This is a genomic window from Pseudomonas syringae group sp. J254-4 (assembly GCF_032586855.1).
GTDB lineage: Bacteria > Pseudomonadota > Gammaproteobacteria > Pseudomonadales > Pseudomonadaceae > Aquipseudomonas > Aquipseudomonas amygdali.
Genome location: NZ_JAWHOO010000017.1, coordinates 57,672 through 115,342, shown reverse-complemented (window position 1 = coordinate 115,342; position 57,671 = coordinate 57,672). Strand labels below are relative to the sequence as shown.

General features: G+C 59.7%; 42 protein-coding genes and 1 pseudogene (2 of these 43 cut by a window edge). 14 read left to right on the top strand and 29 right to left on the bottom strand.

The window, feature by feature from the left end; all coding sequences use genetic code 11:
• Positions 1-6,640: the start of a non-ribosomal peptide synthetase gene (locus RYB09_RS19510; RefSeq protein WP_316889837.1), read on the bottom strand. The gene continues 11,147 nt to the left of window position 1, outside the view; 6,640 of the gene's 17,787 nt are visible here — the first part of the coding sequence; the start codon lies at positions 6,638-6,640; its stop codon lies beyond the left edge, outside the window.
• Positions 6,637-16,134 carry a non-ribosomal peptide synthetase gene (locus RYB09_RS19505; protein WP_316889835.1) on the bottom strand — a complete coding sequence of 3,166 codons (9,498 nt, stop codon included), beginning with the start codon at positions 16,132-16,134 and terminating at the stop codon, positions 6,637-6,639. Before RYB09_RS19505 ends, RYB09_RS19510 begins: the two co-directional genes overlap by 4 nt.
• Positions 16,135-16,433: 299 nt before the next feature.
• Between RYB09_RS19505 and RYB09_RS19500 the strand changes: the two genes are divergently transcribed.
• Positions 16,434-17,207 carry a helix-turn-helix transcriptional regulator gene (locus RYB09_RS19500; RefSeq protein ID WP_058401550.1) on the top strand — a complete coding sequence of 258 codons (774 nt, stop codon included), beginning with the start codon at positions 16,434-16,436 and terminating at the stop codon, positions 17,205-17,207.
• An 81-nt stretch (positions 17,208-17,288) separates the two neighbouring features.
• Here RYB09_RS19500 and RYB09_RS19495 read toward each other — a convergent pair whose 3' ends face one another.
• From RYB09_RS19495 to rpiB, 3 genes are all read right to left on the bottom strand, one after another.
• A complete protein-coding gene (locus RYB09_RS19495) occupies positions 17,289-19,664 on the bottom strand; it encodes a membrane-bound PQQ-dependent dehydrogenase, glucose/quinate/shikimate family (protein ID WP_316889831.1) in 2,376 nt (791 codons plus the stop codon).
• A 72-nt stretch (positions 19,665-19,736) separates the two neighbouring features.
• The gene (locus tag RYB09_RS19490) at positions 19,737-20,717 is read right to left on the bottom strand and encodes a sugar-binding transcriptional regulator (RefSeq protein WP_004662175.1); all 981 of its coding nucleotides are present in this window, start codon (positions 20,715-20,717) and stop codon (positions 19,737-19,739) included.
• Between the two features lie 67 nt (positions 20,718-20,784).
• Positions 20,785-21,246: a ribose 5-phosphate isomerase B gene (gene rpiB, locus RYB09_RS19485; RefSeq protein WP_024671533.1), complete on the bottom strand. Its 462-nt coding sequence runs from the start codon at positions 21,244-21,246 to the stop codon at positions 20,785-20,787.
• Positions 21,247-21,527: 281 nt separating this feature from the next.
• Between rpiB and RYB09_RS19480 the strand changes: the two genes are divergently transcribed.
• The 7 genes from RYB09_RS19480 (at position 21,528) to dhaL (ending at position 28,855) form a co-directional block, all read left to right on the top strand.
• The gene (locus RYB09_RS19480; protein ID WP_057403058.1) at positions 21,528-23,015 is read left to right on the top strand and encodes a sugar ABC transporter ATP-binding protein; all 1,488 of its coding nucleotides are present in this window, start codon (positions 21,528-21,530) and stop codon (positions 23,013-23,015) included.
• On the top strand, positions 23,012-23,989 hold the full coding sequence (locus tag RYB09_RS19475) for an ABC transporter permease (RefSeq protein WP_057403057.1): 978 nt from the start codon (positions 23,012-23,014) through the stop codon (positions 23,987-23,989). The genes RYB09_RS19480 and RYB09_RS19475 overlap by 4 nt, the downstream gene beginning before the upstream one ends.
• Positions 23,990-24,040: 51 nt before the next feature.
• On the top strand, positions 24,041-25,051 hold the full coding sequence (locus tag RYB09_RS19470; protein WP_057403056.1) for a substrate-binding domain-containing protein: 1,011 nt from the start codon (positions 24,041-24,043) through the stop codon (positions 25,049-25,051).
• A 207-nt stretch (positions 25,052-25,258) separates the two neighbouring features.
• A complete protein-coding gene (locus RYB09_RS19465) occupies positions 25,259-26,014 on the top strand; it encodes a GolD/DthD family dehydrogenase (RefSeq protein WP_316889820.1) in 756 nt (251 codons plus the stop codon).
• A gap of 29 nt (positions 26,015-26,043) precedes the next feature.
• Positions 26,044-27,159 carry an erythritol/L-threitol dehydrogenase gene (locus RYB09_RS19460; RefSeq protein ID WP_005777414.1) on the top strand — a complete coding sequence of 372 codons (1,116 nt, stop codon included), beginning with the start codon at positions 26,044-26,046 and terminating at the stop codon, positions 27,157-27,159.
• A gap of 40 nt (positions 27,160-27,199) precedes the next feature.
• Positions 27,200-28,201 carry a dihydroxyacetone kinase subunit DhaK gene (locus tag RYB09_RS19455; protein ID WP_058401546.1) on the top strand — a complete coding sequence of 334 codons (1,002 nt, stop codon included), beginning with the start codon at positions 27,200-27,202 and terminating at the stop codon, positions 28,199-28,201.
• A gap of 3 nt (positions 28,202-28,204) precedes the next feature.
• On the top strand, positions 28,205-28,855 hold the full coding sequence (gene dhaL, locus RYB09_RS19450; RefSeq protein WP_057403053.1) for a dihydroxyacetone kinase subunit DhaL: 651 nt from the start codon (positions 28,205-28,207) through the stop codon (positions 28,853-28,855).
• 12 nt (positions 28,856-28,867) lie between these two features.
• Here dhaL and RYB09_RS19445 read toward each other — a convergent pair whose 3' ends face one another.
• Genes RYB09_RS19445 through RYB09_RS19435 form a run of 3 tightly spaced genes read right to left on the bottom strand, consistent with a single transcriptional unit; the run spans position 28,868 to position 32,471 of the window.
• The gene (locus RYB09_RS19445; RefSeq protein WP_219171614.1) at positions 28,868-29,953 is read right to left on the bottom strand and encodes an aromatic ring-hydroxylating oxygenase subunit alpha; all 1,086 of its coding nucleotides are present in this window, start codon (positions 29,951-29,953) and stop codon (positions 28,868-28,870) included.
• Positions 29,938-31,554 carry a GH3 auxin-responsive promoter family protein gene (locus RYB09_RS19440; protein WP_316889816.1) on the bottom strand — a complete coding sequence of 539 codons (1,617 nt, stop codon included), beginning with the start codon at positions 31,552-31,554 and terminating at the stop codon, positions 29,938-29,940. The genes RYB09_RS19445 and RYB09_RS19440 overlap by 16 nt, the downstream gene beginning before the upstream one ends.
• A complete protein-coding gene (locus RYB09_RS19435; protein WP_058409327.1) occupies positions 31,554-32,471 on the bottom strand; it encodes a fatty acid desaturase in 918 nt (305 codons plus the stop codon). Before RYB09_RS19435 ends, RYB09_RS19440 begins: the two co-directional genes overlap by 1 nt.
• 137 nt (positions 32,472-32,608) lie before the next feature.
• On the opposite strand from RYB09_RS19435, the gene RYB09_RS19430 reads away from it, so the two are divergent.
• Together RYB09_RS19430 and RYB09_RS19425 are read left to right on the top strand one after the other, a co-directional pair.
• A complete protein-coding gene (locus RYB09_RS19430) occupies positions 32,609-33,475 on the top strand; it encodes a metal-dependent hydrolase (RefSeq protein ID WP_057404719.1) in 867 nt (288 codons plus the stop codon).
• 24 nt (positions 33,476-33,499) lie between these two features.
• The gene (locus RYB09_RS19425; protein ID WP_058428004.1) at positions 33,500-34,447 is read left to right on the top strand and encodes a hypothetical protein; all 948 of its coding nucleotides are present in this window, start codon (positions 33,500-33,502) and stop codon (positions 34,445-34,447) included.
• Here the strand turns inward: RYB09_RS19425 and RYB09_RS19420 are convergent.
• Both RYB09_RS19420 and RYB09_RS19415 read right to left on the bottom strand, forming a co-directional pair.
• A complete protein-coding gene (locus RYB09_RS19420; protein WP_316889810.1) occupies positions 34,395-35,510 on the bottom strand; it encodes a hypothetical protein in 1,116 nt (371 codons plus the stop codon). The genes RYB09_RS19425 and RYB09_RS19420 overlap by 53 nt on opposite strands.
• On the bottom strand, positions 35,504-36,169 hold the full coding sequence (locus RYB09_RS19415) for a hypothetical protein (RefSeq protein ID WP_057432522.1): 666 nt from the start codon (positions 36,167-36,169) through the stop codon (positions 35,504-35,506). Before RYB09_RS19415 ends, RYB09_RS19420 begins: the two co-directional genes overlap by 7 nt.
• Before the next feature lie 232 nt (positions 36,170-36,401).
• Between RYB09_RS19415 and RYB09_RS19410 the strand changes: the two genes are divergently transcribed.
• Together RYB09_RS19410 and RYB09_RS19405 are read left to right on the top strand one after the other, a co-directional pair.
• Positions 36,402-37,850 (top strand): fatty acid desaturase, encoded by a 1,449-nt coding sequence (locus RYB09_RS19410; RefSeq protein ID WP_316889806.1) that lies wholly within the window; start codon positions 36,402-36,404, stop codon positions 37,848-37,850.
• 258 nt (positions 37,851-38,108) lie between these two features.
• Positions 38,109-38,282 (top strand): annotated as a pseudogene (locus RYB09_RS19405) (LysR substrate-binding domain-containing protein); the annotation flags it as partial.
• A gap of 40 nt (positions 38,283-38,322) precedes the next feature.
• Here RYB09_RS19405 and RYB09_RS19400 read toward each other — a convergent pair.
• The 16 genes from RYB09_RS19400 to RYB09_RS19325 are packed head-to-tail and all read right to left on the bottom strand — an operon-like array spanning position 38,323 to position 54,090.
• The gene (locus RYB09_RS19400) at positions 38,323-39,063 is read right to left on the bottom strand and encodes a GntR family transcriptional regulator (RefSeq protein ID WP_057403045.1); all 741 of its coding nucleotides are present in this window, start codon (positions 39,061-39,063) and stop codon (positions 38,323-38,325) included.
• 28 nt (positions 39,064-39,091) lie between these two features.
• Positions 39,092-39,889, bottom strand: a complete 798-nt coding sequence (locus tag RYB09_RS19395) for a TIGR01458 family HAD-type hydrolase (protein WP_316889803.1) — start codon at positions 39,887-39,889, stop codon at positions 39,092-39,094.
• 38 nt (positions 39,890-39,927) lie between these two features.
• Positions 39,928-41,511, bottom strand: a complete 1,584-nt coding sequence (locus tag RYB09_RS19390) for an alkaline phosphatase family protein (RefSeq protein WP_316889801.1) — start codon at positions 41,509-41,511, stop codon at positions 39,928-39,930.
• Complete coding sequence (locus RYB09_RS19385) at positions 41,508-42,095, bottom strand: dephospho-CoA kinase (protein WP_044321502.1); 588 nt, start codon at positions 42,093-42,095, stop codon at positions 41,508-41,510. The genes RYB09_RS19390 and RYB09_RS19385 overlap by 4 nt, the downstream gene beginning before the upstream one ends.
• Positions 42,096-42,109: 14 nt before the next feature.
• Positions 42,110-43,156, bottom strand: a complete 1,047-nt coding sequence (locus RYB09_RS19380) for a hypothetical protein (protein ID WP_057403041.1) — start codon at positions 43,154-43,156, stop codon at positions 42,110-42,112.
• On the bottom strand, positions 43,153-44,289 hold the full coding sequence (locus RYB09_RS19375; RefSeq protein ID WP_057403040.1) for a hypothetical protein: 1,137 nt from the start codon (positions 44,287-44,289) through the stop codon (positions 43,153-43,155). Before RYB09_RS19375 ends, RYB09_RS19380 begins: the two co-directional genes overlap by 4 nt.
• Positions 44,290-44,313: 24 nt before the next feature.
• Positions 44,314-45,492, bottom strand: a complete 1,179-nt coding sequence (locus RYB09_RS19370; RefSeq protein ID WP_057403039.1) for a hypothetical protein — start codon at positions 45,490-45,492, stop codon at positions 44,314-44,316.
• Entirely contained in the window at positions 45,489-47,384 is a 1,896-nt protein-coding gene (locus RYB09_RS19365; RefSeq protein WP_316889798.1) for a PEP/pyruvate-binding domain-containing protein, read from the bottom strand. Before RYB09_RS19365 ends, RYB09_RS19370 begins: the two co-directional genes overlap by 4 nt.
• Entirely contained in the window at positions 47,374-48,051 is a 678-nt protein-coding gene (gene dcd / locus RYB09_RS19360) for a dCTP deaminase (RefSeq protein WP_057403037.1), read from the bottom strand. The genes RYB09_RS19365 and dcd overlap by 11 nt, the downstream gene beginning before the upstream one ends.
• Positions 48,052-48,053: 2 nt before the next feature.
• Positions 48,054-48,566 carry a dCTP deaminase domain-containing protein gene (locus RYB09_RS19355; RefSeq protein ID WP_004667600.1) on the bottom strand — a complete coding sequence of 171 codons (513 nt, stop codon included), beginning with the start codon at positions 48,564-48,566 and terminating at the stop codon, positions 48,054-48,056.
• A gap of 4 nt (positions 48,567-48,570) precedes the next feature.
• Positions 48,571-49,587 carry a fatty acid desaturase family protein gene (locus RYB09_RS19350; RefSeq protein ID WP_057403036.1) on the bottom strand — a complete coding sequence of 339 codons (1,017 nt, stop codon included), beginning with the start codon at positions 49,585-49,587 and terminating at the stop codon, positions 48,571-48,573.
• Between the two features lie 34 nt (positions 49,588-49,621).
• The gene (locus RYB09_RS19345; protein WP_057403035.1) at positions 49,622-50,731 is read right to left on the bottom strand and encodes an SDR family oxidoreductase; all 1,110 of its coding nucleotides are present in this window, start codon (positions 50,729-50,731) and stop codon (positions 49,622-49,624) included.
• 1 nt (position 50,732) lies between these two features.
• Positions 50,733-51,200, bottom strand: a complete 468-nt coding sequence (locus RYB09_RS19340; RefSeq protein WP_005732080.1) for a type II toxin-antitoxin system RatA family toxin — start codon at positions 51,198-51,200, stop codon at positions 50,733-50,735.
• A gap of 12 nt (positions 51,201-51,212) precedes the next feature.
• Positions 51,213-52,469: an aspartate aminotransferase family protein gene (locus tag RYB09_RS19335; RefSeq protein WP_316889794.1), complete on the bottom strand. Its 1,257-nt coding sequence runs from the start codon at positions 52,467-52,469 to the stop codon at positions 51,213-51,215.
• On the bottom strand, positions 52,466-53,023 hold the full coding sequence (locus RYB09_RS19330) for a DUF6031 family protein (RefSeq protein ID WP_057403033.1): 558 nt from the start codon (positions 53,021-53,023) through the stop codon (positions 52,466-52,468). The genes RYB09_RS19335 and RYB09_RS19330 overlap by 4 nt, the downstream gene beginning before the upstream one ends.
• A complete protein-coding gene (locus RYB09_RS19325) occupies positions 53,020-54,090 on the bottom strand; it encodes a DUF6001 family protein (RefSeq protein ID WP_057403063.1) in 1,071 nt (356 codons plus the stop codon). Before RYB09_RS19325 ends, RYB09_RS19330 begins: the two co-directional genes overlap by 4 nt.
• A gap of 554 nt (positions 54,091-54,644) precedes the next feature.
• On the opposite strand from RYB09_RS19325, the gene RYB09_RS19320 reads away from it, so the two are divergent.
• Both RYB09_RS19320 and RYB09_RS19315 read left to right on the top strand, forming a co-directional pair.
• Positions 54,645-55,760: a decarboxylase gene (locus tag RYB09_RS19320; RefSeq protein WP_057403032.1), complete on the top strand. Its 1,116-nt coding sequence runs from the start codon at positions 54,645-54,647 to the stop codon at positions 55,758-55,760.
• Between the two features lie 24 nt (positions 55,761-55,784).
• The gene (locus RYB09_RS19315) at positions 55,785-56,120 is read left to right on the top strand and encodes a DMT family transporter (RefSeq protein ID WP_004662130.1); all 336 of its coding nucleotides are present in this window, start codon (positions 55,785-55,787) and stop codon (positions 56,118-56,120) included.
• Positions 56,121-56,151: 31 nt separating this feature from the next.
• Here RYB09_RS19315 and RYB09_RS19310 read toward each other — a convergent pair whose 3' ends face one another.
• The 3 genes from RYB09_RS19310 to RYB09_RS19300 form a co-directional block, all read right to left on the bottom strand.
• Positions 56,152-56,949, bottom strand: a complete 798-nt coding sequence (locus tag RYB09_RS19310) for a phosphodiesterase (RefSeq protein ID WP_316889792.1) — start codon at positions 56,947-56,949, stop codon at positions 56,152-56,154.
• Between the two features lie 120 nt (positions 56,950-57,069).
• Positions 57,070-57,657, bottom strand: a complete 588-nt coding sequence (locus RYB09_RS19305; protein ID WP_005743666.1) for a peroxidase-related enzyme — start codon at positions 57,655-57,657, stop codon at positions 57,070-57,072.
• A protein-coding gene (locus RYB09_RS19300) for a CMD domain protein (RefSeq protein ID WP_316889789.1) crosses the window boundary here: on the bottom strand, positions 57,657-57,671 show its 3' end. The gene runs 513 nt beyond the window's last position; 15 of the gene's 528 nt are visible here — the last part of the coding sequence; its start codon lies off the right edge, out of view; the stop codon is at positions 57,657-57,659. Before RYB09_RS19300 ends, RYB09_RS19305 begins: the two co-directional genes overlap by 1 nt.

Genomic DNA, 57,671 nt, shown 5'->3' with positions numbered 1-57,671 from the left:
TGGCTGGCTGATCCAGCGCTACTAATGGCAGCAGTTCGGGTGTAATGCGCTGGCAGTGCGCATCGATCAGGTTGGCCGGCACTTTGACTTCAGTGTCGCGACCGACGGCGTCAGCCAGTGCTGCCAGTGTTGGCTGAACAAACAGAACACGAATGTCGGCACGCATGTCCAGACGACGCATACGCGCAATCAGGGTCACAGCCAGCAATGAGTGGCCGCCCAGTTCAAAGAAGTTATCCTGACGCCCAACCTGCTCCACATGCAGCAATTCGGCCCAGAGGCTGGCCAGGGCGATTTCGATCGTACCCTGCGGCGCTTCATAGGCTCGGCTGGCGATACTGTCGCGATCCGGTGCCGGCAAACTTTTGCGGTCCAGTTTGCCGTTCGCCGTGACTGGCAGGCTGGCCAGCCTTACAAAAGCCGCAGGCACCATGTATTCGGGCAGCAGCCCCGACAGCCAGGCACGCAACTGCTCGATATCCAGCCCGGTTTTATCTTCACCGCAGGTGTAATAGCCAACCAGTCGTTTGTCGCCCGGCACATCCTCGCGTGCCACTACCACCGCGTCGATGACATCCGGATGATCGTTCAGGCGAGACGCGATCTCACCCAGCTCAATACGGAAACCGCGAATCTTGACCTGTTCGTCGTTACGGCCCATGTATTCCAGGCTACCGTCGGCCATCCACCGTCCAAGGTCGCCGGTACGGTACATGCGCGCATCCGGTGCAGTGCTGAACGGGTTGTCGAGGAAACGTTCGGCCGTGAGCGCTTCACGGTTCAGATAACCCCGCGCCACACCGGCACCGCCAACATACAGTTCGCCGACCACGCCTACCGGCACCGGCTCGCCGCGGGCGTCGAGGACATACATCTGCAAATCGGGAATACGCTTGCCGATAGGACTGGCACCGACACGCATGGCGTCTTCGGGCTGCAACGGGTAATAGGTCACATGCACCGTGGTTTCGGTGATGCCGTACATGTTCACCAGCTGTGTTGCGGCGTTCACGTTGCGGGCATACCACGGCTTGAGCATCGCTGTTTCCAGTGCTTCACCGCCGAAAATCACCTGGCGCAGCGAGTGCGCCTGCTCGTTCTCGCTTTGGGCAGCGATCAGTTGCCGGAACGCGCTCGGCGTCTGGTTGAGCACCGTTACCCCGGCACTGCACAGCAGGCTGTAGAAGTCTTCCGGCGAGCGGCTGACCAGTTGCGGCACGATCAACAAACGTCCGCCATACAGCAATGCGCCCCAGATTTCCCAGACCGAGAAATCGAAGGCAAACGAGTGGAACAGTGCCCAGACATCCTGTTCGTTGAAACCGAACCAGTCATCGGTGGCCGAAAACAGTCGTGCAACGTTGCGGTGTTCGATCATCACACCCTTGGGCTGACCGGTTGAGCCCGAGGTGTAGATGATATAAGCCAGGCTCGTGGGCTTTACCGGCACCTGCGGATTAGAGGCGGACTCGTCCTGCAAATCGGTATCGTCGAGACTGATTACCGGCACGTCTGACACCGGCAGGGCGTGCTGCACTGACCGCTGACTCAACAACGCCACTGGCGCGCTGTCGCCGAGGCTGTAGGCCAGACGCTCGAGTGGGTAAGCCGGGTCCAGCGGCACATAGGCGCCACCGGCCTTGAGAATGCCCAGCAGGCCCGCGATCATTTGCAGACTGCGTTGCGTGCAGATGGCAACACGGTCATCCACACTGATGCCCATGCCGATCAGGCGATGTGCAATTTTATTGGCCTGGGCGTTGAGTGTCGCGTAGCTCCAGGATGTATCCTCGAACGTCACGGCAATCGCATCCGGCGTGCGCTGCACTTGTGCTTCAAACTGGCTGTGCAGGGTCAGCCCCTGCGGGTAAACCGCATCGGGTGCATTGAAACCGTCGGTCAACTGCCGACGCTCGCTACCCGACAAGAGCGGAATGTGGTTCACGACCGTCTGGCTGTCGGCGACCATGCCGCTCAATATCGCCTCCAGGTAACCCAGATAGCGTTCGATGGTGCTGCGGTCAAACAGCGCTGTCGCATATTCCACGATGCAGCGGAAACCATCGGCGCTGTCGCCGACGCTCAGCGCAAGGTCGAATTTTGCGAAAGCGGCCTGCTCTTCCAGCGGTTCCAGGTGCATGTCGCCCAGTTGCAAATCCAGACCCTGGCTGCCGTCCCAGGTCAGTGATGCCTGGAACAAAGGGCTATGCGAAAGACTGCGAGGCGGTCGCAAGCGCTCCACCACCTGCTCGAAAGGCAGGTCCTGATGGTCCTGCGCTGCCACAACGCGGGCCTTGATGCGGGCCAGCAGCGTCACAGCATCCGGCTCGCCCGAGGTATCGACACGCACGGCCAGGGTATTGACGAACAGACCGATCAGGCCTTCGATTTCGGCATGGCGGCGGTTGGCAACCGGCATGCCGACGACGACTTCCTCCTGGCCGGACAAGCGCGTCAGCAATGCGGCCCAGGCCCCCATGAACAGCATGAACGGTGTCACCGACTGCTCATGGCAGAAGGTCCTGAGGTCGCTGCTCAGGCGCGGATCGAGATCCAGCGTGACACTGGCCCCGGTATAGTCCTGATGCGCAGGCCGTGGACGGTCAGTGGGCAAGGTCAACAGTACCGGCGCACCCGCCAGTGCCTGCTGCCAGTAATCGCCCTGATGGCTCAACCGTTCGGCGTCCAGCCAGTTACGTTGCCACACTGCGTAATCGCCATATTGCAGCGTCAGCGCAGGCAGCGGATCATCCTGACCTTGACTGAACGCCTGATAAAGCGCGGTAAGTTCACGGGTCAGAACACCCAGCGACCAGCCATCGGCAACGATGTGGTGTACGGTCAGCAGCAAAACGTGACGGTCTTCAGCCAGGCACAGCAAGCGACCACGAATCGGCAGGTCGCGGTGCAGATCGAAGGGCTGCGCTGCCTCTTCCTTTACTACCGTCTGTAAGGTCCCCGCGTCCTGGCCACGCAAATCCTGCCAGCCAATATCGGGCACTACAGTGACGGACGCCGCCTGCACCCAGGCCTTGTCGTCTTCCTGGCTGAATTGGCTGCGCAGGCTATCGTGGCGGGCGACAATGCGTTCCAGAGCATGCGTCAAGGCACGGCTGTCCAACGGGCCGCTCAGTTTCAGGCCCAATGAGATGTTGTAGGCGCTGTTGGCATCTTCCATTTGCGCCATGAACCAGATGCGCTGCTGAGCAGAAGACAGCGGAACAGGGCCGGTGCGTGGCTGCACGTCGATGGCAGGCAACTGGCTGCGCGCGGCAGCCGTCAGGCAGTGCGCCACCGCGATCAGCGAACTGTCGGCAAACAGGTCGCCAAGGGCAAGCTCAAGTGACAGACGCTGGCGCACCTGAGAAACCATACGCATGGCCAACAGCGAATGGCCACCCAGATCAAAGAACCGGTCATGACGCCCTACCCGCTCGACCTGTAGCAATTCGCTCCAGATGAGGGTCAGTGCGTTCTCCAGATCACCTTGCGGTGCCTGGTATTCCCCGGTCGACAGCGCATCGCGGTCGGGGACTGGCAATGCACGGCGGTCGACCTTGCCGTTGGCCGTCAGTGGCCAGCTTTCAAGCCGTACCAATGCGCCGGGCACCATATAACCCGGCAGGCGGGCCAGCAGCGCGGTACGCAGTTGCTCTACTGTGGTGGTGGGAGCGTCTGCACGTTCAGTGAAGTAACCCACCAGCCGTGGTTGCCCCGGCTCATCTTCGCGAGCCAGGACCAGCGCTTCCTCGATGCCTGGCAATTGGCCGAGCTGGCTTTCTATTTCACCCAGTTCAATGCGCACGCCACGAATCTTCACCTGGTCGTCGTTACGGCCCAGGTACTCCAGCGTGCCATCTGCGTTCCAGCGCGCCAGGTCGCCGGTGCGGTACATGCGCGCCTGTGGTTGTCCGGAGAAAGGGTCGCGCAGAAAGCGCTCAGCAGTCAGTTGCGGCTGATTCAGGTAACCGCGAGCGACACTGTCGCCGCCAATGTACAGCTCGCCTGCCACACCCAGCGGGACCAGTTGCTGGCGGTTATCCAGTAAATAAACCGAGCTATTGGCGATGGGCTTGCCGATGTCCAGGCTGCCATTGGGGAACAGGCGGCCTGAGGTAGCGACCACCGTGGTCTCGGTCGGGCCATAGTTGTTGATCACTGCGAAGCCTGGATCACGATGGAACTGACGCAGACGGTCGCCGCCGATCAGCAGCGTGCGCAGGGTCGGGTGACGCAGGTTGCGACTGAAGGCGTACTCGGCAACAGGCGTGGGTAGAAATGCGACCTGCAACGGTTGGGTCAACCACCAGTCAAGCAGCGCATCGAGCTGTTCATTGCCGATCTCGGCAGGCGGCAGGTGCAAGGTCGCCCCGGCGCACAAGGCTGGCCACACTTCCCAGGCCATGGCGTCAAAACCAAAACCCGCCACACTGGCGGTGTGACTGCCCGCGCGCAGATCGAAGGCGGCGCGGTGCCAGTCGACCAGATTATTCAGCGTCCGGTGCTCGACCATCACGCCCTTGGGCTGACCGGTCGAGCCCGAGGTGTAGATCACGTAGGCGAGATGAGTCGAATTGAGCCCGTCAATGTGCGGGTTGCCTGGCTGTTGCGGCCAGTTCGCCAGGTCAAGGTCGATCAGCGGTGCTTCCAGCCCTTGCAACCCTGAAACCCCGTTGAGGCGTTCCACAAATGCCTGTTGCGTCAATACCGCAACCGGTGCGCTGTCAGTCAGCAAATAAGCGACACGCTCATCCGGATGCGCCGGGTCAACCGGTACGTAGCCCGCCCCGGCCTTGAGCACGGCCAGTAAGCCGACCAGCGTCTCCAGACTGCGTCGTGCAACCACGGCAACGCGATCGTCGGGCTGTACGCCGATGCCGATCAAGTGCTGGGCGAGCGCATTGGCGTGCGCGTTCAGTTCGCTGTAACTGAGGCATTGCTCGCCCACTTGCGCGGCGATCGCATCAGGCTGTTGCTCTGCCAGGTATTCGATGCGCTGGTGAATCGTCAGCCGGCGTTCATAGTCGGCCTGCCGATCATTGAAGCCGAGCAGAAGCTGCGCTCGCTCGCTGGCGGGCACGATATCAAGCTGATCGACGGGCATCTGCGGCGTCTGCTCCAGCGCATCGAGCACACTTTCCATGGTCCATTGCATGTAAGCGCAAATGCTTTGCGCACTGATACCTGCGGTGGCTTGTGCGGTAAAGCCAAACGCTTCGCCCAGATCATCGACGCTCAGTACCAGCGGGTAGTTGCTGCGCTCCTGAGCATGCAGCACCTCAATGCCCTGCCATGTTTCACCGGAAGCCTGCGCTGGTGAACTGTGGCGATAGTTGAGCAAGGCGTTGAACAACGGCGTCGGCGCTTGCACCCCGCTGCAGCGCTGAGCCAGTGCCAGTGGTGCGTGTTCATGGCGCATCAGTGCGGTCAGACGCTGGTGAGTTACCCGTACTGCGGCTTGCACGCCTTGATCGTCCAGATCGAGACGCAGCGGCAAGGTATTGATGAAGATGCCCAGCGCCCGCTCCGTGGCCTCGGCACCCAGCAAGCGCCCCATCAGTACAGTGCCGAAGACGACTCGCGATTGTCCGGCAAGGCCTGCCAGCACCCGTGCCCAGCCCAGGTGAAACAGGCTGGCGACGCTTACTCCCATGGTCCGCGCCTGAGCGCGCAAACGCTGGCACAGCAGCAGATCAAGCGTGACACTGTGCTCTTCGAGCTCATCGCCGTCACCGCTCAAATCCTGCAGGCTGTACGCCAGGGTCGGTTCATCGAGGTCGCCGAGCATGTCGCGGAAGAACGCTTCATGCTGTTCTTCGCTGACGCCCAGCAACGCCTGGCCGACATAGTTGCGGAACGGTACCGGTACACCCAGCAGCCCGGCCTGCCCCGACAGGCACGCCTGTATTTCATGACGCACTACTTCCAGCGCACTGTGGTCCATGGCGATATGGTGGAACAGCAGCGTGGCCTGTACCCCCTGACCTTGCGCCGGCTCATGGCAGACCAGACGCATCAGCGGTGCCTGGCCCAGCACCATGGTCATGCCTTCGGCGCTCGGCGAGGTATCGACCTTGAGTTCAGCGTGACGCCAGACCACTTGCACCGGGGTTTCCAGACCGTTCCAGTGCACTGAGGTGCGCAGAATGTCATGCCGGTTGATGACGGTTTGCAGCGCCTGGGCGAATGCCTTCAGACGCGCCTGATCAGAAAAGGCGAATTGCACCTGCATCACATACGGGTCGCCCTGAGTGGCGGTAACGTGATGGTACAAAATGCCTTGCTGCAGCGGAGCCAGCGGGTAGATGTCCTGCACATTGGCGGCACCTCCCGGTATTGCGTCCAGCAACTGGTCGATGGTTGCCTGATCAAGCTCCACCAGCGTCAGCATCTGCGCAGTGATTTGCTCGCAGCCCTGAGGGATGCCATTGGCGGGCAACGTCAGTGCGCCGCGTTTGCTGTTCTGGTAGTCGCCTTGTTCGATGAGTTCTATCAGCGCCGGCTTGTGCTCGCGCAGGTGCTCCAGCAGACCGTTTTCGGTCAATGCACGGCGATTGCCCTGCACCACCAGTTGTCCGTCCTTGACCGTCAGGTGAATAGCGTGAGCTTTGAGTGCCGCCAATAGTTCGTTGATGCTCACAGTATTATCTCCATGCTCTCTGTGATGGCTGCATAGCCTGCCAGCGTAGGTTGTTCGAACAGCGCCCGGACATCGGCCTCGATGCCTTCCTGGCGCAGGCGCGCAGTCAGGTTCACCGCCAGCAGCGAGTGGCCGCCCAGTTCGAAAAAGTTGTCGTGTCGTCCGACTTGCCCGACTCCGAGCAGCTCGCTCCAGAGCCTGGCGAGCAAGGCTTCGGTTTCGCCTTGCGGTGCTTCATAAGGGCGGGTCAGTAGCGCATCGCCGCCGGGCGCAGGCAGAGCCTTGCGGTCCAGCTTGCCGTTGGGGCTCAGCGGCATGGCGTCCAGGTGCACGAACAGTGCAGGCACCATGTAATCCGGCAGCTGCGCACGCAGCGCCTCACGCAGTGTCTCGACCGGCAGTGGTGTGCCGGTGTAATAGGCCACCAGCCGCTGGCCGCCCGGCTGCTCGTCGCGAACCAGCACGACGGCCTGTTCAATCCCCGGATGACGGATCAGGCAGGCTTGAATATCGCCAGGCTCGATACGCAGCCCGTGGATTTTCACCTGATCGTCATTGCGGCCGAGGAACTCGAGGTTGCCATCCGCCCGCTGACGCACCAGATCGCCACTGCGGTACAGCCGGTCGCCCGCCACGAACGGGCTGTCGATAAAGCGTTCGGCGTCAGCTTGCGGCAGGTTCAGGTAACCGCGGGTTACCCCGGCACCACCAATATGCAACTGACCGATAACACCCAAGGGCACAGGCTGGTCATAGGCATCGAGTACATACAATCGCGTGTTGCTGATCGGGCGACCGATAGGCAAAGCACTTTCCGGCACGGCCTGGTCGGGTTCCAGTGTCCAGACACTGCAATCCACCGTGGTTTCGGTCGGGCCATAAACGTTGTGCAGGCGTGCCTGCGGCAGTTGCTTGCGTAACTGCTCGGCCAGGGCGATGGTCAGCTCGCCACCGCCGCAGACGATATCGGTCAGGCTAAGGCACTGGCTGCTTTGCGGCAGGTCGAGAAACTGCTGCAACAGCACCGGAACAAACTGCACAACGCTGACCTGACGTTCCTGAATCAACTGCGCCAGATACGCAGGATCGCGCTGTCCGTCAGGGCGGGCCAGCACCAGCGGGATACCGCTGCTCAACGGCCAGAAAATCTCCCAGACCGAGGCGTCAAAGCTGATCGGCGTCTTTTGCAACAATACGCTGGCCGCTGTGGGTGGGCACAGTCGCGAACTCCACTGCACCAGATTGCTGACGTTACGATGCTCGACCATCACCCCTTTGGGCGTGCCGGTGGAGCCCGAGGTGTAAATCACATACGCCAGATGACTCGGCATCAGGCCGGGGACACGCGGGTTATCACCGCGCTGCATGTCCCAGGTCGAGCTGTCCAGGTCGACCCGCAGGGTGTGTTCATCGTCGAGCAGATTGCGCGTGCCTGCATGCACCAGCAAAGCCACCGGCGCACTGTCCTTGACCATGTATTGCAGGCGCTCGCGCGGGTAGCCCGGGTCAAGCGGCACGTACGCGCCACCGGCCTTGAGAATGGCCAACAGGCCAACGACCATCGACAGGCCGCGCTCGACACAGATCGCTACGCGATCATCGGGCCGCACACCCAGATCGATCAGGTGATGGGCCAGACAGTTGGCCTGTTCGTTGAGCTGTCGATAGCTCAGTTGCGAACGCCCGGCGCGCAGGGCAACAGCCTGCGGCGTGCGCACTGCCTGCGCCTCGAACAACCCTTGCAGGGTTTGTTGAAGATCGTGATGAACCGTCGTAGCGTTGAAGTCGACCAGTGAGCGCTGGCGCTCGTCGGTGTTCAGCACAGAAAGATGCTGCACAGGCAGATCCGGCTGGCATTCAAGCGCGTCAACGATGCCTGTCAACGCCTGTTGCACATAACCACAGATACGTTGCGCACCCACCTGAGGTGGCACGGTGACACTCAGGCGCAGGCTATCGCCCAGGTCATCGACGTTGAGGCTCAACGGATAGTTGGTGTGCTTCTCGCTGGCCAGAATCTCCAGACCGCGCCACGCGTCGAGCTGCGCATCCTGACGGGCCTGGCCTGCGGCGTTTCTGTAGTTGAGAATCGCACTGAACAACGGCAAGGGCGCGGCCACCCCGCTCCAGCGCTGGGCCTGAGCCAGAGACGCATGTTCGTGACCCAGCAGCGCCGCAAGCCGGGCGTGAGTAGCGCGTGCACTTTCACGTATACCGACGTTACCCAGATCAATTCGCAGCGGCAGTGTGTTGATGAACATGCCCATGCCGCGGTCGGCACCCGCACCGCCCTGCAAACGACCCAGCAGGACAGTGCCGAATACCACCCGGTCAGTGCCGGTGGCCGCAGCCAGAACGCGCGCCCATGCCAGGTGAAGCAGGCTGGCGACACTGACCCCAAGTTGCCGAGCCTGGCCGCGCAGGCTTTGCAGCAGCGCGTCAGGCAGCACCTGCTGCGCTTGTTCGATGGAGCGGCCGTCACCCTGCACGTCGCGCAGATCGAATGGCAGCGTCGGCGCGTCGATATCGCCCAGTTGCTCGCGGAAGTAAGCTTCGTGCTCCGCTTCGCTGACACCCAGACGCGCCTGCGCCACATAGTTGCGATAAGGCACGGCGGGCTGCATTGGACCGGGTTCGCCGCGCAGATGGGCGAGCATTTCCTCACGCATGACCTCAAGCGCAGTGGCGTCCACCACGATGTGATGGAACATCAGCGTTGCTGAAAGGCCAGAGCCCGTCTCGTCCGGGCAATAAGCCAGGCGAATCAGCGGCGCGCAGCTCAGGTTCAAGCGTGCCGAGCCTGCGGGCGCATCGATTTGCGCTGGCGATACACGCTCGACAAGCAGATCAGCCTGACGCCAGACGACCTGTTGCGGCGTGTCGAGTCCTTCCCAGACGATTGCCGTGCGCAGGCTGTCATGCCGGGCAATGACCTTGCGCAGCGCGTCGGCCACCGCCGCCAGGCGCTCCGGGCTGTCGACGTTGATGCGCAATTGCAGCAAGTACGGGTCGCCCTGCTCGGCGGTCAGGTGGTGATAAAGAATGCCTTCCTGCAACGGTGCCAGCGGGTAGATCTCCTGCACGTTGGCCGCGCCGCCAGGCACCGTGGCGACTATACGCTCGATGGTCGTCTGATCGAGCTGTGTCAGGCTGAGCAGATCCGGCGTGATGTACGTGCAACCGGCTGGAACGCGGTTGGCAGGCGCAGAAATTTCACGGCCTTTGCCTACCGATGCGGCCAGAGCGGCAACGGTCGGTTGGCCGAGCAACACCCGTACATCGACGCTGAGGCCCGCATTGCGCAGGCGCTCGACCAGGCTGACCGCCAACAGCGAATGACCGCCCAGTTCAAAGAAGTTGTCGTGCCGTCCGACTTTCTCCAGACCCAGCACCTGCGCCCAGAGACCGGCCATGATGGTCTCTGTTTCGCCTTGCGGTACCTCGTAGGCCTGCCCGCTCAGTTCTTCCAGTTCAGGGTCCGGCAAGGCACGGCGATCCAGCTTGCCATGACTGGTCAAGGGCAGCGTGTCCAGGCGTGTAAAGGCCAGCGGCACCATGTGCGCGGGAAGGCGCGCGCGCAGCGCTTCACGCAGGACATCGGGGGTGACGGGTGAGTTTTCGGTAAACCAGGCCAGCAAACGTTCGCCGCGCACCAGCACCACGGCATCCTGGACCTGCGCCTGACTGGCCAGGGTCGCCTCGATTTCGCCGAGTTCGATACGCATGCCGCGAATTTTCACCTGATCATCGTTGCGCCCCAGGTAATCCAGACTGCCATCGGCGTTCCAGCGCACCAGGTCGCCGCTGCGATACATACGTGCCTGCGCCTTGTCGCTGAACGGGTCGGCAATAAAACGCTCTTCGGTCATCTGCGGCCGGTTCAGATAGCCCCGTGCAACCCCTGCTCCGCCGATATACAGCTCACCGATGACACCCACCGGTACGGGCTGTAACTGCCCGTCCAGTACGTAAACACGGGTATTGGCAATCGGACCGCCGATGTGCAGCGCGCCACCCGGCTCTACCACGCCCGAGGTGGCCACCACGGTGGTTTCGGTCGGGCCATAGTTGTTGATCACGGCGAACCCCGGGTCGCTGTCAAACTGACGCAAACGGTCGCCGCCGATCAACAGCGTGCGCAGCGTCGGGTGCTGACGAGGGCGTCTGAATGCCTGTTCAGCCACCGGAGTCGGCAGGAAACTGACCTGAAGTGGCTGTTCCAGCCACCAGTCGAGCAACTCATCCACGTGTTCGTTGCCGACCTGTGCCGGCGGCAGATGCAGCACGGCACCGACACACAATGCGGGCCACACTTCCCAGGCCATCGCGTCAAACCCGAAACCCGCCACGCTCGCCGTATGACTGCCAGCCTGCAGATCAAACGCCTGGCAATGCCAGTGCACCAGGTTGACCAGCGTGCAATGTTCAACCATGACGCCTTTGGGCTGGCCGGTTGAACCGGAGGTGTAGATGACGTAAGCCAGATTATGCTCATCAAAGCCCGCTACCGACGGGTTGCTGGCGCACGCCTCAAGCCAGTTTATCTGCTCGATGTTCAACTGCGGTGCATTGCCCGCCAGATCGCGCGTCGAGTCTTCGGTCAGGACCACGCGAGGTGCGCTGTCCTCCAGCAGATAAGCAATTCGCTCCGCCGGGTAGACCGGATCTACCGGCACGTACGCAGCTCCGGCCTTGAGCACCGCCAGCATGGCGACCAGCCGCTGCGGGCCACGGTGCAGGCACAACGCGACCCGCTCATCTGCTGTGACACCCAGGCCGATCAGATGGTGAGCCAGGCGATTGGCTCGCTCGTTCAACTGTGCGTAAGTCAAGACGTTGCCGCCCTGAATCACCGCAGGACTGTCGGGGCGGCTGGCTGCCTGCGCTTCGATCAGCTCATTCACCGTGCAATGCTGCGCAAAGCCCTGTTCGCTATCGTTGAAATCGAGCAGCAAATGGCTGCGCTCTTCGGCGTCGAGAATCGAAACGTTTTCCAGCTTCAGTGGCCGCGCCTCTTCCAGCGTCTCCAGCAAATGCGCCAGCGTATTGAGCACCCAGCCAGCGATGCGCTCGGCACCCATGCCTTGCAGCGCCAGCACATGCAGGTCGAAACCTTCGCCCAGATCGTCCACGCTGAGCGTCAGCGGGTAGTTGCTGCGCACATCGCCGCCGAGCACCCGTACGCCTTGCCAGAGACCTTCACCGTCCTGTGGCTTTACGTCAGCACTGTGGCGGTAATTGAGCAGTGCGCTGAACAGCGGCGAACCTGATGCAACGGCACTGCAGCCTTGAGCGAGCACCAGCGAAGCCTGTTCGTGAGCGATCAGTGCAGACAGCTTCGAATGGACGGCTTTGACGGCCGCCCGAGTGGTCAGCGCCGTATCGACCCGCAGCGGCAGGGTATTGATGAATACGCCGAGCGCCTGATCAGCCCCCTCGCCACTCATGCGCCCCAACAATACGGTGCCGAACACCACGTCCCGACGGTTGGCAAGCACACCGAGGACCCGCGCCCATGCAAGATGCATCAGGCTTGCAGCACTCACACCGAGTTGCCGCGCCTGTTCGCGCAGTCGCAGGGCAAGGGCGTGATCAAGTGACCGTCGATCCTCCTCGATGCCACTGCCGTCGGCACGCACGTCCTGTATGCCAAACGGCAAGGTCGGCTCTTCGACATCACCAAGCATTTCACTGAAAAACGCGCTGTGACCGGCCTCATCGCTGGCCAGCCGCACTTGCGCTACATAATTGCGATAAGGCACCGGCACCCTGAGGTCAGAACGCTGGCCGAACAGCAACGCCTGCATCTCGCGGCTGACAATTTCCATCGCGGTGTTATCAAGAACCAGATGATGGAACAACAAAATGGCGACTGTTTCTCCGCTTACCGGTTCATGGGCATGCACCAGACGCATCAACGGTGCCTGTGACAGGTCCAGTCGATGGTGACGGGCGTCAAAGCGCCGTTGCAGGCGGTCGATGACCGCCATTTCTGTCTCTTCGGCATCGAACTCGATAGCCTGAACGGTCAGCTCGGCGTTGCGCCAGACCACTTGCTGCGGACTTTCCAGCCCCTCCCAGGCCACCGAGGTGCGCAGAATGTCGTGCCGATCGATAACGTGCTGCAACGCATCGGCCCACGCGCACAGACGCTGCGGCGTGTCGAATGCCAAACGCCATTGCAACAGGTACGGATCGCCCTGCTCGGCGGTCAGATGGTGATAAAGAATGCCTTCCTGCAACGGTGCCAGCGGGTAGATTTCCTGCACGTTGGCCGCGCCGCCCGGTACGCTGGCGACAATCCGATCAATGGCCGATTGTTCAAGCGAAACCAGGCTCAACATCTGCGGTGTGATCCGGGTACACGCTGGCGGGATAAGGTTTGCAGGTGCCTTGAATGCCTGAGCATCGTTTTGCCAAGCGGCCAGCGCAGCCAGTGTCGGCTGGCTGAGCAGCGCATGCACATCTGCCGTCAGCCCCGCCTTGCGCAGTTGCTCGACCAGGTTCACGGCCAGTAAGGAGTGACCGCCCAATTCGAAGAAGTTATCGTGTCGCCCTACCCGCTCCACACCCAGCACTTGCGCCCAGATGGCCGCCATGGCGATTTCCACCTCGCTCTGAGGGGCCTCGTAAGCTTGACCCAGCAGGTACGCCGGGTCCGGGTCAGGCAGTGCGCGACGGTCAAGCTTGCCGTTGGCCGTCAACGGCAGTGCGGCCAGACGCGTGAACGCGCGCGGCACCATGTAACCCGGCAGTCGTGCTCGCATTGCGGGGGCCAGTGCGTCGGTGTCGACCGCAGACGTTTCAGTGAACCAGGCCAGCAGGTGCAAGTCGCGAACCAGTACCACCGCATCCTTGACACCCTCCAGGCTGGCCAGCATCGCCTCGATTTCTCCCAGCTCGATGCGCATGCCACGAATCTTCACCTGATCATCGTTGCGCCCCAGGTAATCCAGGGTCCCGTCGGCGTTCCAGCGCACCAGATCACCACTGCGGTACATACGCGCTTGTTCGACATTGCTGAACGGGTCGGCGACAAACCGCTCTTCGGTCAATTGCGGCTGGTTCAGGTAACCGCGCGCAACGCCTGCACCACCGATGTAAAGCTCACCGGGAACGCCCACGGGCATCGGTTGCAACTGCTCATCGAGCACGTAAACCTGCGTGTTGGCGATGGGGCCGCCGATGTGCAGCGAGCCATTGGCCAGTACCTGGCCCGAGGTGGCGACTACCGTTGTTTCGGTCGGACCATAATTGTTGACCACGGCATAACGGCGGTTATGAACGAATTGACGAAGGCGGTCGCCGCCGATCAGCAGAGTGCGCAGGGTCGGGTGTTCTTCGTCCTGACTGAAGGCGTACTCAGCCACTGGGGTCGGAAGGAAGCTGACGTCCAGTGGCTGGGCACGCCACCAGTTCAACATCGCTTCAATGTCCTCCCCGCCGTCCTGAACCGGGGCCAGATGCAGGGTTGCGCCCGCGCACAGGGTCGGCCAGACCTCCCAGGCCATCGCATCGAAGCCGAAGCCGGCGAGGCTGGACGTATGACTGCCCGCCTTCACGTCGAACGCATCGCAATGCCAGTCAACCAGATTGGCCAGCGTACGATGCTCCACCATCACGCCTTTCGGCTGGCCGGTGGAGCCCGATGTGTAGATCACGTAAACCAGATTGTCACTGCTCAGCCCCGCCACCTGCGGATTGTTGTCGGGCCCCTGACTGTCTGCGCAGTGGTCCAGCTCGATCAGCGGCATTGCCAGCGGTGGCAGACGGTCGATCAGCGTTGATAGCGTCAACACCACCACCGGCGCACTGTCGCTGAGCAGGTAATGCAAACGTTCGCGTGGGTGTGACGGGTCGATGGGCACATAGGCAGCGCCCGCCTTGAGGACCGCCAACAGCCCGACCAGGGTTTCCAGGCTACGGCGGGAAACGATGGCAACGCGGTCGTCAGGTCGGACGCCCTGGTAGATGAGGCGCTGAGCCAGCGCATTGGCCTGCCGGTTGAGTTGCGCGTAGGTCAGGTGTTGCCCCTGATAAACCGCTGCCACCGCATATGGGCGGGTCCGTGCCTGTTGCTCGATGCGTCGATGAATCAATTGCTCTTCGGCAGCATTTTTTTCAGTCTGATTCCAGGCCTGTATCTGCAATTGCTCAGCTGGCGCTGAAATGTGGAAGTCTTGAAGCTTGAGCGTCGGGTTTTCAAGGCCCTGCTCCAGTATGTGTAGCAGACGCCCGGCGATGGCCTGGGCCTCGGTATCTTCGATCCAGGCGCGATGGTGGACCAGATGCAGCGCTGCATCGTCGTTGTAGCTGTTGGTGCGCAAGTGGATGGCCAGCGGCGTCGCCTCATAGCCATTGGAGACTTTTACCGTGTGTGCCTCAGCCTCGCCGTAGCAGTAACCGTGGTCTTCCAGCTCGTAGGACACCGAGACTTCGAACAACTGCGCGCGCTCCTCGCGGGATAACTCCAGGCTGCGATTGAGCTCGCTCAGGGGGAAACGTTGATGACGGAAGTCGCGTTTCAGCGCGTCACGTACCTCGACCACCAGAGCACCGAAGTCCAGCCCGTCGGCGAAGGCCATGCGCACCGCACTGACCTGGGCGAAGTGACCAAGGGTGGCCTTGAAGCGCGCGCCGTTGCGGTTGAGTAACGGCAAGCCCACAATCCATTCTTCGCGTTGCGCCGTACGCGTGAAATAGACATGCAGAACCGCCAGCAACACATGAAACGCCGACGCATTGTGGCGCTCGGCAAATTGCTTCATACGCGCATGCAATGCCTGGGGAAGTGCCTGCACCCAGGCATGGGACGGCGCCGGGTCTGTCGCTCGGCGGTTGTGATAGCGCGATACCAGCAACGGTTCCGGCAGGTTACGGTATTTTTCCAGCCAATAGGCCTTGTCCAGCGAATAGCGCTTCGACGCATGGTACTGCGCATCGTCAGCAATGAAGGCGCGGTAGCCTGGCGCACTGAGCTCAAGGCGCTCACCTGCCATCAATGCGCTGTAAAGCTCGCCAAGGGACTTGAACAACTGGCCGAAGCCCCAACCATCAAGAATAAGATGGTGGGCCTGGCCCACCAGCCAGTGCTGATCCTGGGCAAGACGGATCAGGCGGAAATCGATCAACGGGCTGCCATCCAGTGCGTATGGAAGCCGCATGTGGTCATTGACCAGCGCTCGCGCTGCACGGGTCGGCTCGGGGTGATCACTGAAGTCGTGTAACGGTAGGGTCAGCGGCATGACAGCAGCGTATGACTGAAGCGGCAAGCCATCCGCCCCTGCTCCCGGCATCAGCACTGTGCGCAGGCTTTCGTGAGCGGCAACCAGTTGTTCCAGCGCTCGATGCAGATTCGCCGGGTCAACCGGCCCGGTCAGTTGCAGGTAGCCGCCGATGTTGTAAAGCGGAGAATCGCCACGGCTGATCTGGTCAAGCCAGATATCACGCTGAGCAGCGGTCAGAGGGAAAGTTTCAGCGGCTGAGGCAAACATGGCTCAAGGTCCTTCTTGACAGGTAGGCCGCGGATTAAGCACTGCCGACCTGCCTATGTATGGCCCCTTAAACCCGGACAGACCCCGGAGACTGGCTTATAGCCACTCTTCATCGCTTATACATGTTTGGCAGGTTGAAAATCTGTCCCCGTTTTCCGTTACAGACGCACGACAAAAGCTTTGGCTGAATACCAAAGACCCAGTCCAGTCATCAGGCTTGTCAGTTATTGCAATCAGTAGTTACCGCGCGGCAGTCGACCAAGGTCCTTTTTGCGCGGTCGGAATCAGGAAAGCTCAAGATGAACACGGCGCAACATTTCGAATACAGCGACGATCCACGCTTCTATCTGCAATTGGCTCAACTGGTTTCCAGTACCGGTGCCGCCACATTTTCCGAGCAGATGTTGCAATTGGTGGATGCGCTGGTGCCTATTCACGGGCTTGACCTCAGTGAATGGACACTGGACGTGCGTCAGAGCAGTATCAGTCGCATCAATCTGCTCGGCAGCGCCGGCCTGCAGCACGATCCTCCGAGCCCCGAAACAACAGACCATCCTCTGCTATCAAGCATTCTGGACATGCAGGCACCGTTGCTGGTCCAGCTCAAAACCCCGCTTGACGCGCAACGCCCACAGCAAAACACTCACCAGTGCAATCTCGTTTCCAGCAGCGGTGACCGTCGACGGATCATCTGCGTTTATCGGTTGACTTACCTGCGCGCGTTTTCCCTGACCGAGCTTTCATTACTCAAGAGTCTCTCCGACACACTGTTGCCGCTGGTCGAGCATCATGCGCAAATCCTTGCCCAGGCAGGCCATCGCAAGCCCCGTATCGAGCCGGAGCCCGGTTCTCTGGATCAAGCTTTCAGTGGCAGGCTGGCGCAGGATTCGGTCACGCTGTCGGCACGCGAGCAGGAGGTGTGCCTGGGTTTGCTGACCGGTGGCACTGTGGCCGAAATGGCGCAGCGCCTGAAGGTGAAAAACAGCTCGGTGGAAACCTACCTCAAGCGCGCCACCGCCAAACTCGGCGTCAGCGGCCGGCACGGTCTGGCACGCTGGATGGCAGGCGGCTGATACTGCCTGACGCGATGCAGATGCATCATGCAAATGCTGAAAAGGGCCTGTTCCGGCCCTTTCCCCTGCCCTGACCCGATCTCAATCAAGCCGGAAGGCAATCACACTGTCACCCAGTGTCGTACCAAGGGATCCGTGGCCGCCAGCCGCAATGATCACGTACTGTTTGCCATCACTGCCGGTATAGGTCGAAGGTGTCGCTTGCCCTCCAGCCGGCAATTCATGCTCCCAGAGCACGTCTCCGTTATTCACATCGTAAGCGCGAAAGAAGTTATCCGCTGTCGCCCCATGGAATACCAGACCGCCTGCGGTAACCAGCGGACCGCCATGGGCGACCATGCCCATCGGAAAACCGACTGGAAAACGCTCCTGCATGAAGCTGGTCTTGAGGTTTTTGGTGGTGCCAACCCTGCGTGTCCATTCGGTTTTTCCGGTGGCCAGATCGACCCCTGCCAGGGTTCCCCATGGTGGCGCAGTGCAGGGAATGCCAAGGCTGGAGGCGAACCTTGAGATGCGGATGGCGTAGTCACCGTTGAAGTTTTCGTTCCAGTACGGCTTGCCTTCCTGAGTGAACAGACGCTTCTGCGCTGCCTGATCGGGTCGCTTGATCAGGTTGTAGATGTAAGCAAGGCGCACCGGTGTTGCCATCAACAATTGGCGGTCAGGATCAACCGCCACCGAGCCCCAGTTGAACACACCGATGTTGCCGGGATAGATCAGCGAGCCCGCCTCCGTGGCAGGTGTCCAGGGATTGCCGTCATAACGAAGTGAGTTGTAGGTAATCCGGCAGGCCATCTGATCGAAAGGCGTAATGCCCCACATGGACTTCTCGGTCAACGCCGGGGGGATGAAGTTAAGCCTTGAGACCGGCTGGGTCGCCGCGAAACGCTCGCCCGCAACTCCGCCTTCGGTGCGAACGCTGACCTGGTCAACAGGCACTATCGGCTCGCCGGTCAGGCGGTTGAGCACGAAGATATTCCCGACTTTGGTCGGCAACAGCAACGCAGGCTGCCTGTTGCCTTCTTTTCCCACGGCAAGCAGCGACGGCTGTGAAGGGTTGTCGCGATCCCACAGGTCATTGTTCGACGACTGAAACTTCCAGCGCAGCGCACCTGTTTTCAAGTCCAGCGCCACCAGTGCATCGCGAAACTTCTCGGTATTGCTGCCGGGGTCACGCCGGGTGCCGGTTTCGTCGGGCGAGGCATTGCCGAAGGGAACGTACACGAGACCGTTTTCAACATCGGCGCTCAGGGTTGCCCAGGCAACAGGTGTGTCTTGTGGGTAGTTCTGGTCGGCCGCTATTGGCTGGGTAATGTCCGGGTTTTGCGGATCGAAGTTCCACACCAACTGGCCAGTCATGACGTTATAGGCGCGGATGACGCCGGACGGGTTGCCGTCGTCGTAGCCGTTATCCATCACCGAACTGCCAATCACGATCAATTCGCCTGCAATCAGTGGCGCAGAGGTCTGCATCAGCGCGTGTGGACGAATCTCGCCCATATTGACGCTCAAGTCGATCACGCCACCATTGCCGAAATCGCCGCACAATTTACCGGTGTCTGCATCAAGCGCGACCAGCCTGGCATCTGCGGTGGCAGTAATGATGCGTTTTGCGCATTGAGCGGGCTGTGGCACCTGGCCAGTCGAGCTGGATGCAGCGGAATAATAGCTGACGCCCCGGCAGGTCTGATGCTGCTGCAGGTAAGAGCGTTTTTTCTCAGGCGTGTATTTCCAGGCCAGTTCCCCGGTCTGCGGGTTCAACGCGTGCACTTCGTTATGCGGCGTACATACATACACCCGGTCGTTGATCTTCAGCGGCGTCGCTTCAAAGGTGTACTCGCCCGCATCCTTGCCTGCGTCACGCAGGTCGCCGGTGTGGTACTCCCAAGCGACCGACAGCTTGCCGACGTTCTTCGGAGTGATCTGATCAAGACTGGAAAAACGCTGACCGGCAGTAGTTCCGCCATACGCTGCCCAGTCCTTGCCTGCCGACTCGGCGCTACGGGTGGGCGTTGCATTACTGATCTGCCCTTGAAGCGGGTACGGGTCATGAAACATGAGCGCAACCACGATCACCATCATCACCCCCAGCGTGCTGCCAAGGAAGGGATGAAAACGACGGTTATCGAAGCTCGAGCCAGCCTGATAAAGCGGCCGCACCACCCAGGGCAGCGCCAGCCAGAGGCCGATCAGCGCAAACAGGTCACCGCGGGGGATCCATTGCCATTTGTCAAAGCCGACTTCGTAGATGATCCAGATCAGAATCCCCCACATGAGCAATGCGTACAGGGTCAGCGCCGACTTCTTTTTCAGAAAGATCAGGGTTGCCGTGGCCAGCAAGACCAGAGCAATGATCGAGTAGGCGGGAGAGCCCCCGGCAGCGACCAGTTGCGCACCCATGAACAGCAGAATAAAACTCAGTATCGCGATCACGATACCTGTCACTTTCAGAATCATCGTCCTTGTCCTTTCTTGTTATGACCTTGCGCTGCAGAGGTTTTTCGACGCCACGCCATCCTGCGTGTCGGTTCAGTTTTTGCGCGTCGCGTCATCCAGCGCAAGGATGGTATGGGCGTTAGTGACAGTGGTCGCCAGGGTATTGATCACACCTGAGCGCAATGCACCCAGCGTGGCGGCTGCTTTGGTGTTTTCGCTGGCGATGGCCACTACATCCGGGATACGAAACAGCTCTTGCACGGTCAGGCCGATAACCCTGCCCTGAATGGCATTGACTGCCGGCTGGCCGTGAATATCGATGAAATCATAGCCCATCATGTCGCCCACGGTACCGGACAATCTGGCCTGGGCAATCTCCTGCGGGGAAAACCAGCCCATACGCACCATGTTGCTGTTTTCGCTCATGTCACCGATACCAATCAGCGCCATGTCTGCGCGGCGGGCACGGTCCAGTGTGGAGCGCACAGTGTCATTGCTGATCAGAATGCTGCGCAGCTCGGGGTTGGCCACCAGGGCAGGCGCGTACAGGCTTTCACTTTCGCCACCGAAGCGCAGCGCCAGACGGCGGCAGATATGATCGGGGTTCATGTATTCGCCAGCCTTGAGCGAACCGCCAATGGCGCAGACAAATGTGCAGTTGCGCGTGACCGGCAAAAACACGTTATCCGCCACTGCGCCGACATTGCGGCCCATACCCACGGCAACGATCATTCCATCGCTCAGGGTTTTGTTCAGGTAGTTGGCAACCAGGCTGGCGACCGCCGAGCGTTGGGTGTCGGGGTCGCTGTGGTCGACTGCAATCAGCGCCCTATCCAGCTGAAAGCGCTCTACCAGCGCCAGCTCCAGCTCGTTGTTCATTGCCGGGTGCTGCAGCACGCGCACTTCGACAATACCTTCATCGCGTGCGCGCTTGAGCAGTCGGCTGACTTTTGCGCGCGACAGGTCAAAGCGTTTGGCGATGGCTTCCTGAGTGACGTTCTCAAGGTAATAGAGCATCGCGACTTCAGTCATCAGATCGATGTCGCTGGCCATGCGCTGGGTACTGTCACTCATGTGGACGAGCTTCCGTTTCGACGTCAAAGGCGCATTCTCTCTACTCCCGCCCTGTGCCGTCTACTCACTATTGGTGCCCGTCACGCTCTATCGCGTTAATACGCTCGACCTTGGCGCCGGAGCGAGCCGCCTCGAACTCCGACTCCAGAAACGATTTGACGATGCTTTTCGCCAGTTCCGCACCGATCACTCGTGCACCGACGGAAAGAATTTGCGCATCGTTACTCTTGCGTGCGCGCTCTGCCGAGTAAGTGTCGTGAGCCTGAGCTGCACGAATGCCAAAGACCTTGTTGGCAGAGATGGCCATACCTATTCCAGTACCGCAGACCAGCACGCCAAGCCGCTGCTGGCCAGCATTGATCGCCGTGGCGACCGCCAGAGCAATGTCCGGATAGAGCACTGGCGCAGTGGAATGCGTGCCGAAGTCAGTCACCGGATAACCCAGTGACTCGATATGGCGCTTCAACAATTCCTTGAGTTCATAACCCGCTTCATCACATCCGATAGCCACCGGGAAAGGTGTGTTCATGGCATCAGGCTCCGCTGCCGAGTTCTTATTGTCTGACCAAATGTTCAATCGGTGAAATTCCGATCAGTCATTTCTCGGGCATTAGCGACGTACTGTCAAGCGGCTTTTTTGCCTGAACACTGAGCAAAAGCTCTCATTTACGATAGGAGGCGCCAAAAATCGATGCTCCAAAACTTTTATATGAAAGAGATTGACTGATCAGAATTTCATTTGATACACATATGCTCACTGAGCAACGCATCAGTGCATCTAATAAGAATTCACAGCACGAGGACACGCCAATGGCTACGCCATTACTGCTCCAGGCTGAAAATGTCACCAAGGCTTACGCCGGTATCCCCGCCCTGCGTGACGGGCGTCTGTCATTACGAGCCGGGAGCGTGCATGCCCTGTGTGGCGGCAATGGCGCGGGCAAGTCCACCTTCCTGAGTATTTTGATGGGCATCACCCAGCGCGATGCCGGGACCATCCTGCTCAACGGCGAACCGGTGCAGTTCAGCCGTCCTGGCGACGCCCTCGCAGCCGGAATCGCAATGATCACCCAGGAACTGGAGCCGATCCCCTTCATGACCGTCGCCGAGAATATCTGGCTGGGCCGCGAACCACGCCGGGCCGGGTGCATCGTCGACAGCAAGGAACTGAATCGGCGCACCCGCGAGCTGCTGGAAGAACTGGAGTTCGATGTCGACGCTACCAGCCCCATGCACTTGCTGAGTGTGGCGCAGATACAGCTGGTGGAGATTGCCAAGGCATTCAGTCACGACTGTGAAGTGATGATCATGGACGAGCCCACCTCGGCGATTGGCGAGCGCGAGGCGCAAACCCTGTTCAAGGCCATTCGCCGACTGGCTGCCCGAGGCGCCGGCATCATCTATGTCTCTCACCGCCTCAGCGAGCTGGCGCAGATTGCCGACGACTACAGCATCTTTCGCGATGGCGCTTTCGTCGAAAGCGGGCGCATGGCTGATATCGACCGGGCACACCTGGTGCGCGGTATCGTGGGCCAGGAGTTGCAGCGTATCGACCACAAGGTCGGTCGTGAATGCGCCGCCGAGTGCTGCCTGAATGTCGAGAGCCTGAGCCGCAACGGCGAATTCGAAGACATAAGCCTGCACGTGCGTCACGGTGAAATTCTCGGCATCTACGGGCTGATGGGCTCGGGTCGCAGTGAGTTTCTCAACTGCCTGTACGGCCTGACCATTCCCGACTCGGGCAGCGTCACCCTGCAAGGCAAACCCATGCCGGTCGGCCTGCCCAAGGCAACCATCCGTGCAGGCGTTTCACTGGTCACCGAAGACCGCAAGGACAGCGGCCTGGTACTCAGTGGCAGCATCCTTTCCAACATCGCCTTGTCGGCTTACAGACAGCTGTCGAACTGGTCGCTGATCGATGCGCGCAAAGAGCACAAGCTGGCCGAAGACATGGTCAGACGCCTGCAGATCAAGACCGCATCACTGGACCTGCCCGTTGCGTCGATGAGCGGCGGCAACCAGCAGAAAGTGGTCCTCGCCAAATGCCTTTCGACCGAGCCGGTCTGCCTGCTCTGCGACGAGCCGACCCGAGGCATTGACGAGGGCGCCAAACAGGAAATCTATCACCTGCTGGATCAGTTCGTACGCGCTGGCGGGGCCGCCATCGTGGTTTCGTCGGAAGCACCGGAACTGTTGCGCCTGAGTGACCGAATCGCTGTGTTCAAGGGTGGCAGGCTGGTGACCATCAGCAGCGATGCCGATCTTTCCCAGGAAGTCCTGCTGAGTCTTGCCTCATGAATGCCAAAACCATTATCGCCCCTGCTACCACTGCGCCACGCAGCCGCCTGCGTTTGTCCGTCGATCGCTTTGGCCTGCCGCTGGTGTTTATTCTGCTGTGCCTGGTGATGGCCTTCGCCAGTGAGTATTTCATGACCTGGCGCAACTGGATGGACATCCTGCGCCAGACCTCGATCAACGGCATTCTCGCGGTCGGCATGACTTACGTGATTCTGACCAAGGGCATCGACCTTTCCGTCGGCTCTATTCTGGCGTTCGCCGGGTTGTGCAGCGCGCTGGTGGCGACGCAGGGTTACGGCCTTCTGGCTGCGGTCAGCGCCGGTATGTTCGCCGGGGCCATGCTCGGCGTGGTCAACGGCTTCATGGTCGCCAACCTTTCAATCCCGCCGTTTGTGGCCACCCTGGGCATGCTCAGTATCGCCCGTGGCATGACCTTCATCCTCAATGACGGCAGCCCGGTGACGGACTTGCCCGAAGAATATCTGGCGCTGGGCATCGGCAGGGTCGGCCCGATTGGCGTGCCCATCATCATCTTTGCCGTAGTCGCGCTGATTTTCTGGATGGTCCTGCGCTACACCACCTATGGCCGCTATGTGTACGCCGTCGGCGGCAACGAAAAGAGCGCGCGGACCTCCGGGATCGGTGTGCGCAAGGTGATGTTTTCGGTGTACGTGGTTTCCGGGCTGCTGGCGGGACTGGCTGGCGTGGTGCTGTCCGCCAGAACCACCTCCGCCCTGCCCCAGGCCGGTATGTCTTATGAGCTGGACGCCATCGCCGCGGTGGTCATCGGCGGCACCAGCCTGTCGGGAGGCACCGGCAGCATCGTCGGCACGCTGTTCGGCGCATTGCTGATCGGGGTGATCAACAACGGCCTGAACCTGCTCGGCGTGTCCTCCTATTACCAGCAGGTCGCCAAGGGCCTGATTATCGTGTTTGCGGTGTTGATTGACGTGTGGCGCAAGAAAAAACGCTAGGCCTTTTCCTCTGTATGAACGACTGATTACAACAATAACGAGGTTCTCATCATGAAATTCGGTACATCCCTGGCCGCTGTTGCGGCGCTCTCCCTGCTCGCCAGCAGCATCACCCTGGCCGCCGATGGCAAAACCTACAAAATCGGCGCGGCGGTATACGGCCTCAAGGGGCAGTTCATGCAGAACTGGGTGCGTGAGCTCAAGGAGCATCCGGCGGTCAAGGACGGCACCGTGAAAATCACCGTGTTCGACGGTAACTACGACGCACTGACCCAGAACAACCAGATCGAAACCATGATCACTCAGCACTACGATGCGATCATTTTTGTGCCCATCGACACCAAGGCAGGCGTCGGCACCGTGGCAAGGGCGATGGAGAACGACATTCCGGTGATCGCTTCCAACACCCGGGTTGCCGGCAACAAAGTGCCCTACGTCGGCAACGACGATGTCGAGGGCGGTCGCCTCCAGGCACAGGCCATGGTCGACAAGCTCAAAGGCAAAGGCAATGTGGTGATCATTCAGGGGCCGATTGGCCAGTCGGCACAGATTGATCGGGAAAAGGGCGAGCTGGAAGTCCTGAGCAAACACCCGGACATGAAGATCATCGAGAAGAAAACCGCCAACTGGTCACGTGCCGAAGCCCAGACGCTGACCGAAGACTGGCTCAACGCGCATCAGAACGGCGGTATCTCCGGGATCATCTCGCAGAACGACGACATGGCTCTCGGAGCCCTGCAAGCGGTGAAATCCCGCAATCTGAAGCCTGCGGACGTGCCGATCACCTCCATCGACGGCATGCCTGATGCGATTCAGGCGGCGAAGAAAAATGAAATCACCACCTTCCTGCAAGACGCTCAGGCGCAATCCCAGGGCGCACTTGATGTCGCCCTGCGCGCCCTGGCCGGGAAAGACTACAAGCCGCAGTCGGTGATCTGGCAACGCTACGCCAAGGACGTCAAATGGGGCGACGGCACGGACAAGAACTACATCCTGCCCTGGGTGCCGGTCACTGACGCCAACGCCGATGCGCTGTATCAACAGGTCAGCGGCGGCAAGTAAGCCAAGCGTCGTAGCGCAGATTTGTGACGCGGAGCGTCACGAAAGGCATTCCCACGCGGAGCGTGAGGAACGAGAGGTGTCCCTGCCGGCACCGTTCGCTCCAGCGTGGGAGCGCAGCTCTGGGCGCTCTGCGTCCCATCTTGCGTGTGCGGCAACACGCAGAGCGTGACGATTCATCAATCAACCAGCGCTACAGGAGTCATTTTCATGTCTGAATTCTGGAACAAGGCCTTCGATCTCAATGGCCGTTGCGCGGTCATTACTGGCGGGGCCGCAGGGATTGGTCTTGCCTGTGCCCGCCTGCTGGTCGAGCGAGGCGCGCGGGTCGCACTTCTGGACCGGGACCTGGCAGTGGTCGACGTGGCTGCCAGCCTTGGCAGCGGGAACATCGGCATCACAGTCGATCTGCGCAGGATCGATCAGGTCAACAGCACCATCGACACCGTGTTCGAGCACTTCAAGCGCATCGACTATCTGGTCAACAGCGCCGGTGTTGCCGTGCTGGACAAGGCTGTCGATGTCAGCGAAGAGGCTTGGGACACCACTCTGGATATCAATCTGAAAGCCAGCTTTTTCGTGGCGCAGGCCTGCGCCCGGCACATGCTCACCCAAGGCAGCGGGCGCATCGTCAACCTCGCCTCGCAGGCCGCCGTAATCGGCCTGGACCGGCACGTCGCCTACTGCGCAAGCAAGGCTGCCGTGGTCGGCATGACCAAAGTACTGGCCATGGAGTGGGCACCGCACATCAACGTCAATGCCATCTCGCCCACCATCGTCGAGACCGCGCTGGGCAAAAAAGCCTGGGCGGGCGAAGTCGGAGAGCGGGCCAAATCGCAGATCCCGGCAGGCCGCTTCGCCCAGCCGGAGGAAATAGCCGGGCTGGCCCTGTACCTGCTCAGCGATGCCGCCAGCATGATCACCGGCGAAAACGTGGTGATCGACGGCGGCTACAGCATCCAGTAATTCACTTTTCTGTTGCGAGGTTTATCGTCATGTCCACCGTCATTGAACGCACCGCCGAACAACTCTCTCCCGTGATTCCGTCCACCATGCAAGCGGTGGTTTGCTATGGCCCGGAAGACTACCGGCTGGAGACCGTCGATGTGCCGACGCCAGGCCCCGACGAAATCCTCACCAAGGTAGAGCTATGCGGGATTTGCATGGGCGACATCAAGACCTATCGCGGCGCTCCGTCATTCTGGGGCGATGCCGAGCAGCCCCGTTACGTTAAGCCACCGATGATTCCGGGCCATGAATTTGTCTGCCGGGTGGTCGCACTCGGCCCAGGTGCAGAAAAGCGTGGCGTGCAGATCGGCGACCGGGTGATTTCCGAGCAGATCGTCCCATGCTGGGGCTGCCGCTTCTGCAACCACGGACAATACTGGATGTGTCAGAAACACGACCTGTACGGCTTTCAGAACAACGTGCAGGGCGCGATGGCCCAGTACATGATCTTCACCAAAGAAGGCATCATCCATAAAGTGCCGGATTCGATTGCCCCGGACGAAGCGATCCTGATCGAACCGCTGGCCTGCTCATTGCACGCGGCAGAACGAGCCAATGTCGATTTCGACGACATCGTGGTGGTCGCCGGTGCGGGCACGCTGGGCCTCGGGATCATTGGCGCAGTGCGTATGCGCAACCCGAAAAAACTCATCGTGCTGGACATGAAACCCGAGCGCGCCGCCCTCGCCTTGCGCATGGGCGCTGACGAGGTGTGGAACCCGGCCGAGGTCGATGTACTGGCGAAGATCCGTGAGATCACCGGCGGCTACGGCTGCGACATCTATATAGAAGCCACCGGGCATCACAAGGCGGTCAATCAGGGCCTGGCGATGCTGCGTAAACTCGGGCGTTTTGTTGAGTTCAGCGTGTTCAACGACGAGGCCACGGTGGACTGGTCGATCATTGGCGACCGCAAGGAACTGGACGTACTCGGCTCCCATCTGGGGCCCTACATGTACCCGCGTGCCATCGACTTCATCGGCAATCGCAAGATCGACATGCGCGATGTCGTCACGCACAAATTCCCCCTGGCGGAGTTCAAGGAGGCGTTCGCGGTCATGGAGCGTGGCGACAAATCATTGAAGGTCGTTCTGCAACCTTGACCCACCCGATCCTTATAAAAAGAACACAGGAAATCGCGTTATGAACCGAGTGATAAACGACCCGGACCAAGTGGTCGAGGACATGCTGCGCGGCATTCTGGTCGCGCACCCCGAACTGACGCAGAGTGACAATAACCCTCGGGTTATCAGCAAAGCGCGGCCTTCCGTGCAAGGCTCCGTCGGCATTGTCACGGGTGGCGGGTCGGGCCACGAGCCGGCCTTTCTCGGCTACGTCGGCCCCGGTCTGGTGGACGCCGTAGCGGTCGGCGAGATTTTCTCCTCGCCCACTGCGAAAAGCTTTTTCGACGCCTTCCGTGCCGCCGATCATGGGGCTGGAATCGCCTGCCTTTACGGTAATTATGCGGGCGACAACATGAACGTGAAGCTGGCGATGAAAATGGCCGCCAGCAAGGATCTGCAAGTCCGCACCGTGGTCGCCAACGATGACGTAGCCTCGGCACCAAAATCCGATATCGCCAAACGTCGTGGCGTGGCCGGGGAAATTTTCATGTGGAAAGTCGGTGGCGCTGCCGCCGCACAAGGTTATGACCTGAATGGCGTAATTAGAGTCGCGCAGAAAGCCGTGGATCAGTGCCGTTCAATAGGTATCGGTCTGACGCCCTGCACCATTGCGGCGGTCGGCAAACCCAATTTTCAGATTCCGGACGGCAAGATGGAGCTGGGTATTGGCCACCACGGCGAACCGGGCATCGAGGTCATTGCCATCGAGTCGGCAGCCGCGATGGCCGAGCGCATGCTGGCACCTATCCTCGCCGACCGCGACTTCAGTGCTGACGACAGCGTTGTCGTGCTGGTATCCGGTCTTGGCGCAACACCTGTCATGGAGCTGTATATTTTTTACGCCGAAGTCGAAAGCCAGCTCAAGGCCAAGGGGTTGCATATTCATCGCTGCTACGTCGGCAATTACTTCACATCGCTGGAAATGATGGGCGTAACCCTCACCGTACTGGGCCTGGACGCCGAACTGAAAACCCTGATCGACCACCCTTGCCGCTCCATCGGCATGACCCAGACGGAGTGAACCATGAGCCAGCATTTCTCCACCCATGACGGCACTGCCATCGTCACTGATCTGGTCAGCGTGATCGTCGCCAATCGCGAATACCTTAGCGAGGTTGATGGCGCGATTGGTGACGGCGACCACGGCATTAACATGGCCAAAGGCTTTGCCCATTGCGGCCGGACCATTGAAGGCCGGCAACTGAGCCTTGCCGAAGCACTGGATGAACTGACCCTCAGCCTGATGGAAGGCATCGGCGGCTCCATGGGGCCACTGTACGGCAGCCTGTTTATCGGCATGGCCGATCAGGTGCGCGGCTGTGAGCAGATCGACGCTGCCACCTTCGCCAGACTGCTGCGCGGTGGCCTCACTTCATTGCAGGACATCACCGAAGCCGGCATCGGCGACAAATGCCTGATGGACACCCTGATTCCAGCCGTCGAAGCTTTCGAGCAGGCCCACGCCCGGGGTGAATCATTCAGCGCAGCCCTTGACGCGATGAAAAGCGCCGCATCACAAGGGCGCGATTCAACCCGTGACCTGGTAGCGAAGATCGGCCGAGCGAGTCGCCTGGGCGAACGATCGCTCGGCGTGCTGGATGCAGGCGCGGTGTCGTGCTGCCTGATACTGACGCAACTGGCGGATTCAGTGCAGCCGAGGCTGAAAGTCAGTTAAAGCATCGCGGGATCAAAGCTCGAATCGAATCCGCCGCTCGCGGCGCTGTGCTTGCGGCAGCGCCTCGCCGCGCCGGACCGCAGCAAGCAGTTGCTCGACGCCGACGTGGATTGCATCGGCAGGCACATTGCACGGCTTGAAACCGGAGGCGTTGTCGAGCCCTTCGCGATGCGCTCGAATGATTTTGACGTCTTGTTGAATGACGATGTGCGTGTACAGATGGATGAACGGACGCAATATCCGTAGAACCCAGGCCGGCATTGGAAAACGGTATGCAATATAGGTGTAAACGCGCGACTGGCGATCATCGACTGGCGTGATCTGGCTCACGATCAGAAAGCCTGAGCGTGCCCCCCAGAGGTAATCACAAAACGTCACATTAGGCGCGAGAAAACGATCCGTATGCACAAGCGGCTCGGCGTCCGGGTTGGTCAGCCATTGCATCATCCCGATCTCGTCGACTTCGTCGTGATAGACAACCTCAATGCTCTGCGCCTTGCAGGAGAGCGTCGCTTCCATGGTTCGACCGCTGCTGGAACGAAAAATACCCTCGTGAACGAATACCGTGTGCGGCACGTCCAGAAAATTCTGCACCAGACTGCCGACATCGGCGTCGAAGGTGTTGATCATGAAATAGGATTGCCACGGCCGCTCGCCATAGGCCGGAAGCCGAAACATCGGTGTTTCGCGAGCATCGCGTGTGCCGGTGTAAACCCAGACCAGGCCGTCCTGCTCGCAGACGGCAAAATGGCGCTGCCGGTAGCGATAGTCAGGCGACTTCGCTGCGCCCTGCCTGGCGTCTACGCTGGGAATATGTACCACTTGACCGTTCGCGTCATAGCGCCAGCCGTGATACGGGCATACCAGACAATCATCCTTGATTTTGCCGGCTGACAGCCTTGTGCCACGGTGCACACATTGGTCCAGCAGCGCAGCGGGCTGCCCATCGCGGCGGCGAAACAGAACGATATTCAGGCCGAGTATCGTGGCCCGGTATGGCTTGCCTTTACGCAGCTGCTTTTGCGTGCACGCCACATACCACTGCTCACGTGTGCCGTCGCTATGGGTATCGGTTTCACTGCTCAACGTTGTGTGCATTCAGATCCGTCCGTGATTGCAAGAAGCGCCTCAGCCGTGTCCAGACGGCTGATCAATGCACGCGGCTTGACGTCGCCTGCACGAATGCCCGTCGACTCTGCAGCGCGCTGCAGCAAGTCTGCGAGTTTTTGCGCCCCGCCACAGACAAAACGCATACGCACCGGACCCAGCTGACCCAGTGTGCGCGCGTGTGCATAGTGAAAGGAACGCTGCAGGGCCATTTCAATATCGTTGGCCAACGCAGTGCGGCAAATGCTTGCCAGCGTCGTCGTTGAGGTGCACAAAAGGACCACATAATGCGGCAGTGTGCTGCTGGAGTCGGGTATCAGGCATGCGCTGTCGGCTGCGTCCATGCATTGCGCAAGGGCTCGCTCGACCACTTGCTCATCGAGCTTCTCGCCCACCAGGTCACAGGTACTTGCGCAGCGCCCGACAAACTCCACACGCGGCGTTCCGGCGAGTTTACCGACTACGCGCACCCGGTCACCCAGTGCATATCGGTAAAGACCTGCACCGGTAGTCAACAGCACTTGCGCGGTTTCCCCCATGCGCAGGGAGTGAGCCTCTTTCGGCACCCCGTCGTCCCCGATGAATTCCAGATAATGACTGCCTATCGCCAACGGGCAGCCAGCCCCTTCCCCGAACGGGAGGCTGACCACACCTTCGGTCGCGAACAATCCTTTGGCTAACCAGCGCGCCTGAGGAAAACGCACAGCCAGTTGCTGGGCGTACACGCGACTCGGCCCGTCCATCCAGGAACTTACCGCCGCCAGACGAGGCCACAACTCGGTGAATACCCCATGAGCAAGCGCGTGGCGCAAGGCTTTCTGGCGGGGTACCGGCAACCTTTCTTCAAGCCAGGCAACTATCTGCCGACTTTCGAGCATTTCAGTGTCGAGCAACGGTTGTAGCAGGCTGGTAAGAAACGTCGGGCTCCACACGCTGATAAAGCTCAACCCGGCATCTGCAATCAGGGCGAGCAGCGTTTGCCTGCGCCAGTGCGCCACGTCGCTGGCCAGTTCAGGAATCAGCAATGTGCCGGCCAGCCCCGCGATTGCACTGCCTTGCAGATATTGCAGATCGCTGACACTGCCGATCGGTATGCCGTTGGCCGTCATTGCAGGCTGCTGCAAGGGCGGCGACATGGACCAGTACCCGCTGCCATGGCTGACCTCCGGGACCTGGCGGTACATATCCGCCAGCCATACCGTCAACGAACCCTGCAATTGGCCAAGGAATTCCTGCGTATAGGGGATGTGTTTCTGCAGTGCACTATTGCCACTGCTGCGCTCGAAGAACAGCGGCGGACTGGCGGTCAGTATCGGCCCTTGTTCCTGCTGCGCACGCTCGATCCAGGGCTGCAGTTGAGCATAGGTATGAATAGGTACCCGCTTGCGAAACTCTTCAGCATCGCGGATTCCGGCAAAATCATGGGCTTGGCCGAAGGCGCAGTCACGGTTGGCCGACAACATACGCATCAATAAACGCTGCTGAGATTGCTCGGGCTGCTCGAACAGACCTTGCCAGTGATCGAGCGTGGCGTGAGCACTGTCCATGAACGAGCGCCACAAGGCCCTTTTCACCTCTTCACCCGCCTGCATCAAAAGTAGGTCTTGTCGAGCTGAGTCAGGTCATCGGGCAGTCGCTGCGGAGGCATGAACACCTGCAGCCAGCCGAACCATAGAGGGCGGGTTTCCTTGAGACTGGATGCCGCATGCATGAGCTGCCAATGCATCTGTGAGTGGCGGTGGTGAGTCAGGTTGTAGTTGAAGTTGAGGAATGCCCAGCGGACCAAGCGTGGCGCGCGCATGTTGTAGGCACCTTCGACGACATCTATCGGGGTGCGCATGTGATAGACCCATTGCAGCGATGACCAGGAAAAACCGAATGCGATATAGGCAATCAGTACCACTTCCCAGGACCAGCCAAACAGGTAGGCGCACGTCAGCCAGACGGCAATGCCGGTAATGACTTCCTTGCGGATGCGCTGAAAGTCGCTGATCGAGAAATCCTTGAATGCCGCAGCGTATGTATTGACCTCACCGCTCTGCGACCATCGATCTGCTATACGTGGCGGCAGCAAGGGCAACAGCAGGCTGCCGACGAACGCCGCCAGCCAGATACCGCCGAGCACCGCAAAATAGTATTCCAGCCGTTTACGCAGCAGCGATTCATCCGGCATGGCAAAATCGGCCAGTTCGGCACGTGTGCGGTTCCGTGAGTGGTGCCCGAGGTGATTGATGTGGATCAGCGTCGCGGACGCCCCGAACAGGGTCGAAGCCCACCACATCATCAGGTAATTGAGGGTTTTTTCGCTGTGCGCAAGGCTGTGAAACGCCTCGTGCATCATCGAGAACACACCCTGCATGACCAGACAGAACGGAATCAGGACCAGCCATTTCCATGAACCTGCGCCGGTGTGGGACAGCCAGGTGAGCGTAGCGCCCCAGAATAGCGTCTGAAGCGCCAGTACAGCCAGGTTGGCCTTGTCGAAGCGGCGTGCCGGGGAAATATCCATATATATCTGCGCCTGAATGACCACATTCGAAAGCCCCGAAGTATACCTGCCGGAACGGCAGTATGGTTATTCGGCAGTTTCAAGCCTGCCGGAGTCTGGCACACTGTGCGCCTTGACATCACGCTAAGCCGAGCCCCATGTCGCTCTTCAAACGAATTCTGTCCAGACGCTCGGCGGCCATGCTTTCCCCGCAGGTAATCGCGCACCGATCAATACGCTTCACCTTCGATGCCAGTATCCCCCGCTACTGGCATGACGGCCGGACGCACACCACGCGCTTTTTCGATTGTCTGTCGTTCATGTTTCCCCAAGGGGAAAAAATCTTCATCGAGAGTGTGGTGCATTTTCGCCACAAGCTCGACAAAGGCAGCGCTCTGGAAAAGGCCGTCGACGATTTCGTCTATCAGGAAGCGTCGCACATCCGCGAGCACCGTGCCTATAACCTGCTTCTGGGCGCACAGGGCGCACCGGTCGAAAAACTGGAACGCATGCTGTTGCGGCGCAGAAAGGAAAGCGAGCGATTACCAGCCAGCTTTCGTCTGGCACTGACGGCCAGCCTTGAACACATCACAGCAATACTGTCCGAGCAGATTCTGCGAAACCCGGCATTCATGGCGGGCGCCGACCCAACGATGGCCCGCCTGTGGCGCTGGCACGCAATGGAAGAGATCGAGCACAAGGCAGTGGCCTATGACGTGCTGTGCAAGGTGGAACCTAACCCGCTGCGGCGTTACCTGCTTCGCTGGGTAGCGATGACGAGCCTTTCGGTGTACTTCACTTTCGACCTTACTTACTTCACCTATCACCTCGTGCGCGGGGACCGGCAACACCGCAACTGGCGCGAATGGCTGCGCCTGCAGTGGTGGTTGTTCGTCAATCCGGGCCTGCTTTCGCGCATCGTGCCTGCCGGGCTGTTCTGGTTCGTGCCTGGCTTCCATCCTGACCGAATCGACACACGTGAGCTGCTCGACAACGCTCGCCAGGCGCTTGATGAACAGCGCTGAAGGCAGCTTCCGGGATCGGCTCGTATGAGGACGATCTGGGAACCCGAGGGCTTCGAGGAATGGCAAATGCATTTCCCGGCTACAGCGTTCGTGCGTCATCCTGCGGAGCTGGACTGGACCGATCTGTTCCTGCAGCGCTGGCAAGCGCCCTTGCCCGCCCTGCCAAAAGACACCCTGGTCGTGCTGGTTGCAGGTCTTTACTCGGAATTCATCCTCTACTGCAATCGCGCCTGTGCCCGGTCCCTCACCTCTGCGGGGCACGATGTCCTGCGCATGCCGGTGCGCTCTTCGCGCGGTGTGATTGAGCAAGGCAGGCACATTGCGACCCTACTCGGCAGCAGACTCAAGCCAGACCAGCGCTTTGTGGTGCTGGCTCATAGCAAGGGTGGTCTGGATACGCTGGCAGCGCTGTCACAGAACAAGAACCTGCTCGACGCCTGTGACGGCATCGCTCTGGTGCAGCCGCCCGCAGGACCATCGCCGATCATTGATACGCTGCTGGGCCACGGTGCCGCCGGCGCTGGCAGAAGTTACCGAATGGACAGATTCCGTCAGGCGATGATCAACAGCGCTCCGCTGGCTGCTGGCACCCGGGACATCAGCAGCAGTCGCGATCCACAGGTTGCCAAAATACTCTCTGCCCTGCCCGACAAGCTGCACTGCCTGCATGTCGTCAGTTGGTCCGCTGCGCGCCGCTCGCAATTCGATACTCACCATCAGCGCCTGAATGCGTTGCGTCCCGGGCATGCGCATGACGGTCAGTTCTATATGGAAAACCTGTCGTTGCCAGGCGTACCGCAGATCTGCCTGCCGGATCTGGATCATGGTCAGCCAATACTGGGCGGCGCAGGCTTTGACCCGGCGAGATTCTGGCGAACATTGCTGGACGTCCTGCACCAGACACGTGCGCCAGAACGCTCTACACCAGATAGATTTCGAAGCCCGGAATACTCGCCGCACAAGCCTCTTTAAAGTCGGCTGCGTGGCTGCCGCAGGGTGCCGTGTAAAGGTCCATCGGCAAGGAAAAGGCGTGATAACGATGCATTGCTTTCCACAGCGGGTCCTGGTCGTACAGGCATAATTGCATCAGCGAATAGTCGTTGCGGACCTGCTTCCAGGCAACATCCAGCAGTGCGCAAAACACCTCGGGGTCACGATGGCGAACCTGCAGATGGGTCAGGTAGATATCCCGCAGGGCCTGGCTAGGCGCGGCGATACCCGGTCGGCCTGCCAGAGGTGCGAGCGCATTGTAGCCAAGGCGCAGTAACTGCTGCGTCAGGGGCATCTGTTCGACGACGATACGTTTTATCTTCCCGGCGTCCCAGGGCGCGACGCAGCCAAGCAGGTTGTCGCGGTCATCGACAGCCAGCAGAAACGAGTCAATGCCGAAATCCGGCCACTGACTCAGCCTGCGCTCAAATTCCGCCTCGCTGAACACACAACCGAACGATTGTCGGGATGACTCGCTATCGAGAAACGCCCTCAGCGCATCCAGATACCGGGGAGCTGCGCGTACCACCCTCACCTTGGCGCTCGTACGGGGAACTCTACTCAAGCCACGCTGGCCGTACACTGAGACGTTACTGTAGCCACGCCAGTGTGCGAGTTTCAGCGGGTTTGCTCGTCGTCCTCGCAGCAGCGACCGGGTCGCCAGGGCGTTGTTACGGATGATGCAGCAATAGGCATGCTGCACGCCTGTTTCACGGGAAAGATCCGCGAGACGCGCCGCTACCTCGGCCATCCATGCCCCGGACAGTCTGCGATCCGGCGTCAGTCGCAGATCGCCCAGATATGCGACCGGCTCGACACCACCGTGCAGGTAGCCATCACGCACCACCAGGCTCGCCGCGCCGCGCAGCTCACCGTCCGGGCTTTCGGCTATCCAGGTGCGCTGATCGTCGGCATGACAGCGATGCAGGGCGAAGTAATCCGGGCTGCGGTCAAAACGCAGCGGCATGCTCCCGCGCATCGTGTGTCGCCGTTGAAAGTCGAGAAGTTGCGAATTGTCCGCCGCACCGGCCTGACGAATCAGCACGCCGAACACTGCTCGGTCATAAACAGCCGTCGAGCCAGCGGCCGCAGGTTTTCGGGGGTGAGACGACACAGGCAGACCAGTTCATCGCCCTCGGCGTAACCAGGGTTCTTCTGCAGGAAATACTCGACTTCCGGCAGCTTCGCGTGATTCTCCGAGATCAGTGCAAGCTCCGCGCTGAGGCGGCCCTGCGGTGTCTTGAATGAAAGCACACCGGTTGCCGGGTCGTAGGCATCGCCGAAACGCGTATGTGCCAGGTGATTCATCAAGGCCTGGACACGAGGCGCTGTCGAATGACCCGCACGCGGTGCGTAATCCAGTACCATTGCCCGCAGATAGCGATAGGTTCTGTGCCCCTTGCAGATCAGAAACCAGTACAGGGGAACATCGGGAGCCTGACGCCACAGGTCGCCCACCAGTCGTGACCAGGCGAATGCCAGTTGCTGGCTGCCCCAGTGTTCAGGGGTGATGATAGTGTCCCCGGAAAAAACGAATTTGCAGGGCTGATTGTCCCAGCTCATTTCAAACAGTTTCAGCGTTGTGAACCCCATAATCGTGTCATGGGTGTCACGCAGAACGACGCAATGCGTCTTGTCGTCAAGGTCCTGCTCGAATCGAGCCCGGCAGGTATCCTGATAGCAGGCAGAATAAATCTCGAACATCCGATCGATATCATCTGATCGTAAATCGGGGCGCCCAACGGCGGTCGCGCACAAACTCATGGAGGCCTTCGATGTATGGAAACACAATGACCGGATTCTGAATTGCCGGGCCGCCGAGGGCAATCAGTCTCTCCGCACAATGTCCCGTTTCTTCTGAAATCATCGCTGCGCACAGCCTGGCCTGTCCGGGTGTTCGCTTGTGCACGTACTGAATGAACCAGGCTTCGCATCCATGCATCCTCATCACTGCGCCACGTCCAGCACTGATCGCCCCGTTACCTGGCTGTTGGTCTACCTGCTGGTCACCGGCCTGCTGTACTTTCTGGTGACACACGTTCCAATGGGCGCTGTCAGGCTCGTCGAGCCAGGCATCGTCGACCTTCATATGCCCTTGCTGCCGTTCACGCTGCCGCTGTATCTCAGCTATACGCTGGTGATGCCAGTGCTTGTGTACATGGGCCGTAAGTCCTCATGGCTGCTGCCGGTTTTTTTCGCTGGCGCCCTGGCCGCCGGGCTGTGCCTGATCAGCCACCTGTTCTGGCCGACCATGATCCTGCGTCCTGAAACCGGGTCTGCGTGGCTCGACTGGCTGTACCGGCTCGATGCGCCACTGGCGGCCTCACCCAGCGGGCATGTAGCGTTGCCCGTTGCAATCAGCGTCGTCATGGGCGGTTTGCGGCTGCGATCCACCTGGGTATTTGCCCTCTGGAGCGCGGTGCTGATGCTGACGGTGATGACCACCGGGCAGCATGTCTTCACCGACATGGTCTATGGTCTGATCACCGGTCTGGCATGCGGCATGACGACTCTGGTCCTCAGGCGCTGTGCGGTGGACATGCGCACCCTATCGGCAATGCTGCTCGAATGGCTGTGCATACTGGTCACGATTCGTGTCGCGATTTACCTCGCAGACTGGCGCTTCTATCTGCTGACGGTGCTCGTCGTGGCGGCAAGACAGCACGCGTTGTTCGTGCTGTATCACGATGCAACCCACTACCACCTGACTCGACAGCGCAGTATCAACGACTTTCTGATCAATCTGGCTATCGGTGTTCCAGGCCTGGTGCCGATCGAATTCTACCGCCCCCTGCACCTGGACCATCACCAGCACGCGGGTACCGAACAGGACCCGGAACGACGCTTTCTCTATTACCGCCAGCCTTGGCATTTCCGGCCGTTAACCGCGAAGCTGCTGGCCAGACAACTGTTGGGAGACTTGCTGCTGATCAATACGCTGCGCAATATTGCCGCCTACAAGGCCGCAGGAGGCGCGCCGCCAGCGATCACCCGCCCGCTAACTGCGGCAGCGCTGATCTGGCTGATGATTGTCGCCGCGCTCATCTGGCAATGCTCGGCGCAAACGTTCGGTTTGATAGCGATGCTGTGGTTCCTGCCCTTGATTACGGTCGGCACCCTGCTGCAGAAAATTCGCAGCATGGCCGAGCATAGCGGCGGCCCCGGCGTCACACCTGGCTGGGAAGAATGGACATACGCCTGGCGCGTCGGCTGGCTGGGGCGGTTTTTCATCTGGCCCTACCACATCAACCTGCACTTGCAGCACCACCGAGCCGCCAGCATACCCTGGCATGCCTTGCCCTCTGCAGTTCGAGCCGAGGAAAAGCTCATGGCATCCCGCTCGCTTGCCTCGTTGATGTGGTCGAGGCTCAAGCAGAAATACTGATACCTGATTGTACGAGCGTCTTCTTCAATGTTTACTCATGAGCTGAGCTCATGAGCCTATACCGATAACACCCCATTGTTGACCAAATGACAGCGCTATAAGGTGATCCGGACATCACGCTGAAGGTGCGCCTACAGCGCATTTGTCCGAGTTTCACCGAGGAACTGTTCATGAAGACCCGAGAAAAGTCACCGTAGTCATCGGTGCCAGCTCCATAGGGCAAGCCATTGCCCGCCGTGTCAGCGTGGGCAGACCGTCGGCCTGAGTTACATCCCGCATGACCTTGTCGCCGAACACATCGAAGCCGGACGCCTGATTCAGGTGCTGGACGACTGGTCGCCGACGTTTGCCGGCTTCCACCTCTACTACCCGAGCAGACGCCAGGCATCGCCAGCGTTTGCCCTGTTGCTGGAGGCATTGCGCTATCGGTGATTCATTAAATAACCGAAACGCGCAGCACCGCAGCCACCAATCATTGTGTTTGCACGCGCAGCCTGGCGGGCTCGCGGCTTTTCTCGGCGTAATGCCGCGCGCGACGTAAAACATGCTGGGTGGCTCTGTGCGCTTCCTCCTTGTTGAATTCGACATGCGCTTCCAGCAACTGCTGAGCCTGCTGAGGTTGATGTTGCAGGAGGGCCTGAAGAATGCTGCCATGCTCTTCGTAGGTTGCATCGACCCTGGAGGCGCTGAACTCAAGACGCCGGATAGTCCGGGTCTTCTCGGTTATCTCGTAATGCAGCCTCGCCATTTCCCGGTTACCCACGGCCTCTACCAACGCACAATGAAACCGCTCGCCCAATCTGGCCAGGAGATCGGTGTCCCTCAATCGCTCATGTTTCGGCACCAGCCAGGTGCGTATGAGTTCGTCGATCAGCGGCTCGACGCTCAGGTCCATCAAGCCCAGCCTGGCAAGCGCCTCCAGTTCAAGCACCACACGCACGTCGTACAGCTCTTCGAAATGTCGGGGATCAAAGGGGCGTACTTGCCAGCCGCTTCGGTAATAAACCTCCACGTACCCTTCCTGTTCCAGCCTGAACAATGCCTGCCTGACCGGTGTACGACTGGCCTGAACGCGTTCGGCCACTTCACCTTCAGTAAATCGTTCGCCGGGTAATAGGCGAAACTCGGAAATGTCTTCTTTGATGCGAGCGTAAATCCGCTCCGATATGTTTTCCGGGCGTTCTTTCGACTTTTTGGCACATGCTGTCTGCATTGATGATTCGTCCTTGTAATCCGGTTACTTAACGTTGGTCATGACGATCTGCGGCATTGCCGGAGGCCCACCAGCGCGGAAAATCTGCAATGCCGTCAATCACCGCATCCACGTTTTGCCTATGGGCATCAAAAAGTGCCGGATCATATTTTCCGGTACGCACCAGCAGGCTGCTGGCACCAACGGCTTTCGCCCCGGCGCAGTCCGTCAGCACATCATCGCCCACCACCAGAGTGCGGCTGGCGCAGGTATCCAGCTTGCGCAAGGCGGCGTTGAAGAACATGGGTGACGGCTTGCCCATGACCAGCGCCTGAACCTGCGCTGCGGCCTCAAGACCGACGATGAAAGCTCCGCAATCAAGGCGTTCGCCGTCGTGATCAAACCAGAACAGGTTTTTTTGCAACGCAATAAGACGAGCGCCGCCCCGCAGCATGCGGAAACAGCGATTCAGCGTGGCGTAATCGAATGCCTCGCCAATATCGCTGATGACCACCACGTCAGGGTTTGTATCGTCTGTAAGAATGCCGTTGAAGGCCGCTCTGATCGAGTCGGGCACCAGCAGATGGCACTTGAGTTGCGCATGCTGTTGCAAGTAGCCCACACAGGCCGTTGTAGCGGTTTGAATTTCGTCGGGGGCCACCTCGATTCCGGCCCGACACAACTCTTGCGCCAGATCCACCGGCATCTTTGCCGTGGTGTTGGTCAGCAGTTGCAGGCGCAGCCCTTGAGCTCTGGCGAAACTCAGTGCCTCGGCTGCACCGGGTAAAGGCTGTCCCTTGAGGATGAGTGTACCGTCGATGTCCAACAGCAGGCTGTCAAAATTCATGGATAAGCTCCCTGTGGCTGAAATGATCGGGGCAGGTTTCACAACGCGGCGGTCAGCCATTGGCGAATCTCGGGCAATGTCAGTTCAGCGTTGGCAGGACATGGCAATGGCGTGCTGCTGGCATCCAGTACTACACCACGCAACCACGGGTCAGAGGCACACACCGTGTGGTCGCCACCTTTACGGCTGAGGCGGACACAGTGCTCTGAACGTGCCGCAACCAGTCGGGACCCTCTTGGAGCCTGCCAGTAGCAGGAGCCCGTCCAGCCTTCAGGGAAACACTGCTCGCCCGGACACTCGAACATCGTCCATTCATGTCGAAAAGGCTGCGCAAGGCTTTGCCGCCAGGCTTCGGTGACTGAACGGGGGTCATGCCCCGACATCGCGAGCCGCGCCTCATTGAACAGCAGTAGACCGTTGTCTGCCGGATGAAAGACTACTGCGCTTTTTTGCATATCCGGCACGCCCGCCGAGTCATAGACCAGCCAGCCCTGACGCTCGAAAAATGCATTCGGGTATAGGTCGTGATGGACCGGGGCCATGCCGTGATCCGAATGAGCGACGCAGCGTACCTCGCCACCCGCCGCATTCATGCAGCGCTGAATCAGCTCGTCGACCCAACCCGATACTTCATCGAACAACTGTTGCCCGACCTCGCGCATGCGCTCACTGGCCCAGTCTGGCGTAAGGTATTTGAGCAAATGATGCGAAAGTAGATCGACCACCGGGTAATAACCGATGACTCGCTGTGCATCACCCGCACGGACTGCGCCGACAATGTCGCTGCAAAAGCTTTCATGCATCTCCCGCATCAGTTCCAGCAACAGCCACTCCGCTGTGCCCTGCCCGCCTTCGTCCAGCCGCTTGCCCAGTTGTCCGCCGCGATAAAGCACGGTCAGGTCTCTGGCCACATAAGCCTTGCTTTTGTCGCTCTGCAAATCCAGCGCCTGAACCTCTTGGTAGCCGAAACTGACCACACTTATCCGGTCCTCGACACATACGGCACGCAGCGCAATCGCCTTGCAAACGTTGCCAGGCCCTTTCTCCGGCAGCGGCAAGTGCACCGTACTGCCCAGCGGCAACCAGCAGGGGGCACGGCCATCCTCCTCTGGCCAGTCGAGCATTGCGCCGCCCTCGCGCGAGCTGACCCTGGCAGCCATGTCCAGCCTCTCGATGCGCAGGTGCCCGCCGTTTTCGATCAACTCGGGAGGTACGGAAAAGCCCTCATAGACACAGCTTTGCCCGAGCAATGCGCTGCCCAGCCTGTCCGGCTGGACAAAGGGCACCGCGCACAGGCGAAAGGTGATGCCTTGGCGAGCCCATTCGTCCCAGACCATGTCGATATCGCGCGGCCAGGCCTGAAAGGCATCCGCCACGGCCAGACAGTTACGAGGTGTCGGCGCGGGGACGAGATAGCCGGTCAAACCGTGCTCGCTGACCTGTGTACCGCTGAAAATCGACAGCAATGATGGCGGGGTTTGACAATTGGGCGACAACGGCAACAGCGGGTAGAACGGCCAGCCCGCAGAGGGCTGCTCAGGTTTTCTTGCCCGATAACGGTTGACCAGCTCCCACGACAGCCCGTCGATCAATAGCCATATCAACGGATCAACACCTTTCATGAAGCTATCCGCCGTTGAGCACCGTGCATTGCCCATCGGGCCACCACTGCAACACGCTGCTTCAGTTGCGCCAACGAACCGCTATTGGGCAGTACGTAATCCGCGTCGATCCGGCGCATCTGTAGGTCAAGCGCGCTGTTTTCCACCACACTGATATCGCCGCGCTGGCCCAGACGCGATTGCCTCAAGGATGAATCGGCCAGCACTTTGATTACCTGAAAGCCTTGCTCATACAGATACGGCCAGTCGACGGTGTCATCGCGCAGGTCGTCATTGATGACAACCTGCGCACGCGACTGCAGCAACCGCCGTGCGAAGTTCTTGACCAGCGACTGACCGTCCAGAACCCTTAGTTCGCGCGCGATGCACTCCAGCAGGCGCTGGTTCTGACTGCCGCTTGCCAGCTCCACCCCGGCCTGTTCGTAGAACAGGCCTTGCAACTCATACAGTGGCTGGGCCAGCTTGATGACCTCTACCGACAGCCCGGCCTCTTCGAAATGCTCACGCAGCAACTGAGCGGTTGTGCTCTTCCCTGAGCCGCTGGGGGCCACCAGCGCCAGACGCAATTGGGTAGCGTGGTTCATGGAATCTCCTTGTCTCAGGCGCTGATGAGTTCACGCGCCACGCCGACACGACTTTGCCATTGCACGCCGAGCAGCCCCCGGACGATCTGCGCTGGCACGGTATCGGTCAGCGAAGTGGCGTCAAGCAGGCCGTGCCAGGTTGAGGTCACGAAACGGTGCGGCCACTCGAAGAGCGTGGGCGAGTGGATTTGCTCCAGAATCGCATCGCGGCCCATTGCATGGATCTGCAACTTGCCCCGCGCCGCGACATTGGGCAGTACGACTGTTTGCAGCCAGCCACAGCCTTCAGGACTGGCCTTGAGTGCGGCGCGCATGGTTTCAGGCATGCACAGGCGTTTTTCGGTGTGTGCAATCGACAGGTCATCAGCCACCGCAGCCAGATCGAGTCGCTTGGCCAGTTCGGGGTGTGTACGCAACGTGCCGACACCGACATGCGGGTAGTCCGGCCAGCCACGGGCACGAACCCGACCGTCGATACAGTCCAGCAAAAGCTTGTCACCGGAAAAGTACAGATACCCCTCGGACAGCACCAGGTCCAGCATGGTAGTGGTCTTGCCAGCTCCCTTCGCACCGCCGATGGCAACGATTCCACCGTCCGGCCCGACCACCGCCGACGCATGCATGATCACACTGCCTTTGGCCTGCTCGACCAGCAGGCCGTAGTAGCGCACCAGCTCGATCAAGTGAATGAATGCGTTTTCGTCGCCGTGAAAATCAACAGTGTGACGTGCCCGGTCAATCCGGTAGCCGACCTGCGTATCGGCATCCCAGGCGTAGTCCAGACCGGTCTGCGGGTCGTGGCCACGCAGAACACGCAGGGTAAAACCAGGGGCATAGGTTTCGCGGATGATGTCGGGGGTGACGCAGAGGCCAACCCACTCCGGTTTGAAAGCGGTGCTGTCGTGCAGCCGGACCCTTAAATCGACCGTTGTCTGGCCGTCGTCCGCGACTTCGGCAAAGTAAGGTGCCAGGAACACTCGCAGCCGCTGGGCCAGTGCGGAGCCCGAGGTCTGATCATCCAGTTCGAATCGATAGCGTCCATTGCAAAGATAGCGGCTCATGAGTACAGGCTCTCCCGGGTGGTGATAAAGGGCGATGGCGAGTGCAGAAATGCAAAACGGTCGGCCAGCGGCCAGCATTCCTGGCGACGCTCGTCCAGGAACGCGTGCAGACGCGTCATCAGCTCGTGCAGATCGGCGTTAATTGCCTGAGGGTCTATTACGCCTCGGGACTTGAGAAAGCGCACTTCACCGCGTGTCGTACTTACCGAATGCGCAGCTAGCGGCGTGCAGGTCTCGAACGTGATCACGAACAGGTTGCCGCTTTGCACCGATTCGCACGGCGCACTGAATGCATAACGTCGATACTCGCCAAGTGCCTGCAATGTGCTGTCAACGCTCATCGCCATGGCCTCCAGCGTCGGTGAGCCCAGCGCCAGGTGCTTCACCGTGCCCGACAAGCTCCCGGGCGCACTGCGAAACAACTGCACGATGGGTTCATTGACCGCCAGCTTGCGTTTGCGGCTGCAATGCTCGACCCACACATAGCCCCCGTCCTCATCCCGGGCGGCGGTCACCTGATGATCCCAGACCTGAAACTCGTCACCGCACTGACTGGTGAACGGCGCCATTGCCGGGCTGAAACTGGCATCAAACCAGGCCTCGCCGAGCATCCGCGCATGGCAATCAGGCGCCAGCTCGAAGGACTCGACATACCTCTGCTCGGTAGTGGTGTAGCGACATTCCCAATTGTTGATCGCCAGGTGGTTACGTTCGAACGCGTTGCGCAGCGCCATCAACAGGTTCTGCGGGACTGCGGGCTGCTCGATCTCAAGCGGAGGCTGTACGAAAAGCGAACGATGCACATCAATGCGATTCAGCAAGTGACTGATATACACGTGGTCCGCCTGTAACGTGATGACCGCAAGCGGGATGGCGGCTCCGGACAGGTTGTGGCAAGTTTCGTCGCCCAGATCACCGTTTTCATCATCAAGAAGCATTGCCCCATCGGCGTCCCAGCGGGCCAGAACCCGGTGGCTGCCTCGCAGGTCAGCGACCGCGGTCAGCTCGCCCAGCAATGCCGTGTCCGCAGCAATGGCATACAACGTGTGGTCATCGCTGCCGAACGGCTCCTGATGGCGGATCTTCCAGCTACCAAACACAATAGCCGTTTGCGTGGTCGTGGATTGCGACATGATTATCTCCCCGGCAAAGTGAATTCAGAGCCGACTCGCCTCACGGGCAAAGTCGAGTTTCGAATAGAGATCCTGCTGAAACGGCAGGTTTCGCTCCGCCAGAAAATCGCGCATCACGTTGGATACGGTTTCAAAGTCTTCTTCAACTTCACGTAGCGTGTGCAATGTCCTGCTGCGGCAATACTCGACCTCGACCTGAGCAAACTCTGCGCTGCCGTCAACCATGCGGCAGACATCGAAATACGCGCCAAAACCATTGCCGGTCCTCAGCGATTCGAAATTGATGTCGATCCTAGTACGCCTGAACGGCTTGAGCCGACACAGATTTGCCGAGGTCATCGAGCGGGCGTGAGTTTCGATATCGGCAAACGCCACCGGCTGATCGGTGTTGAAGTCTTCGCGGCGCAATTCGGCGTTTTCGAGAAACCATTTGCGTTTGACCGCCATCAGCCCATCGGCCTGAGGAATGAACGAGATGTAACCGGTTTCGAGCGGGTCGCCCGTCACTTCGAAAATGTGCGATTCATAATCGTAGGTTTGAAAGTCACGGTCGATTTCCAGCACCAGGTCCTTGAAAGCGCCCTCTCCGAACGCTTTGTGCATCGCGGTGGACAACTGCCACATGTCAGGTATCTGAAACGAGGTGAATTTACGTTCCAGCTCCATTTCCGGCCGCCAGCGCACGTACCAGCAGTCATCACTCAGCATCGGTTGCGAAACAGCCACACGCGCAGCAGCGGATCGGGCCAAACGTTGCCAGGCCCTCCAGGAAGCACGTTCTACCGGTTCGACATCCATAAGGTGCAGGAACAAGGCCCCGGCTTCGCCCTCATGGATATAGTGATAAACGCTGCATTTACCGAGGTGATGCGTCACCGCCAGAGTGGCCATCAGCGCCTGATCGGACGGCCGACGGTGAAGCGTCGGGTCCAGCACATGCATGCGTGAGCGACTGTCTTGCGTACGCTTGCGCTGCCCGGCATTGAAGACTTGAAAGTCGAAGTCCTTCATCGGCATGGGTACATGCATGTGATGGGCATTGGAAAGCCACTGCGCATGCAACGTACCACTGGGGATGAACAGACCGTTGTCCGAGTGACGGGCTCGAGCAGCCTCTGTGTCGACAATGGCAACCAGCGCAGAATCAAGGCTGCCGTTGAGGGTGTGCGGATCGAAGAACAGCAGTGAAATATCCGTAGTCATTGTAGCTCCCGTACTTCGTTGACAGCGTGAGGCAGCGCCTTCGGGCTCTGGCTGAAAGTGATCCGTTGTCCGGCCAGCCCCTGTTGATACAGCGCCTCGGACTCCACGGCGGGGATGCCGTGTTCACGCAAGAGGATCGAAAGATGACAAAGCATGGACGCCTGCTCGAAGACAAAACCGCGCGCGAACGGCAGCAACGCCGCCAGTGCCGCGTAGGGGCGTGGCGAGACCACAATGGCTTGTCCGTCATGAGCACGCAGTTGTCGCTCAAGCTCCTCCAGTTCAGCCCCTAGAGAGCTGGACGTGGGGATCGAGTTGATCGACACGGTGGCTGAGATACTCAGTTCTTCCAGTTGCCGACCGGCAGTTACTACAACCACCGGCCCGTCGGCATAACCTGGAGAAATGAGGCGGATTTCCGTTGAGTCCTCTACCTGCACGAACGTCGACAACGGCGAGAAATCAATCAGGTGCAACTGCTGCCCGGCTCTCACCCACTCCAGTTGCACCGAGCCCAACAGTTCGCCGGCGGCGTGAGTAATGCTGTGCAATTGCAGGGCATCTGCCGGGCCAGTCGGGTCGTGCGCTACCAGCCGGGCGCGTTGCGTCCCGGCGATGCCGCGATTGATCGCCAGCAAGCCTTCCGATGACCATTCGCAGGTCGTCGAGCCGTCATCGCACGCCTGAGTGATGAGCCCTGTTTCACCTTTCAGAAACTCGCGGACCACAAAACACACCACCCGCTCATCACTGAGCTCAAGCAGGCGCTCACGCAATGCGCCACGCTCGAGGATCTGCTGGCGTACCTGATCGGAGAAGTCCAGCACGACCTGATCGGTGTTGAGTCGGTCCAAAAGCAGCTGGCTCATCGCTGGCTCGACCAGCCCCTGACGGTTTGCCTTGACCAACAGCGCCTGACCTGCCGAAACGTCGTGGGTTTGCGCGAACAAGGCCAGCGGGCGGCGCTTGCTTCGGAAATACTGCGCGAAGGCAGGCAATGGCCGGAAATCCATCAGTGCTTCATCACTGGCAATATACAGTTCGGCCCATTCCAGGACCGGCTCCAGGCTGCGTGCTTCGCGCAGACTGGTGACGGGTCTTGCCTGGAGCAGCCAGAGTTTCTGTTCATCCGCCGCCCACTCGATATCGGCGGGCAGCCCCAACGCCGCAGACGCATTGGCAGCCAGTGTCGCCACCTCCAGCAGCAACGCCTTGTGCGGCTCCAGCGCAGGGTCACAACCCAGCAATTGCTGGTCGCTGACCCGCGCCGACATGCCCTTCTCTACCCCGGAGACCATCGCTTCGCCCAGCGATGCGACGGTTTCAATCAGCGTTACTGCCTCCCCGCTAAACGGATCATGGCTGAAGGCTACGCCTGCGAAGCGGGCCTTGACCATGCGCTGCACGATCACCGTCATCTCTACCGGCGTTTCCAGCATCGACGCTCGCAAGCGTTCCAGAATGGCCTGGCGGGAAACTCCGGAGCGCCATACATCGAGCACCGCAGCCTTGAGTGCCGGTAGCCCCTGCACCGAAAGGTGTGTGCTGAAAATCCCGGCAAAACTGTGCTGATTACCATCTTCGATATTCGCCGAAGAACGTACGGCAAGTTCGCTGCCGGCATCAAAGCCCGTTTGCTCAAGCAGCGCCTGGAGATGGCTGTCGGCAGCCTCACTCCATTCAAACTCGGCCAGCCGGGCGATTCTGTCCATGTGTTCGTCAAGGAAGGCACCTGCGGTGATCCGCACGGTTTTCAGCGTGTCTTCAATAGCCTTTTTGCGGTCTGCGAAGTCGTGCCAGAGCACGCGGTAGTCTGCATCGTCCAGTGCGCTCAGGGGCGGCACCGGCAATGTAGCGGCAAGCTGTTGCAGGGTTGAGTATTTACTGGACACGACGGCCTCCTGCTATCAGTGGAAGGTCAGTGGCCCTTCTAACAGGCCCACTGGCCAGTGCATCCGGGACTGCATCAACCTCCTCCTGGGCTGCCAGAACCGGAAACGGCGCAAGATTGGGCACCACCAGCGGCTGTGGGCGTGGCGCCTTTTCGAAATCCATGAATATGCGTGACGCAAAGGCTTCGGTCGCGCCCTGGTACTTCCCGGAATACAGCTCGATATCGCCTTTGACGTTCCAGAACATCATTTGACCGATGTTCATGCCGGGGTAAACACGGATGCGGTTCAACGCATACAGCTGCAAGGTCCAGCGTCCGACGAAACCGATGTCGCCCAGCGGGGCCGACAGGTTGATGAACATTCCCAGTCTTGCAATCGAGGAACGCGCCGCATAAGTGGGCACGAAATGGGTGCTGCCCATGGTTTCTATGGTCGAGGCCAAGTACAGCTTCATGGGCTGCAATTCATAGCCTTCGGGGCCGATTTCGATGGTTCGGGTGGCCGCCTCGGTGCGCACATCGATCACATCGTCTTCGTAGACCTTCATCTGGTCATGCAGGCGGAAGTTGTAACTGTTGGGGTTGACGTTCTCATGGGAAAACGGACTGATGACGATTTCACCCGAACGCACACGATTTTCGATTTCACTACCGGTCAGTATCATGGTCAATCCAGAATGATTTTCGAGGGCACGGTGCTCTTGGAGCCCAAGTAGCGTCCCGCATAACAGGTGGTCAGGCCGAAGTTTGCCCAGAAGCAGACCTTGGCCACTTTGGTGCCGGCATAGACCCGCACCGGCTGGGTAACGACAATCTCCAGGGTCCAGCTGATGGCCGCGCCGGTGTGGCCGAGCGGCGCACTGGTCTGAATGAAAACGCCACAGGAGGCGGTGGAAACGTTGGCGTAAAGCTCACTGGCAAAATCGATACCGCCGATCTGCTCGGCCGTGGCGCCCAGGTAAAAGCGGTTGGGGTACAACACAAAGCCTTCGGGCGGAATATGATGCTCGACCACCTCCAGCTCCCCGTGAGGATCGATGCGGTCGCTGCGGTACTCCAGAAGCAGATCCGCCAGGTGACAGCCGTAGGAATTGACCTCGACATGAATGGGGTCGAAAGGCTCGATGACGACACTGCCGACCTCGCGCATTTTCACTATTTCAGAACCGGTCAGCATCATGGGTTCAAGCCTCCTGATCCAGAGACGCCACGGCGCGTGCCTGCCCGTTCGCACCGTACAATTCGGCCCGCATGCTGCGCGCGCCCCAAAGATAGCCTTCGGTGTTGCAGGCGGCGGCCGAGCCTGGCAGGCGCTGAGCAAGGCGTCGCGACAAGGTGCCCAGGTGATAGCTGGGCACCTGTTGAAAAAGGTGGTGCTCCCAGTGCCTGTTGATATTGCACGGTGCAAACAACCCTCGTTCCAGCCAGCCCGGGCTGACGCTGCGTGCATCGCGCTTCACGCTCCGGGTCGAGAGCCCGGCATGCTCCGACAGACTGCGAATGCGCAGAATCGGCGGAAGAAAGAACACCAGCGGTGCCAGCCAGTACAACAGCACGCCCGGCCAGACACTGAAAGCGCTGATGAGCAGCACTGCACAGGCATAAAAAGCCAAAGCCTGATAGCGCTCGGTGCGCGTCGCGGGCGAAGGGCTGGTGAAAAGCCCGATCACGCTGAAACTGTCCATCGTGCGTAACGATTGCAGGGTCGACAACCCGCTGATGTCGCGCAGCAAGGCCTGCCAGAACAACCCCGAACTTGGCGGTGCGAACGCATCGGCGTAGTCCGGGTCGGTCGGCGTATTAAGGTGCTTGTGATGGGCAATATGGTGAGCCCGATAACGTGACGTGCTCAATGTCAAAGGGAACGTCAGAAAGACGTTGGAGATCAGGTCGTTGCGCCGCTTGTCACGGCTGATCAGCAAATGCGCCGCGTCGTGCATGAGCACCAGCAACGCGTGCTGTCGCGTCGCAATGACGACTACGGCGATAATGCAAACCAGAGTCGAATCGCTGACTTCAGCCAGCGTGACTGCGGCGACGATCACCGCCCACTGCACGCCTATCTGCAATGCCTGCCGCCAATTGCTGAGTTGCTTGAGATCCGAGGTCAGTGACAGGTTGTCACGTGCCAGCGTAGCGCGCTCGGAGCGTCGGTCGTAAGCGCCACTGTCCATCGTGTCGAGTTCGATTGTGTCTTCCATCTTTCATCTCCCGTTCAATCGTTGAAAGGGCCTGCTAACCGTGCATTGCCGCTGATTTCGCGACAAGCTTGTCCAGGCTGAGCCGCGCATCGGGCGCATGAGCCAGCCAGTAATCCACCGCTCTGGGTAAAAATATTTCTGCGCTGGGTGCCGGGTGCCGGACATTCAACGGGGGTCTGACCAGATCGCTTTCGGCGTACACGCCATAGATCTGTAACAGGCGCTCGAAATAGCGGAAATCCCGGGTTGAAATACCCTCCGGCCGCCATGCAACCAACGAGCGCTTGAGGAACGCCCATTGCCGACTGCGCAGGATCGGTGCCGGCGTCAACGGTGCCACGCCCGCTTCCTGTCGCGCATGGTCGACACGCGACTCGATGATGCGGATTACCTGCTCATAAGGCAGGCGCGCATCTCCTGCCGACGCCACAACCTCGCGCGCGTCTCCACCTGCGACGCAATGACTGACCAGGTGGATCAATTCGTCGACCACCCAGTCGATAGGCACCAGGTCAAACAGCCCTTCGCGGTTGCCGACCAGAAACGGCGGTGAAAAGGAATTGATGAAGCGGATCAACGGATACAGCCCATGAAAACGACTGATTGCGCCGTCGCTGGTAGCGCCGATGACCAGGCTGCAACTGAACACGGAAATCGGCATTTGCCTGCCGAAGGTTTCGCGTAACCCCCGCTCGGCAGCGGCCTTGCTTTCCTCATAACCGTTGCGATAGGTCCATCCCTCACACTGCGTGAAAGCCGTGGACACGTAGATGAAGTGCGGCTTGCGCACCAGTTTCTGGACAAAACCGCAGAACAGCTGCGCACCTTCGACATTCAGCTCATGCATCTCTTCGAACGTCTTGTCCCAGGCCACATCGGCAGCGAGGTGGACCGCCGTGGCGCTCTCGATGGCTGGCATGGTGTCCGCCAGCGCATTCAGGGAAGCGGCATCTGTAAGGTCGGCGATCCGGCACTCAAGCCGCGAGCGGCTGTCCGCCGGCAGGTCTTGCAGGCAGCGACTGGCAGCTTGCACGGAACGACACAAGGCTATGACATGCGACTCCGGATGCTGACTGAGCCAGTCGCGTACGAACCAGGAGCCCAGAGCGCCGCTGGCACCGGTGATGATCAGTGTCGAACGCATGTCAACAGCCCCCTGCCGCAACCCGCTGATGACGGCGAGCGAGCAATTGATTGCGTATACCGTCGAGCATCTGGATGTTATTGGCGCGAATCGCGCGTTCACCAATGGGGTGCAAAACCTCGGCCAGCGACGGGATGCCTAGGTCGAAGGTGACATTCAGGTCCACATGCAAGCCATCGGCGCGTTGTATCAGCAGCCACTCGCCGTACCAGACCTCAAGGTCGCCATCGGTCTGTTTGAACTCGATGCGCTCGTTCGTCACCAGCCAGTCCTGCTCGGTCCAGGTCAGCTCGCTGCCGTTAATCAATACTCGCCACGTACTGGAGACATATTCACTCTGCCGGGGGTGAACGATCACCTCCAATACATCACTCATGAAGTCGGGATAGCGGGCGAAGTCCGAGAGGATCGGCCACACTTCGCCAGGCTCGAAGTCACCAAGAAGCACGCTGGTTGATACATCAGGCATAGGAACTCTCCGTCATTGGATGGAACGATAGGCCGCGTCGACGGCATCACAGAAACTGTTGATGCCCTGTTCGAGGTCGTCCCGGGTGATGGTCGCGTCGGGATAAACCCGCAGTACCCGGGTTGCGCTCAGGCAGAAAGCCAGCAGCACATTGCGGTGTGCGGCCTCGATCAGGGTCTGCGCCACATAGTTACTGGAAGTGAACTCCACACCGATCATCAGGCCGCTACCGCGTACTTCAGCCACCGCCGGGCAGTCCGGCAGACGTTTGCGCAGGATTTCCATGGCCACTTGCCCCAGCTCATTGACGCGTTCGCAGAATGCGGGATCGCTAACCACGTCGAGCACCGCGTTGACCACTGCCCCGGCCAGGGCGCTGCCCGCATAGGACGAGGCATGCACAACCGGATCACGCGCGGGTGCGCCGAACCGGCTGCTGTCGTAAATGGCGGCGGCCACCGGGAACACGCCGCCGCCCAGGGTTTTGCCGAACACGATGATGTCGGCTGGCGCTCCGCAGACCAGCGACCCGCTGCGCCCCAGGCCTGATTGAATCTCGTCATGAATCATGAACGCGTCATGCTCGCGACATAGCCCGGCAAGTTCTCCCAGAAAGCTCAGGTCCACCGGCCTGATTCCGCCCTCTCCCTGAACAGGCTCGGCGATGACCGCAGCAATATCGCCTTCTGCCAGTGACTTGCGTGCAGCGTCCAGATCACCGGCATTGATGAACACCACATCTTCGGCATGCATCAGCGAGGCGTGGCCCCTGTAGCCATAGCTGACCGCCAGCGCGCCGCTGGTACGCCCGTGATAAGCATGAGTCAAAGCGATGATTCGCCGCTTGCCGGTCTGCATGCGCACCAGTTTGAGCGCCGCTTCGATGACCTCCGAACCGCTGTTGCCGTACAGCACGCCATTACCTGGCCGACCGACACTGGCCACCAGGCGCTCAGCCGCACTGAGGCTGGGTTCGTTGGCCAATATCCGGCTGGAAAGGCCCAGCGACGTCACCTGCCGCGTTAGAGCAGCGACCACCTCGGGGTGCCGATGGCCCAGCAGATGCAGGCCGAACGATCCAAAGTCCAGCCAGCGCCGACCGGTATCGTCGGTTATCCACGAACCCTGGGCCGAGTGCTCGGCTGCGGTAAGCCCTGCCATTCGCAACATCAGGCCTTGCTCACGGCCGAATACCGCCCCGTAACGCTCGACAAACGATGATTTGCGCAATGGCACACTTGCAGGCGCGGTCATGACATGACTGTTCATAGAGACCTCATCAAAGGAGCCAGAAAGGCAGCATCGCGTCCTGCCAGTCGGCAGGAGCGGTCCCAGTCACGCAGGGTCCGCAGGACCTGGCCCTGAGTGCCCGGCAGCAACGGGTTGAACAGCTTTCCGGGAAAGGCTTGCAGAACTTCCTTGAACAGCTCGATCAACCGGCTTGCCTCATCAATCCGGTCGGCATCGGTATCCGTGGGGACGCCCAGCCATTCGACGGCGACTGGCCCGGAGTGAGCAATGACGTCTGTGAGCCCGTATTCACTGAACAAGGCGAACTGGTGTAACTCGTTCGGGGTGTCGGCACCGGCGAGTCGGCAGTCAATGTCGACCATCAATTCAGCCAGCTTGATTCTCAGCGCATCCACCACTTGAGGCTCGTTCGCTGCGCCTTCGAGGTCTTCCAGATAGGCTTCAAGCTCGGTCATCAGCAACCAGGCCACCGATATCAGCTTTTGCGCGTAAGGCCCTGCCGGGTATACATAGCCGCCACTCAGCCGGGGAAACCACTGGCGACCGGCGGCCTGTGCTGAAATTGCACTCATGCGTGTGCTCCCTGCATCGGGTTGTGATCCTTGAGTGAGAAGCTGACGAGTCCGGCACGCGCAGCGCGCAGAAGACAGGCGGCAGCCTCGGGGGATTGCTCGGCAAGATCGATCGGGCGGGTGCTGGATAGCTCTGGCACATCCACACGTACCAATAGCGTCGCCTGTTGATCGTCGGTGAGCACAAAGTCGACCCCCGGCAAAAACGCACTGGCGGCGGAACGCTCGATACCTGGTTTTAACGCGGCATAGTCCGCTTCGCAGGCAAAGGTTTGCTCGGCGAGCTGGGTCAATTCACACAATTGCATGAGGCCTGCCCCCTGCAATCCATTGCGGCAGGCAGGATAGGCGCGTTGCCACAGCTGCCCGATGGCACGGGCAAGGCCGTCGTCATTCAGCATGCCGTGCCTGTTGAGCGCGCGGTCCCATCGCAGGAGTGTCCACTTGCGATTGGAGTTGACCCAGCCGTGGCTGGCCAGCGTCGCGTTCATCAGAAACAGTGCGGCGTTGCAGGCATAGGCGGCGGCCGCGCGGTATTCGCCACTGCGCCAGGCCAGCACTGAAAAGCAGGCGCTCTGGCGGAAGTCATCGAACGCTGCCACCGACCAGATCGAACTCAAGTCCTTCTGACTGTCCAGATAAGGAAGCGACTGGTCGGTCGAAACCGCGCAGACCAAGCGCTCCAGGTACTTTCGCGATACCGCCTGCTGCTTGTCCCACTGCTTGAACGCAACGAGTTTCTGTGCGGTAGTTTTGTGTGCGTCCGTCGCCAGTTGGGAGAACGCGTTGTGAACTTCTTCGCGGGCAAATGCCACCACTTCCATATGGTGTTCATTGTGGTAAATCTGCGAGGCCATCGATTGATCGGACTGCCGATCATCAGTCACACATATCAGGTCTATATCACTGGCCGCATTAGCGATGCCATGTACGGGAGAGCTGCTGATCAGCGCCAGTTGTGCATCGGCATACTGGCGTTTCACAACCTCTTCCAGTTCAGAAAAAGCAAGTTGGCGCGAGGCCAGAAACTGCAGGGCGTTGCCTGAATAAAAAGCACGAAAATCCATGTACACCTTCCACTCGATAACGGTGACTTCATTGGGGCTGCTATTCGGCTTGCCGAGCAACCCCCTGCCTGATCCATGACCATGAATTACTTTGTCGTCGTTAACGCGAGCGCTGACGCAATGGAACAACCCCCCATTACTTCACGATGTTGTACCCAGCAAGTGGCGTGCCACCGTTATTGATCATCGTGTATTGGCAAGGTGCCAGATAATCGCCAACGCCGGTCTGAAGCGTGACCGAAAGATCAGCAAGCTTTTAAATTCACTGACTTTTTTTCGTAAACCTTCGAAATATGACAACTTTAATATATGTATCTAATTATGTATAAGCCACTTTTAAAAGTAGCAAAGTGCTATCCATGTTTATTATTTCAGGGCACGTAAGCAACTGCACCACGCCGACTCAATAGCGTCGAAATCGCACTGTTTTGGCTTATCGTCTTGTATACATGTTTATTAGATCACTGCCGTCAAGTTTGTTCAGCCGCCTGATAAAGCAGTGGCACGAAGCTTGCTCAAACTCTGCTCACACTTCGAAGCCAGGGAAGTTCAACGTGGACACACTTCTTGCACAATTAGCCGACGACACCAACGACACCTTCTATACCGTTGACCCGCGCTGGATCACTCGGAATGCGCAGCAATTCAGTGGCTGTTTTCCAGGTACCGTGCTGTATGCAATGAAGGCCAATCCACTTGTGCAGGTACTTGAAGCCTTGAGCCAGGGCGGTATCAATCATTTTGACGTGGCGTCGCTTGCAGAGGTGCAGACGGTACACAACACGCTGCCCAACGCAGTTCAATACCTGATGAACCCAGTGAAGTCCCGCCATTGCCTGCACGAGGCCTACTATCGGTATGGCGTGCGTTCATTTGTGCTCGACAGTGAGGAGGAACTCTCGAAGTTGCGGGACGTGTTGCCCGAGCGCGACAGCACGATCAGCCTGTTCGTGCGCTACGCACCCTCCGAGTCGACGGCGGTTTATGATCTCAGAGGAAAATTCGGGGCAAGTCCGGTGTTAGCGACGCAACTGGTGCATCAAGTGGCGTCCAGCACCGACTGGTCACTCGGGCTGTCATTCCATGTCGGTTCGCAAGCCATTGAAGACGGCCCGTGGCTCGCTGCCCTCAATGACGCCGATGCCATTGTGCGCGACACCGCCGAGCACGTCAGGCACCTGGATATCGGTGGCGGGTTTCCGGGCAATTACCTGAACTCCATGGGCAATACGCCAGACCTGGTTGGCAGAGTCTGCGAGCATATCCAGACCAGCCCGACACTGAAGGACCTGAACCTGATCTGCGAAGCGGGCCGTGGCCTGGTCTACGGCGGCATGTCGCTATTTGCACGGGTGCTTTCAAGACGCGAACACAGTGTTTTTTGTGGTGCCGGTATTTTTGGCGGTTTGCTCTCAGCCCAGCAGTGGCTGCAATTTCCCGCACGCGTGTGGCGGGACGGCACCCCTTACACCGGTGCAGCGGAAAACACGTTCAATATCTTCGGCCCCACCTGCGACAGCATGGATCGCCTGGCCTTCCCCTACACGCTCGCCAGCGATATCAGGGAAAGCGACTGGCTGGAATTCCAATCGACCGGCGCTTACTCGGTGTCCTTGCGCACCCCGTTCAACGGGTTTTACGCCGACCGCATCATTTCTCTCCCTTCCTGAATGCCTGAAAAGCGATCTGCCGCCATGCTCATAAAAGCCTATTTGTTCCTGCTCGCAGGAATTGTCGCTGAAACAGTGGCGACCATCGCACTGAAAGAAAGTAACGGCTTCACCCGCTGGGTCCCGGTTATTGCCTCTATCGCGGGCTACGGGCTCGGAATCGTCTGCCTGGGGTATGCACAACGGGACTTGCCCATGTCCCTGATCACCTCCATGTGGTCAGGGTTGGGCATTACGCTGATCACTGTCATTGCCGCGTTTCGCTATCAACAGGTGCCCACGTTAATGGCCGTGAGCGGTATCGGCCTGATCATCGCGGGCATCATTCTGGTCAATCTGGCCAAGGAACAAGTGGCCTGACAGCGTCTGGCTGCCAGGCTGATACGTCGGTTCAAGCGAAGTCAAAAGGCCCTTCGAAACGGCCTATTGGCACCCAGTGGGTAATCAGACCAGTGTCGGCCTTCCAGTGGTGCAGCAGCAGCGCTGGAGGCTCGACATAGGAAGCGTCGGCAGCCTCCGGGTGCAGTTGCAAGGCAATGGCCGTCGTCGTGCTCGGTGCCGTACACATCAGCGTGCCGCCAAAGCGCAGTTGCATGAAACGATGAATATGACCGCAAACGATTCTCTCGACAGCCGGGTATCTGGAGACAACCTCGGCCAGCCGCTCGCCTCTTTCACAGCGATAGGCGTCGATGCAGTGAATGCCACTTGAAAACGGCGGCTGGTGCATCATGATCAGCGTCGGTTTGTCAGGCTCCAGCGCCAGCGTGCGATCCAGCCATTGGGTGGCAGTATCGGTCATATCGCCGTGGTGCTGTTCGGGCACGCTGATATCCAGTCCGATGATGCGCATCGGCGCGCAACCCGAGTCGACGAAGCTGCAGTTTTCCTCATTGATGAAGTAATTGTGCTCCGGGAAGGCATTACGCAGGTTCTGCCGATGATCATGGTTGCCCGGTATCATCAAAAGCCTCTGGCGCAGCGGCTGCAGCAGCTCTCGGGCCATTGCGTACTCCTCGGGTCGCCCCTCGTCCACCAGATCACCGCTGAACAGAATCAGATCAGGCGGCGGATCCAGGGCGTTTATCGTGTCGACGGCAGCCGCCAGCATTGCATTCGAATCGACAACGCCTTGATAAAGCAGCCCTCTGGGCCGTACATGTGTGTCCGAAATGTGCGCTATCAGCATTCCATTACCTCAATCGTGTCCAGGTCGCTTGTTCACTTATGCAGTGAACCTGCAACGACCGGGCCAGACTTCGCCCCGGCCATTACTGAAGCGCGGCAGCGATTGAGAACACCGCAGGCTTTAAACCTCGGGAAACACCGGTTCTCCCAGATTGAGCATGAGCCGATTGGCCCAGGCGAATATCGAGATGGCGTGAATCAGGTCCAGCACCTGCGCATCGTCCAACCCTTGCTCGCGCAGTGCATTGATGTGCCCGGCGTTGAGCGAGGCCGGTTCGAGCGTCAGGTCGATGGCGAACTGCACGATGGCTTTTTCACGTGCGGTCGTACCTGCCGTATGGGGGTCGGCAAATACCTGGGCGATGACATCATTGCGCTTGGCCAGTTGTTCGAAGCGTTGCGCATGCACTGACGCGCAATAGACGCAGCGGTTGATTCGCGACACAACGGTGCTCGCCAGTTCCCGTTCGGCGCGCGACAAGCCACCCGGTGCGTACATGATCGCGTTGAACGCCTGTGAACGCTGGCGAAGTATGTCTGGGTGATGTGCCAGGGTCAGGTAATAATCCGACGTCTTGGCCTGAGGATGGCTTTCTTCAAGCACCGCAACCTGCCCGGCGGTCGCGCTGTTCAGGTCCACGGTTGGCAGCCAGGCTTTCCAGCCCAGTACCTGATTGGTGAAACCCTCAATTTCAATCAGTTCGCTCATCAGGCTGCTCCGGC

What these genes read in the sequence shown, in the direction of transcription:
- RYB09_RS19505 (WP_316889835.1), bottom strand. Translation starts at nt 16,134, where the DNA reads ATGTTTGCCTCAGCCGCTGAAACTTTCCCTCTGACCGCTGCTCAGCGT.
- RYB09_RS19500 (WP_058401550.1), top strand. Translation starts at nt 16,434, where the DNA reads ATGAACACGGCGCAACATTTCGAATACAGCGACGATCCACGCTTCTAT.
- RYB09_RS19495 (WP_316889831.1), bottom strand. Translation starts at nt 19,664, where the DNA reads ATGATTCTGAAAGTGACAGGTATCGTGATCGCGATACTGAGTTTTATT.
- RYB09_RS19490 (WP_004662175.1), bottom strand. Translation starts at nt 20,717, where the DNA reads ATGAGTGACAGTACCCAGCGCATGGCCAGCGACATCGATCTGATGACT.
- rpiB (WP_024671533.1), bottom strand. Translation starts at nt 21,246, where the DNA reads ATGAACACACCTTTCCCGGTGGCTATCGGATGTGATGAAGCGGGTTAT.
- RYB09_RS19480 (WP_057403058.1), top strand. Translation starts at nt 21,528, where the DNA reads ATGGCTACGCCATTACTGCTCCAGGCTGAAAATGTCACCAAGGCTTAC.
- RYB09_RS19475 (WP_057403057.1), top strand. Translation starts at nt 23,012, where the DNA reads ATGAATGCCAAAACCATTATCGCCCCTGCTACCACTGCGCCACGCAGC.
- RYB09_RS19470 (WP_057403056.1), top strand. Translation starts at nt 24,041, where the DNA reads ATGAAATTCGGTACATCCCTGGCCGCTGTTGCGGCGCTCTCCCTGCTC.
- RYB09_RS19465 (WP_316889820.1), top strand. Translation starts at nt 25,259, where the DNA reads ATGTCTGAATTCTGGAACAAGGCCTTCGATCTCAATGGCCGTTGCGCG.
- RYB09_RS19460 (WP_005777414.1), top strand. Translation starts at nt 26,044, where the DNA reads ATGTCCACCGTCATTGAACGCACCGCCGAACAACTCTCTCCCGTGATT.
- RYB09_RS19455 (WP_058401546.1), top strand. Translation starts at nt 27,200, where the DNA reads ATGAACCGAGTGATAAACGACCCGGACCAAGTGGTCGAGGACATGCTG.
- dhaL (WP_057403053.1), top strand. Translation starts at nt 28,205, where the DNA reads ATGAGCCAGCATTTCTCCACCCATGACGGCACTGCCATCGTCACTGAT.
- RYB09_RS19445 (WP_219171614.1), bottom strand. Translation starts at nt 29,953, where the DNA reads ATGCACACAACGTTGAGCAGTGAAACCGATACCCATAGCGACGGCACA.
- RYB09_RS19440 (WP_316889816.1), bottom strand. Translation starts at nt 31,554, where the DNA reads ATGCAGGCGGGTGAAGAGGTGAAAAGGGCCTTGTGGCGCTCGTTCATG.
- RYB09_RS19435 (WP_058409327.1), bottom strand. Translation starts at nt 32,471, where the DNA reads ATGGATATTTCCCCGGCACGCCGCTTCGACAAGGCCAACCTGGCTGTA.
- RYB09_RS19430 (WP_057404719.1), top strand. Translation starts at nt 32,609, where the DNA reads ATGTCGCTCTTCAAACGAATTCTGTCCAGACGCTCGGCGGCCATGCTT.
- RYB09_RS19425 (WP_058428004.1), top strand. Translation starts at nt 33,500, where the DNA reads ATGAGGACGATCTGGGAACCCGAGGGCTTCGAGGAATGGCAAATGCAT.
- RYB09_RS19415 (WP_057432522.1), bottom strand. Translation starts at nt 36,169, where the DNA reads ATGTTCGAGATTTATTCTGCCTGCTATCAGGATACCTGCCGGGCTCGA.
- RYB09_RS19410 (WP_316889806.1), top strand. Translation starts at nt 36,402, where the DNA reads ATGCATCCTCATCACTGCGCCACGTCCAGCACTGATCGCCCCGTTACC.
- RYB09_RS19400 (WP_057403045.1), bottom strand. Translation starts at nt 39,063, where the DNA reads ATGCAGACAGCATGTGCCAAAAAGTCGAAAGAACGCCCGGAAAACATA.
- RYB09_RS19395 (WP_316889803.1), bottom strand. Translation starts at nt 39,889, where the DNA reads ATGAATTTTGACAGCCTGCTGTTGGACATCGACGGTACACTCATCCTC.
- RYB09_RS19390 (WP_316889801.1), bottom strand. Translation starts at nt 41,511, where the DNA reads ATGAAAGGTGTTGATCCGTTGATATGGCTATTGATCGACGGGCTGTCG.
- RYB09_RS19385 (WP_044321502.1), bottom strand. Translation starts at nt 42,095, where the DNA reads ATGAACCACGCTACCCAATTGCGTCTGGCGCTGGTGGCCCCCAGCGGC.
- RYB09_RS19380 (WP_057403041.1), bottom strand. Translation starts at nt 43,156, where the DNA reads ATGAGCCGCTATCTTTGCAATGGACGCTATCGATTCGAACTGGATGAT.
- RYB09_RS19375 (WP_057403040.1), bottom strand. Translation starts at nt 44,289, where the DNA reads ATGTCGCAATCCACGACCACGCAAACGGCTATTGTGTTTGGTAGCTGG.
- RYB09_RS19370 (WP_057403039.1), bottom strand. Translation starts at nt 45,492, where the DNA reads ATGACTACGGATATTTCACTGCTGTTCTTCGATCCGCACACCCTCAAC.
- dcd (WP_057403037.1), bottom strand. Translation starts at nt 48,051, where the DNA reads ATGATACTGACCGGTAGTGAAATCGAAAATCGTGTGCGTTCGGGTGAA.
- RYB09_RS19355 (WP_004667600.1), bottom strand. Translation starts at nt 48,566, where the DNA reads ATGATGCTGACCGGTTCTGAAATAGTGAAAATGCGCGAGGTCGGCAGT.
- RYB09_RS19350 (WP_057403036.1), bottom strand. Translation starts at nt 49,587, where the DNA reads ATGGAAGACACAATCGAACTCGACACGATGGACAGTGGCGCTTACGAC.
- RYB09_RS19345 (WP_057403035.1), bottom strand. Translation starts at nt 50,731, where the DNA reads ATGCGTTCGACACTGATCATCACCGGTGCCAGCGGCGCTCTGGGCTCC.
- RYB09_RS19340 (WP_005732080.1), bottom strand. Translation starts at nt 51,200, where the DNA reads ATGCCTGATGTATCAACCAGCGTGCTTCTTGGTGACTTCGAGCCTGGC.
- RYB09_RS19335 (WP_316889794.1), bottom strand. Translation starts at nt 52,469, where the DNA reads ATGAACAGTCATGTCATGACCGCGCCTGCAAGTGTGCCATTGCGCAAA.
- RYB09_RS19330 (WP_057403033.1), bottom strand. Translation starts at nt 53,023, where the DNA reads ATGAGTGCAATTTCAGCACAGGCCGCCGGTCGCCAGTGGTTTCCCCGG.
- RYB09_RS19325 (WP_057403063.1), bottom strand. Translation starts at nt 54,090, where the DNA reads ATGGATTTTCGTGCTTTTTATTCAGGCAACGCCCTGCAGTTTCTGGCC.
- RYB09_RS19315 (WP_004662130.1), top strand. Translation starts at nt 55,785, where the DNA reads ATGCTCATAAAAGCCTATTTGTTCCTGCTCGCAGGAATTGTCGCTGAA.
- RYB09_RS19310 (WP_316889792.1), bottom strand. Translation starts at nt 56,949, where the DNA reads ATGCTGATAGCGCACATTTCGGACACACATGTACGGCCCAGAGGGCTG.
- RYB09_RS19305 (WP_005743666.1), bottom strand. Translation starts at nt 57,657, where the DNA reads ATGAGCGAACTGATTGAAATTGAGGGTTTCACCAATCAGGTACTGGGC.